The sequence below is a fragment of the Streptomyces sp. ISL-66 genome, assembly GCF_018614135.1.
Lineage (GTDB): Bacteria > Actinomycetota > Actinomycetes > Streptomycetales > Streptomycetaceae > Streptomyces.
In genome coordinates this window covers 1-51750 of sequence record NZ_JAGGOW010000004.1, presented here as the reverse complement: position 1 = coordinate 51750, position 51750 = coordinate 1, and the positions used below count along the sequence as shown (strand labels likewise).

Annotated in this window: 44 protein-coding genes, 1 tRNA gene and 4 pseudogenes; 33 read left to right on the top strand and 16 right to left on the bottom strand. The window is 71.2% G+C overall.

Annotation, left to right across the window (positions count from 1 at the left end):
• The 3 genes and pseudogenes from J7E97_RS01080 to J7E97_RS01070 form a co-directional block, all read left to right on the top strand.
• Positions 1 to 365: pseudogene (locus J7E97_RS01080) on the top strand (hypothetical protein); the annotation flags it as partial.
• Between the two features lie 156 nt (positions 366 to 521).
• Positions 522 to 1892, top strand: a complete 1371-nt coding sequence (locus J7E97_RS01075) for a NarK/NasA family nitrate transporter (protein ID WP_215021356.1) — start codon at positions 522 to 524, stop codon at positions 1890 to 1892.
• A 177-nt stretch (positions 1893 to 2069) separates the two neighbouring features.
• Complete coding sequence (locus J7E97_RS01070) at positions 2070 to 3269, top strand: uroporphyrinogen-III synthase (RefSeq protein WP_215021355.1); 1200 nt, start codon at positions 2070 to 2072, stop codon at positions 3267 to 3269.
• 40 nt (positions 3270 to 3309) lie between these two features.
• On the opposite strand, the gene J7E97_RS36930 is transcribed toward J7E97_RS01070, so the two are convergent.
• On the bottom strand, positions 3310 to 3477 hold the full coding sequence (locus J7E97_RS36930; protein ID WP_374224092.1) for a PIN domain-containing protein: 168 nt from the start codon (positions 3475 to 3477) through the stop codon (positions 3310 to 3312).
• 100 nt (positions 3478 to 3577) lie between these two features.
• Between J7E97_RS36930 and J7E97_RS01065 the strand changes: the two genes are divergently transcribed.
• The 5 genes from J7E97_RS01065 (at position 3578) to J7E97_RS01045 (ending at position 9931) form a co-directional block, all read left to right on the top strand.
• Complete coding sequence (locus J7E97_RS01065; protein ID WP_215021354.1) at positions 3578 to 4120, top strand: GNAT family N-acetyltransferase; 543 nt, start codon at positions 3578 to 3580, stop codon at positions 4118 to 4120.
• A 128-nt stretch (positions 4121 to 4248) separates the two neighbouring features.
• Complete coding sequence (locus J7E97_RS01060; RefSeq protein WP_215021353.1) at positions 4249 to 4827, top strand: ABATE domain-containing protein; 579 nt, start codon at positions 4249 to 4251, stop codon at positions 4825 to 4827.
• 185 nt (positions 4828 to 5012) lie between these two features.
• Positions 5013 to 7334, top strand: coding sequence for a UvrD-helicase domain-containing protein (locus tag J7E97_RS01055; protein ID WP_215021352.1), 2322 nt, complete (start codon positions 5013 to 5015; stop codon positions 7332 to 7334).
• Positions 7335 to 7916: 582 nt separating this feature from the next.
• Positions 7917 to 9341, top strand: a complete 1425-nt coding sequence (locus J7E97_RS01050) for an NAD-dependent malic enzyme (protein ID WP_215021351.1) — start codon at positions 7917 to 7919, stop codon at positions 9339 to 9341.
• A 308-nt stretch (positions 9342 to 9649) separates the two neighbouring features.
• Positions 9650 to 9931 carry an HU family DNA-binding protein gene (locus tag J7E97_RS01045; protein WP_007264399.1) on the top strand — a complete coding sequence of 94 codons (282 nt, stop codon included), beginning with the start codon at positions 9650 to 9652 and terminating at the stop codon, positions 9929 to 9931.
• A 239-nt stretch (positions 9932 to 10170) separates the two neighbouring features.
• On the opposite strand, the gene murA is transcribed toward J7E97_RS01045, so the two are convergent.
• Positions 10171 to 11514 (bottom strand): UDP-N-acetylglucosamine 1-carboxyvinyltransferase, encoded by a 1344-nt coding sequence (gene murA / locus J7E97_RS01040; RefSeq protein ID WP_215021350.1) that lies wholly within the window; start codon positions 11512 to 11514, stop codon positions 10171 to 10173.
• Positions 11515 to 11788: 274 nt separating this feature from the next.
• Here murA and J7E97_RS01035 point away from each other — a divergent pair, with 274 nt between their 5' ends.
• The 12 genes from J7E97_RS01035 to J7E97_RS00980 all read left to right on the top strand — a co-directional run bounded on the left by J7E97_RS01035 (position 11789) and on the right by J7E97_RS00980 (position 27153).
• Positions 11789 to 12349, top strand: coding sequence for a YqgE/AlgH family protein (locus tag J7E97_RS01035; RefSeq protein ID WP_215021349.1), 561 nt, complete (start codon positions 11789 to 11791; stop codon positions 12347 to 12349).
• 87 nt (positions 12350 to 12436) lie between these two features.
• Complete coding sequence (locus J7E97_RS01030) at positions 12437 to 12721, top strand: DUF3039 domain-containing protein (RefSeq protein WP_215021348.1); 285 nt, start codon at positions 12437 to 12439, stop codon at positions 12719 to 12721.
• Between the two features lie 159 nt (positions 12722 to 12880).
• On the top strand, positions 12881 to 14596 hold the full coding sequence (locus tag J7E97_RS01025; protein ID WP_308346144.1) for a beta-N-acetylhexosaminidase: 1716 nt from the start codon (positions 12881 to 12883) through the stop codon (positions 14594 to 14596).
• A 357-nt stretch (positions 14597 to 14953) separates the two neighbouring features.
• Positions 14954 to 15796, top strand: a complete 843-nt coding sequence (locus tag J7E97_RS01020) for an FAD binding domain-containing protein (protein WP_308346149.1) — start codon at positions 14954 to 14956, stop codon at positions 15794 to 15796.
• Entirely contained in the window at positions 15793 to 17850 is a 2058-nt protein-coding gene (locus J7E97_RS35460; protein ID WP_251053553.1) for a 2Fe-2S iron-sulfur cluster-binding protein, read from the top strand. The genes J7E97_RS01020 and J7E97_RS35460 overlap by 4 nt, the downstream gene beginning before the upstream one ends.
• The gene (locus J7E97_RS01010; RefSeq protein WP_215021346.1) at positions 17847 to 20207 is read left to right on the top strand and encodes a xanthine dehydrogenase family protein molybdopterin-binding subunit; all 2361 of its coding nucleotides are present in this window, start codon (positions 17847 to 17849) and stop codon (positions 20205 to 20207) included. The genes J7E97_RS35460 and J7E97_RS01010 overlap by 4 nt, the downstream gene beginning before the upstream one ends.
• A 142-nt stretch (positions 20208 to 20349) precedes the next feature.
• A complete protein-coding gene (locus J7E97_RS01005; RefSeq protein WP_215021345.1) occupies positions 20350 to 20850 on the top strand; it encodes a hypothetical protein in 501 nt (166 codons plus the stop codon).
• Positions 20850 to 22340 (top strand): WXG100 family type VII secretion target, encoded by a 1491-nt coding sequence (locus tag J7E97_RS01000; protein WP_215021344.1) that lies wholly within the window; start codon positions 20850 to 20852, stop codon positions 22338 to 22340. The genes J7E97_RS01005 and J7E97_RS01000 overlap by 1 nt, the downstream gene beginning before the upstream one ends.
• Before the next feature lie 21 nt (positions 22341 to 22361).
• On the top strand, positions 22362 to 23555 hold the full coding sequence (mycP, locus tag J7E97_RS00995; protein WP_215021343.1) for a type VII secretion-associated serine protease mycosin: 1194 nt from the start codon (positions 22362 to 22364) through the stop codon (positions 23553 to 23555).
• An 84-nt stretch (positions 23556 to 23639) separates the two neighbouring features.
• Positions 23640 to 24062, top strand: coding sequence for a hypothetical protein (locus J7E97_RS00990; protein ID WP_215021342.1), 423 nt, complete (start codon positions 23640 to 23642; stop codon positions 24060 to 24062).
• Between the two features lie 12 nt (positions 24063 to 24074).
• A complete protein-coding gene (locus J7E97_RS00985) occupies positions 24075 to 26366 on the top strand; it encodes a hypothetical protein (RefSeq protein WP_215021341.1) in 2292 nt (763 codons plus the stop codon).
• A gap of 118 nt (positions 26367 to 26484) precedes the next feature.
• The gene (locus J7E97_RS00980; RefSeq protein ID WP_215021340.1) at positions 26485 to 27153 is read left to right on the top strand and encodes a hypothetical protein; all 669 of its coding nucleotides are present in this window, start codon (positions 26485 to 26487) and stop codon (positions 27151 to 27153) included.
• 392 nt (positions 27154 to 27545) lie between these two features.
• On the opposite strand, the gene J7E97_RS00975 is transcribed toward J7E97_RS00980, so the two are convergent.
• A complete protein-coding gene (locus J7E97_RS00975) occupies positions 27546 to 27911 on the bottom strand; it encodes a hypothetical protein (RefSeq protein WP_215021339.1) in 366 nt (121 codons plus the stop codon).
• 263 nt (positions 27912 to 28174) lie between these two features.
• Here J7E97_RS00975 and J7E97_RS00970 point away from each other — a divergent pair, with 263 nt between their 5' ends.
• Positions 28175 to 28813 carry a hypothetical protein gene (locus J7E97_RS00970; protein ID WP_215021338.1) on the top strand — a complete coding sequence of 213 codons (639 nt, stop codon included), beginning with the start codon at positions 28175 to 28177 and terminating at the stop codon, positions 28811 to 28813.
• Between the two features lie 451 nt (positions 28814 to 29264).
• Here J7E97_RS00970 and J7E97_RS00965 read toward each other — a convergent pair whose 3' ends face one another.
• The gene (locus tag J7E97_RS00965) at positions 29265 to 29912 is read right to left on the bottom strand and encodes a hypothetical protein (protein WP_215021337.1); all 648 of its coding nucleotides are present in this window, start codon (positions 29910 to 29912) and stop codon (positions 29265 to 29267) included.
• Positions 29913 to 30282: 370 nt separating this feature from the next.
• Here J7E97_RS00965 and J7E97_RS00960 point away from each other — a divergent pair.
• From J7E97_RS00960 to J7E97_RS00950, 3 pseudogenes are all read left to right on the top strand, one after another.
• Positions 30283 to 30734, top strand: a pseudogene (locus J7E97_RS00960) (GntR family transcriptional regulator).
• 11 nt (positions 30735 to 30745) lie between these two features.
• Positions 30746 to 31225: pseudogene (locus J7E97_RS00955) on the top strand (HD domain-containing protein); the annotation flags it as partial.
• Positions 31171 to 31831 (top strand): annotated as a pseudogene (locus tag J7E97_RS00950) (tyrosine-type recombinase/integrase); the annotation flags it as partial. The pseudogenes J7E97_RS00955 and J7E97_RS00950, both read left to right, overlap by 55 nt.
• Positions 31832 to 31992: 161 nt before the next feature.
• Here the strand turns inward: J7E97_RS00950 and J7E97_RS00945 are convergent.
• A complete protein-coding gene (locus tag J7E97_RS00945; RefSeq protein ID WP_215021336.1) occupies positions 31993 to 32481 on the bottom strand; it encodes a hypothetical protein in 489 nt (162 codons plus the stop codon).
• A gap of 312 nt (positions 32482 to 32793) precedes the next feature.
• Positions 32794 to 32865: transfer RNA gene (locus tag J7E97_RS00940), tRNA-Cys, on the bottom strand.
• Positions 32866 to 33136: 271 nt separating this feature from the next.
• On the opposite strand from J7E97_RS00940, the gene J7E97_RS00935 reads away from it, so the two are divergent.
• The 6 genes from J7E97_RS00935 to J7E97_RS00910 all read left to right on the top strand — a co-directional run bounded on the left by J7E97_RS00935 (position 33137) and on the right by J7E97_RS00910 (position 39176).
• Positions 33137 to 34609, top strand: a complete 1473-nt coding sequence (locus tag J7E97_RS00935) for an MFS transporter (protein ID WP_215021335.1) — start codon at positions 33137 to 33139, stop codon at positions 34607 to 34609.
• A gap of 39 nt (positions 34610 to 34648) precedes the next feature.
• Positions 34649 to 34849 carry a ribbon-helix-helix protein, CopG family gene (locus J7E97_RS00930; protein WP_215021334.1) on the top strand — a complete coding sequence of 67 codons (201 nt, stop codon included), beginning with the start codon at positions 34649 to 34651 and terminating at the stop codon, positions 34847 to 34849.
• Positions 34846 to 35235, top strand: coding sequence for a type II toxin-antitoxin system death-on-curing family toxin (locus J7E97_RS00925; protein WP_215021333.1), 390 nt, complete (start codon positions 34846 to 34848; stop codon positions 35233 to 35235). The genes J7E97_RS00930 and J7E97_RS00925 overlap by 4 nt, the downstream gene beginning before the upstream one ends.
• 126 nt (positions 35236 to 35361) lie before the next feature.
• Positions 35362 to 37176, top strand: a complete 1815-nt coding sequence (locus J7E97_RS00920; RefSeq protein WP_215021332.1) for a DEAD/DEAH box helicase — start codon at positions 35362 to 35364, stop codon at positions 37174 to 37176.
• A 460-nt stretch (positions 37177 to 37636) separates the two neighbouring features.
• Positions 37637 to 38278 carry an IclR family transcriptional regulator gene (locus J7E97_RS00915; RefSeq protein ID WP_007264382.1) on the top strand — a complete coding sequence of 214 codons (642 nt, stop codon included), beginning with the start codon at positions 37637 to 37639 and terminating at the stop codon, positions 38276 to 38278.
• 100 nt (positions 38279 to 38378) lie between these two features.
• A complete protein-coding gene (locus J7E97_RS00910; RefSeq protein WP_215021331.1) occupies positions 38379 to 39176 on the top strand; it encodes a S16 family serine protease in 798 nt (265 codons plus the stop codon).
• Here J7E97_RS00910 and J7E97_RS00905 read toward each other — a convergent pair.
• The 8 genes from J7E97_RS00905 to J7E97_RS00870 all read right to left on the bottom strand — a co-directional run bounded on the left by J7E97_RS00905 (position 39106) and on the right by J7E97_RS00870 (position 45693).
• Entirely contained in the window at positions 39106 to 40398 is a 1293-nt protein-coding gene (locus J7E97_RS00905; protein ID WP_215021330.1) for an MFS transporter, read from the bottom strand. The genes J7E97_RS00910 and J7E97_RS00905 overlap by 71 nt on opposite strands.
• Complete coding sequence (locus tag J7E97_RS00900) at positions 40395 to 40619, bottom strand: hypothetical protein (RefSeq protein WP_215021329.1); 225 nt, start codon at positions 40617 to 40619, stop codon at positions 40395 to 40397. The genes J7E97_RS00905 and J7E97_RS00900 overlap by 4 nt, the downstream gene beginning before the upstream one ends.
• A 98-nt stretch (positions 40620 to 40717) precedes the next feature.
• Complete coding sequence (locus tag J7E97_RS00895; protein WP_215021328.1) at positions 40718 to 41314, bottom strand: transcriptional regulator; 597 nt, start codon at positions 41312 to 41314, stop codon at positions 40718 to 40720.
• Between the two features lie 89 nt (positions 41315 to 41403).
• Complete coding sequence (locus J7E97_RS00890) at positions 41404 to 42381, bottom strand: glycine betaine ABC transporter substrate-binding protein (RefSeq protein ID WP_215021327.1); 978 nt, start codon at positions 42379 to 42381, stop codon at positions 41404 to 41406.
• Positions 42382 to 43266, bottom strand: coding sequence for an ABC transporter permease (locus J7E97_RS00885; RefSeq protein WP_215021326.1), 885 nt, complete (start codon positions 43264 to 43266; stop codon positions 42382 to 42384).
• Positions 43263 to 44540 (bottom strand): betaine/proline/choline family ABC transporter ATP-binding protein, encoded by a 1278-nt coding sequence (locus tag J7E97_RS00880; protein WP_215021325.1) that lies wholly within the window; start codon positions 44538 to 44540, stop codon positions 43263 to 43265. Before J7E97_RS00880 ends, J7E97_RS00885 begins: the two co-directional genes overlap by 4 nt.
• A complete protein-coding gene (locus tag J7E97_RS00875; RefSeq protein ID WP_215021324.1) occupies positions 44533 to 45180 on the bottom strand; it encodes an ABC transporter permease in 648 nt (215 codons plus the stop codon). Before J7E97_RS00875 ends, J7E97_RS00880 begins: the two co-directional genes overlap by 8 nt.
• Positions 45181 to 45222: 42 nt before the next feature.
• Positions 45223 to 45693, bottom strand: coding sequence for an Lrp/AsnC family transcriptional regulator (locus J7E97_RS00870; RefSeq protein ID WP_215021323.1), 471 nt, complete (start codon positions 45691 to 45693; stop codon positions 45223 to 45225).
• A gap of 133 nt (positions 45694 to 45826) precedes the next feature.
• Here J7E97_RS00870 and hppD point away from each other — a divergent pair, with 133 nt between their 5' ends.
• Positions 45827 to 46978: a 4-hydroxyphenylpyruvate dioxygenase gene (hppD, locus tag J7E97_RS00865; RefSeq protein ID WP_215021322.1), complete on the top strand. Its 1152-nt coding sequence runs from the start codon at positions 45827 to 45829 to the stop codon at positions 46976 to 46978.
• Between the two features lie 60 nt (positions 46979 to 47038).
• Here the strand turns inward: hppD and J7E97_RS00860 are convergent, their stop codons facing one another.
• On the bottom strand, positions 47039 to 48520 hold the full coding sequence (locus J7E97_RS00860) for a hypothetical protein (RefSeq protein ID WP_308346133.1): 1482 nt from the start codon (positions 48518 to 48520) through the stop codon (positions 47039 to 47041).
• Positions 48521 to 48676: 156 nt separating this feature from the next.
• Here J7E97_RS00860 and J7E97_RS00855 point away from each other — a divergent pair, with 156 nt between their 5' ends.
• The gene (locus J7E97_RS00855) at positions 48677 to 50119 is read left to right on the top strand and encodes an FAD-binding oxidoreductase (RefSeq protein WP_215021321.1); all 1443 of its coding nucleotides are present in this window, start codon (positions 48677 to 48679) and stop codon (positions 50117 to 50119) included.
• A 50-nt stretch (positions 50120 to 50169) separates the two neighbouring features.
• On the opposite strand, the gene J7E97_RS00850 is transcribed toward J7E97_RS00855, so the two are convergent.
• Entirely contained in the window at positions 50170 to 50646 is a 477-nt protein-coding gene (locus tag J7E97_RS00850; protein ID WP_215021320.1) for an SsgA family sporulation/cell division regulator, read from the bottom strand.
• A gap of 277 nt (positions 50647 to 50923) precedes the next feature.
• Between J7E97_RS00850 and J7E97_RS35455 the strand changes: the two genes are divergently transcribed.
• On the top strand, positions 50924 to 51750 hold an 827-nt coding region (locus tag J7E97_RS35455), incomplete at its 3' end, for a DUF2510 domain-containing protein (protein WP_251053552.1).

Genomic DNA, 51750 nt, shown 5'->3' with positions numbered 1-51750 from the left:
CACCGGTGGCGGTCGGCAAGGACGAGTTCCGCCGGGTCATGGTGAAGACCGGGAACCCGGTCCTGGCCACGGTGGACTTCGCCGAGCTGGCCGGCTGTGTGAAGCGGCCGCTGACCGGCCCGGTGCCGCTGTCGCCGCTGGCGATGGTGTGGCGCAAGGGCCTGCGCCACCCCGGGCTGGACGCGCTGCGCGCCGCCGCGGCGGAGCTCGCGGCCGCCCACGGCTGGCTGGCGGTGCCCGCGGACAGCTGGCTGCCCGCCGGCACCGCCCCGCGACCGTCGGCGCCCGCCCGCCGCTCCGCCGTCCGGCCCGGCGACCCGGGCGTCCTTCCGCCCGCGCTCACACCGGCCCCGGGAGGCGGGTGAGTGCAAGGTTTCCCGGCGGTCATCCGGCGGGGACCCAGGCCGAAACGAGCCGTTCCTACCGTCGTGACCACGGACGAGACGTGACGAGACGTGACGTGACAAGACGTGACGACGTGGCGTGACGCGACGCGATCGCAGCAGCTGTGGAGGCGTGTGATGACCAGTACGACCGCACCGCGCAAAGGGGGCCGCTGGATCGAGCGGTGGGAACCCGAGGACGAGACCTTCTGGAAGGAGACGGGCGAGAAGACCGCCCGGCGCAACCTGGTCTACTCCGTGCTCTCCGAGCACATCGGTTTCTCGATCTGGTCCCTGTGGTCGGTGATGGTGCTCTTCATGGGCCCGAAGTACGGGATCGACCCCGCGGGGAAGTTCTTCCTCATCGCGACCGCCACCTGTGTCGGCGCCCTCGTCCGGATCCCCTACACCTTCGCCGTGGCCCGTTTCGGCGGCCGCAACTGGACCGTCGTCAGCGCCCTGCTGCTGCTCGCGCCGACCGTCGCCGCGTGGCTGGTCATGGAGCCCGGGACCTCGTACGGCACCTTCCTGCTGGTGGCCGCGCTGACCGGCGTCGGCGGCGGCAACTTCGCCTCCTCGATGACGAACATCAACGCGTTCTTCCCGCTGCGCAAGAAGGGCTGGGCGCTCGGCCTCAACGCGGGCGGCGGCAACATCGGCGTCCCCGTCGTCCAGCTCGTCGCGCTGCTGGTCATCAGCACGGCCGGGGCCGGCCACCCGAGGCTGCTGCTCGGCGCCTACGTCCCGCTCATCGTGATCGCGGCCACCCTCGCCGCGCTGCGGATGGACAACCTGGCGCCCGTGCGCAACGACACCGGAGCCGTGCGGGAGGCCGTCCGCGACGCCCACACCTGGATCATGGCGTTCCTGTACATCGGCACCTTCGGCTCCTTCATCGGCTACAGCTTCGCCTTCGGGCTGGTGCTGCAGACGCAGTTCGGCCGCACCCCGCTCCAGGCGGCCTCGCTCACCTTCATCGGGCCGCTGCTCGGCTCGCTGATCCGGCCGGTCGGCGGGGCCCTCGCGGACCGGTTCGGCGGGGCGCGGATCACGCTGGGCACGTTCGTGGCGATGGCGGCGGCCACCACGGTGGTGATCCTGGCCTCCGTACGGGAATCCCTGCCGGTGTTCCTCGTCGGCTTCGTCGCGCTCTTCGTCCTCAGCGGACTGGGCAACGGCTCCACGTACAAGATGATCCCCGGCATCTTCCAGGCCAAGGCCCTGGCACGCGGCATGAGCGGCGTGGACGCGGCCGCCTACGGGCGGCGGCTGTCCGGGGCCTCCATGGGACTCATCGGCGCGGTCGGCGCCCTCGGCGGACTCGGCATCAACCTGGTCTTCCGGGAGGCCTTCCTCAGCTCCGGTTCGGGCACGGCCGCCTTCGTGACCTTCCTCGCCTTCTACGGGGCCTGCTGCACGGTCACCTGGGCGGTATACCTTCGCCGGCCCTCCCGCGCGATGATCAGTACGACGGGCACGGAGGCGAAGCCACAGCTCACCTCGGTGTAACGGCGGACCGACATCGGTTAACGGCACCGAAATACGCGTGAACCGAGCCTGATACGCCCCCAGGGCAGGCTCGGTTCACGCGAACGCGATCCCGGCCCCGGTTCCGGGCGGGCTCCGGACCCGACTCCGAGACCGGACCCGATCCCGGACCCCGACCACTGCGCGAGGCAGGTCACCATGCACGACGACACCCCCACCGGGCCGGTCGAGGACACGACTCCCGCGCCCGACCCGGAGCCGGCACCCGTCGCCGGGCCGCTCGCGGGCTTCACCATCGGGGTCACCGCCGCCCGGCGGGCCGACGACCTGATCGCCCTGCTGCGCCGCCGCGGGGCCACCGTGCTGCACGCGCCCGCCCTGCGGATCGTCCCCCTCGCCGACGACGCCGAACTGCTCGCCGCGACCAAGGAACTGATCGGCTGCGCGCCCGACGTCGTGGTGGCCACGACCGCCATCGGCTTCCGCGGCTGGATCGAGGCAGCGGACGGCTGGGGGCTCGGGGAGGAACTGCTCGGGCGGCTGCGCGAGACCGAACTGCTGGCGCGCGGGCCGAAGGTCAAGGGCGCCATCCGGGCCGCCGGGCTGGTGGAGACCTGGTCCCCGGCGTCGGAATCGCTCGCGGAGGTACTGGACCGGCTGCTGAGCGCCGGGGTGGCCGGCCGGCGCATCGCCCTCCAGCTGCACGGGGAGCCGCTGCCCGGCTTCATCGAGGCGCTGCGGGCGGGCGGGGCCGAGGTGGTCGGCGTCCCGGTGTACCGGTGGATGGCCCCCGAGGACCCCGGCCCGCTGGACCGGCTGCTCGACGCGGTGATCGCCGGCGGGGTCGACGCGGTGAGCTTCACCTCCGCGCCGGCGGCGGTGTCCCTGCTGGCGCGGGCCACGGAGCGGGGCGTACGGGAACCCCTGCGCGCGGCGCTGACCGGCGGGTCGGTGCTGTCGGCATGCGTGGGCCCGGTGACGGCCCTGCCGTTGCAGGCCGAGGGGATCGCCACGGTCCAGCCCGAGCGGTTCCGGCTCGGGCCCCTCGTACAGCTGCTGTGCCAGGAACTCCCGGCACGGGCGCGGGTGCTCCCGGTGGCGGGACACCGGCTGGAGCTGCGCGGCCACGCGGTCCTCGTCGACGCCGGGCTCCGCCCGGTCCCGCCGGCCGGCATGGCCCTGCTGCGGGCCCTGGCCCGCCGCCCGGGCTGGGTGGTGGCCCGCTCCGAGCTCCTGCGCGCCCTCCCGGGCGCGGGCCGCGACGAGCACGCGGTGGAGACGGCGATGGCCCGCCTGCGCGTCGCACTGGGCGTACCGAACCTGATCCAGACGGTCGTCAAGCGCGGCTACCGGCTCTCCTTGGACATGGCCGCGGAGACGAAGTACGGGGACGCCTGAGGCGGCCCGCCCGGAGCGGCGCGGGCGGTCGGCGCGGGACTCAGTGCGGCACCCGGTGCACGTGGTGCTCCCGCACCTCCGGGCGGAGGCCGGCCGCGGCGGCGAAGTCCTTGTCGTCGTGGAGGACGACCAGGCCGTGGTGGGCCGCCGTCGCGCGGACGAGCCAGTCGACGACGGACAGGATCTGGTGGCGGCCGCGCTGGGCCAGGCGGTGCGCGGTCTCGATCCACTGCCAGGGTCTTCCGCGGACCCATGGGTGGTTCTCCCCCGCGTCCGGCCGGTTCCGGGGCGTCCGTTAGCGTGCCCGGATGATCCTTGAGGGTGTGGAGATGCGGGAGATCCGGGTGGCGGACGCCGCCGGGCTCGCCGAGGTGTTGGAGCGGAACCGGGCGTACATGGCCCCCTACGAGCCCCGGCGGGGCGCGGGCTTCTACACCGAGGCCGGACAGCGGGCGCGGATCGAGGAGCTGCTCGAGGAGCGGGACGGCGGGCGGGTGCGCCCGTACGTGCTCCTCGACGGCGGGGAGCCCGTCGGGGCGATCAACCTCGGCACCATCGTGTTCGGGGCGCTGTGCAGCGGGGCCATCGGCTACTGGGTGGCGCAGGGGCACGCGGGCAGGGGGCTGGCCACCGCCGCGTTGCGGGAGGTCTGCCGGATCGCCCGCGACGAGGTCGGACTGCACCGGGTCGAGGCCGGGACCCGGGTCGACAACCTGGCCTCGCAGCGGGTGCTGGCGAAGGCCGGGTTCGAGCAGTACGGGCTCGCGCCCCGCTACCTGCACGTCGGCGGGGCCTGGCGCGACCACCGCCTCTTCCACCGGCTGCTGCACGACGACCCGCCCGCCCTCTGAGGGCGGCCTGTCGTCACCTTCCCGTCTCCCCCCTCGGGCGACGACGGGAATTCGACGACAGGCCCTAGCCCCCCGGCCCGGGGGCGGGCACTCTGGGGGCACGCGCCGAGAGCGAGGCGGTGACGGGCATGTGGTTCGACTCCGGGCGGATCTGTCTGGACCTGGTGGCCACCTTCGAGCCCCACAGGCCCACCGACGGGTCGGAGGGGATCCGGGACGGCGACGCGCTGCGGCTGTGGCTCGCCGGAGCCGGGCTGGTGCCCGACCGGACGCCGCTCGCGCGGGTCGGCGCCGACTGGGTGCAGGCCTTCCGGGCGCTGCGCGCCGACGTCGAGGACCTCGTACGGGCCGAGCTCGCCGGGGCCGCGCCGCCCGGGGCCGCGCTGGCCCGGGTCAACGCGGCGGCCGCCGGTCCACCCCCGGGACTGTGTGCCGTACAGGACCAAGAAGGTCACCTGGTACGGGAGTTGTGCGGCGGGGTCGAATGCGCGGGGCTGCTCGCCGCCGTGGCCCGGGACGCGGTGGAGCTGCTCACCGATCCCGGCGACCGCGCGCTGCTGCGGGCCTGCGAGGGCGACGGCTGCGCCCGCGTCTACCTCGACACCTCGCGCGGCCACCGGCGCCGTTGGTGCTCCAGCGAGCTGTGCGGGAACCGCGAGCGGGTGGCCCGCCACCGGCGGCGCGTGCTCGAAGCGCGGCCCGGCTAGCACGGCCCGAGGGCGGCCGCGGGGCGGGCCGCGGGGCCGGTCCGGGCGCGATCCGCGGGGGACCGGGCGGAGGTCCGCGAGTGATCTTCGTCTTGTTCCGTGAGCCTTCCCGGAACGGGGCGTGCGGACAGGGGCCCCTTCGCGTACGGTTGACGGTCGCCCATGCACGTCAGAAAGGGGCCTTGGTGGCCGCGCAGAATGCCGCTGTCGACAGCACGGCGGATTCCGTCCGCGATCGGGAGATCGCGGTCGAGCAGACGCATCTCGATCACGTGTACCGACGCCTTGAGGAGAAGATCGACGAGGCGGAGTTCCTGATGAACGACGCCGCCAAGCGTGGCCAGGTCGGCACGCCCGGAGCCCTCGCCGAGCGGGACGCACAGGTCTTCCGCGCCGGAATCCATCTCAACCGTCTCAACAACGAGTTCGAAGACTTCCTCTTCGGCCGCGTCGACCTGGTCCTCGGCAAGGACGGGGAGCGCGGTCCCGACGGCGCGTTCACCTCCGTCGACCCCGCCGACGACGCGATCCGGCCCGACCTCACGGCCGACATCGCCGAAACGCTCCACATCGGCCGCATCGGAGTCCTCGACTCCGACTACGCGCCGCTCGTCATCGACTGGCGGGCCCCCGCCGCCGCGCCCTTCTACCGTTCCACCCCCAAGGAGCCCGGACGCGTCGTACGCCGCCGCGTGATCCGCTCCAAGGGCCGCAAGGTGCTCGGCGTCGAGGACGACCTGATGCGTCCCGAGGTCACCGCCTTCCTCGACGGGCAAGAGCTCCCCGTCATCGGCGACGGCGCGCTGATGGCCGCCCTCGGGCGGGCCCGCACCCACTCGATGCGGGACATCGTCTCCTCCATCCAGGCCGAGCAGGACCTCGTCATCCGGGCGCCCGCCGCCTCGGTCGCCGAGGTCGCGGGCGGACCGGGCACCGGCAAGACCGCCGTCGCCCTGCACCGCGCCGCCTACCTGCTCTACCAGGACCGGCGCCGCTACTCCGGCGGCATCCTCATCGTCTCCCCGACCCCGCTGCTCGTCGCGTACACCGAGGGCGTCCTGCCCTCCCTCGGCGAAGAGGGCCAGGTCGCCATCCGGGCGCTCGGCTCCCTCGTCGACGGGGCCGAGGCGACCACCTACGACGATCCCTCCACGGCCCGGATCAAGGGCTCGTCCCGGATGCTGAAGGTGCTGCGCAAGGCCGTACGGGGCGCCCTGGAGCTCGGCGGTCCCGGCGGCACCCCCGCCCCGGACCGGCTGCGCGTGGTGGCCTTCGGGCGCCGCCAGGAACTGGAGGCCGGCGACCTCGACCGGATCCGGCAGAACGTCCTGTCCGGCACCGCGCCGGTCAACCTGCTGCGCCCGCGCGCCCGCAAGCTCCTGCTGGACGCGCTGTACTCCAAGTCCGGGGGCGCGGGGCGGCACAGCGACCCGGAGCTCGCCGCCGAGCTGCGCTCCGCCTTCGACGAGGACATCTCGACGGAGGACGCCTTCATCGAGTTCCTCAATGCCTGGTGGCCCGAGCTCACCCCGCGCGGGGTGCTGGCCTCCATGGCCGACGAGCGGCGGCTGGGGCGCTGGTCGCGCCGGGACCTGAACCCGCGCGAGACCCGCCAGCTGGCGCGTTCGCTGCGCCGGGTGGGTCCGGACGGCAAGGGCCCGCTGTCGGTGCACGACGTGGCGCTCCTGGACGAGCTCCACCAGCTGCTCGGTGCGCTCGCCAAGCCCAAGCGCAAGCGCGAGATGAACCCGCTGGACCAGCTGAGCGGGCTGGAGGAGCTGATGCCGATCCGCGAGGAGACCCAGTGGGAGCGGGCCGAGCGGCTCGCGGCGGAGCGCACGGAGTACGCGCACGTCATCGTCGACGAGGCGCAGGACCTGACGCCGATGCAGTGGCGGATGGTGGGCCGCCGGGGCCGGATGGGCACCTGGACGGTGGTCGGCGACCCGGCGCAGTCCTCGTGGACGGACCCGGAGGAGGCGGCGGCCGCACGGGACGAGGCGCTGGGCTCGCGGCTGCGGCGCCGGTTCACCCTGACGGTGAACTACCGCAACCCGGCCGAGGTCGCCGAAGTCGCGTCCCGCGTGCTGAAGCTGGCAGCGCCGGGCACGGAGCCGCCGACGGCGGTGCGCTCCACGGGACTTCGGCCGCGCTTCACGGCGGTGGCCGAGGACCTGCGCGAGACCGTCCGGGAGGAGACCCGGCGGCTGCTGGAGCAGGTCGACGGCACGGTGGGCGTGGTCGTGGCCATGGACCGCCGTGCGGAGGCCGCGGGCTGGCTGGCGGACCTCGGGGAGCGGGCGGTCGCACTGGGCAGCCTGGAGGCGAAGGGCCTGGAGTACGACGCCACGGTGGTCGTCTCCCCGGCGGAGATCGCGCAGGAGTCCCCGGCGGGCCTGCGGGTGCTCTACGTGGCCCTGACGCGCGCGACGCAGCAGCTCACGGTGGTCTCGACCGACCTGGACACCCCGGATGCGGAGGGCGTCGCGGCGCTGCTGCGGCCGTAGCGCCCGGCCGCGGCGCGCGGGGTCCGGCCGGGTCCCGCGGCCCGGCGGGCTCCGGCCGGGTCCAGCGGGCTCCGAGGGCTCCGGCGGAGTGGACACCGGGTCCGGGGCTGTTCACCGGCGGTCCCCGGACCGGCTCAAGGCCCCGTACGGCCGGATGGGGGGCGGCCAAGGGCGTGGTCGGCGGAAGCTTCTTCCGGGAGGGGGATCACTTCCGGCGAACCTTTGTTAGCCTGGTTGAGGCACCGACTCGATCCAAGCCCCCGGGCCCAACCTTAGTCGCCTAGAGCGACCACTTGCCGCGAGGCGAGCATGGCGGGTCGGTGTCGTAGACGTACACGGCAGGTCTGCCCCCACCGCGGAAGCGGCGGGGGCAGGCCTGTTTTGCGTGGCCTGAAAGGGTTCCACGACATCATCAAATCTCGTATGGTGGAAGTGTCTTTCCGAAATTTGTAGCTGGTTACCTTGTACCGGCTGGTAGGTGGGACGATCGGACAACAGGTCCTGCCGCACTCGCCGTGTTCTCGGCCCGCGCGGCGCGGACCCTGTGGACAGAAGAACCAGGGACAGAAGAGGAACACGGCCATGGCAACGGCGCCCAGCGTCTCGTACTCGATGACGGTCCGCCTGGAAGTGCCCGCGAGCGGAACCGCGGTCTCCCAGCTCACCACCGCCGTGGAGTCGTCCGGTGGCTCGGTCACCGGCCTCGACGTGACCGCATCCGGCCACGAGAAGCTCCGTATCGACGTCACCATCGCCGCGACCTCCACGGCGCACGCGGACGAGATCGTCGAGAAGCTGCGCGGGATCGAGGGCGTCAGCCTCGGCAAGGTCTCCGACCGCACCTTCCTGATGCACCTCGGCGGCAAGATCGAGATGGCGTCCAAGCACCCCATCCGCAACCGCGACGACCTCTCGATGATCTACACCCCGGGCGTGGCCCGCGTGTGCATGGCCATCGCCGAGAACCCCGAGGACGCGCGCCGCCTGACCATCAAGCGCAACTCCGTCGCAGTCGTGACCGACGGCTCCGCCGTGCTGGGTCTGGGCAACATCGGCCCGATGGCCGCGCTGCCCGTCATGGAGGGCAAGGCGGCCCTCTTCAAGCGCTTCGCCGGCATCGACGCCTGGCCGATCTGCCTCGACACGCAGGACCCCGACGAGATCGTCGCGGTCGTCAAGGCCATCGCCCCGGGCTTCGCCGGCATCAACCTGGAGGACATCTCCGCGCCGCGCTGCTTCGAGATCGAGGCGCGCCTGCGCGAGGCCCTCGACATCCCCGTCTTCCACGACGACCAGCACGGCACCGCCATCGTGGTCCTGGCCGCCCTCACCAACGCGCTGCGCGTGGTGGGCAAGGCAGTTGGCGACGTCAAGGTGGTCATGTCGGGCGCCGGCGCGGCCGGTACGGCGATCCTCAAGCTGCTCCTCGCGGCGGGCGTCAAGAACGCGGTCAGCGCCGACATCCACGGTGTCGTGCACGCCGGCCGCCCCGACCTCGTCGACGCGGCGGCCGACTCGCCGCTGCGCTGGATCGCCGACAACACCAACCCCGAGGGCTACACGGGCACCCTGAAGGAGGCCGTGGTCGGAGCCGACGTCTTCATCGGCGTCTCGGCCCCGAACGTCCTGAACGGCGACGACGTGGCCGCCATGGCGGAGGGCGCGATCGTGTTCGCGCTCGCGAACCCGGACCCCGAGGTGGACCCGGCCGTCGCCCGCCAGACCGCGGCAGTCGTGGCCACCGGGCGCTCCGACTTCCCGAACCAGATCAACAACGTGCTGGTCTTCCCGGGCGTCTTCCGCGGCCTGCTGGACGCCCAGTCGCGCACGGTGAACACCGACATGATGCTGGCCGCCGCGACCGCCCTGGCCGACGTGGTCGGCGAGGACGAGCTCAACGCGAACTACATCATCCCGTCGGTCTTCAACGACAAGGTCGCGGGCGCGGTCGCCGGAGCCGTCCGCAAGGCTGCCTCGGCCGCCGTGACGGCCTCCACACCGGCCTGATCCCCGGCGCGTCGCGGGGTGCGGGCCCGCCGGGCCGCCTCTAGGGTTGCGGGGATGCGCGTGGCCCGCGGTCCGCATCGTCCGGAGACCCTTCCGGTGCGGACGGAGCGTCACCGCGGCGTGACTGTGGCGCTTTTCGTGTGACCCCGGCGGGTGCCGGATTGGCTTTCCCGCCGCTGGTGGGGGCAGGATGCGTAACCGGGCGAGAGGGTCTGACGTCAGACCCGGGTCCGGGGACTGTCCTAGGGCCCTGGCAGCATCGGCTTCGATCTCACGCCTCTAAGGCACGTTGAACACGGGAGTACAACATGAACCGCAGTGAGCTGGTGGCCGCTCTGTCCGAGCGCGCCGAGGTGACCCGCAAGGACGCCGACGCCGTTCTGGCCGCGCTCGCCGAGACCGTCGGCGAGATCGTCGCCAAGGGCGACGAGAAGGTCACCATCCCCGGCTTCCTGACCTTCGAGCGCACCCACCGTGCCGCTCGCACCGCGCGCAACCCGCAGACCGGCGACCCCATCCAGATCCCGGCCGGCTACAGCGTGAAGGTCTCCGCGGGCTCCAAGCTCAAGGAAGCCGCCAAGGGCAAGTAGCACGCCTTTGTGCCGGGGGCCGCAGGGCTCCCGGGACGGCAGTAGTAGTACGTAGTACGCGAGAGGCGGCCACCCGGCACCGGGTGGCCGCCTCTCCGCGTTCCCGGCGGCCAGGTGGCCCCGGGGGCCAGAACGCCCCCACAGGCCCCGTACGGGGCCTGTGGGGGCGTTCTGGGACGGTCTGTGTCGATCTTCAGGGCGAGCCCCGGGGGATCGTCCGGGAGGGCCCTGGGCGTCCCCTAGACGAGGTCGCCGCCCGGCAGTTCGACCTTGGCGCCCAGTTCCACGAGCTTGTCCATGAAGTTCTCGTAGCCGCGGTTGATCAGGTCGATGCCGTGGACCCGTGAGGTGCCCTCGGCGGCCAGCGCCGCGATCAGGTACGAGAAACCGCCGCGCAGGTCGGGGATGACCAGGTCGGCGCCCTGGAGCTTGGTGGGCCCGGAGACGACCGCCGAGTGCAGGAAGTTGCGCTGGCCGAAGCGGCAGGCGCTGCCACCCAGGCACTCCCGGTAGAGCTGGATGTGCGCGCCCATCTGGTTGAGCGCCGAGGTGAAGCCGAGGCGGGACTCGTAGACCGTCTCGTGGACGATCGAGAGGCCGGTGGCCTGGGTCAGCGCCACCACCAGCGGCTGCTGCCAGTCGGTCTGGAAGCCGGGGTGGACGTCCGTCTCCAGCGCGATGGCGTTGAGCGGGCCGCCCGGGTGCCAGAAGCGGATGCCGTCGTCGTCGATCTCGAAGGCGCCGCCGACCCGGCGGAAGGTGTTCAGGAAGGTCATCATCGAACGCTGCTGCGCGCCGCGCACGTAGATGTTGCCGCCGGTGGCCAGCGCCGCGGACGCCCAGGAGGCGGCCTCCAGCCGGTCCGGGAGCGCCTTGTGGTTGTAGCCGCCCAGGCGGTCCACACCGGTGATCCGGATGGTCCGGTCCGTGTCGACGGAGATGATGGCGCCCATCTTCTGCAGTACGCAGATGAGGTCCTCGATCTCCGGCTCGACGGCGGCGTTGCTGAGCTCGGTGACGCCTTCGGCCAGGACGGCCGTCAGCAGCACCTGCTCGGTCGAGCCGACCGACGGGTAGGGCAGGCGGATCTTGCAGCCGCGCAGCCGCTGGGGGGCTTCCAGGTACTGGCCGCCCTCGCGCTTCTCGATGGTCGCGCCGAACTGCCGCAGCACGTCGAAGTGGAAGTCGATCGGCCGGCCGCCGATGTCGCAGCCGCCCAGCCCCGGGATGAACGCGTGGCCGAGGCGGTGCAGCAGCGGGCCGCAGAACAGGATCGGGATGCGCGACGAACCCGCGTGCGCGTCGATGTCGGCGACGTTCGCGCTCTCCACGTGCGTGGGGTCGAGCACCAGCTCGCCCGGTTCGTCACCCGGGCGCACGGTCACCCCGTGCAGCTGGAGCAGCCCGCGCACGACCCGGACGTCACGGATGTCGGGAACGTTGCGCAGTCGGCTGGGCCCGCTGCCGAGCAGGGCCGCCACCATGGCCTTGGGTACGAGGTTCTTCGCGCCGCGGACACGGATCTCGCCCTCGAGCGGGGTTCCGCCGTGGACAAGCAGTACATCGTCACTGATGCCGGTCATGAATCTCGCGTTCCGGAGAGGGATGGGCAGGGGACCAGTCAAAAGGGTAAGGGGCAGTACCCCCCTGTTCGTATGGCTGACGGGGCCCGGGGACTGTCATGAATTGGCCACAACACCCTGGGTGTCCGCCAGGTGGCGGAGCGTCTCCTTCCGCCGCCGGTGCGATCCGCCGGGCCGTGCGCCCCGCCCGGCGCCGCCGTGCGCCCTGAGCTGCGTACGGTCCGAATGCGCCGTCCGCTCCCCCTCGCGGGCGAATGTGCGGGATCATGTCGGCATGACCGAGGTGTCCTCCCTCACAGGGCGGCTGCTCGTGGCCACCCCCGCCCTCGCGGACCCGAATTTCGACCGCGCGGTGGTGCTGCTGCTCGACCACGACGAGCAGGGCTCGCTCGGCGTCGTCCTCAACCGCCCCACCCCGGTGGGTGTCGGCGACGTCCTGCTGCCCTGGGCTCCGCTGGCCGGCGACCCGGGGGTGGTGTTCCAGGGCGGCCCCGTGGCGCTGGACTCCGCGCTGGGGCTGGCGGTGATTCCGGGCGAGGAGGGGCCGATCGGCTGGCGCCGGGTGCACGGGGCGATCGGCCTGGTGGACCTGGAGGCCCCGCCCGAGCTGCTGGCCGCGGCTCTGGGGGGCCTGCGCATCTTCGCCGGGTACTCGGGCTGGGGACCCGGGCAGCTCGAGGAGGAACTGGTCGAGGGCGCCTGGTACGTGGTCGATTCCGAGCCGGGGGACGTGTCCTTCCCGGATCCGGAGCGGCTGTGGCGCGCGGTGCTGCGGCGACAGCGCAGCGACCTGGCCATGGTGGCCACCTATCCGGACGACCCGTCGCTGAACTGACCCCGCCCGCCGGGCCGTCCCGAGCCCCGCCGGGCGGCCCGGGTGGTGGGCCGACCCCGGCGCGCGGGGATCGGTACCCTGGCAGTTATGAGCACTCTTGAGCCCGATCGCGGGACTGGTACGGGAACCCTCGTAGAGCCGACACCCCAGGTGTCCCACGGTGACGGCGACCACGAGCGCTTCGCCCACTACGTCCAGAAGGACAAGATCATGGAGAGCGCGCTCGGGGGCACCCCCGTCGTCGCGCTCTGCGGCAAGGTCTGGGTGCCGGGCCGGGACCCGAAGAAGTACCCGGTCTGCCCCATGTGCAAGGAGATCTACGAGTCCATGGGCCCCGGTGGGGACAAGGACAAGGGCAAGGACGGCAAGTAGTCCGGCCCTGAAGTCGCGGGACGGAGGTCCCCGGTGCGCCCAAGTGCGCCCGGGGGCCTTTTGCGTGCCCGGGCGGAGGGCTAGGGTCGGCTGCGTTCGCGCCATGTGAAACGCGCGTTGCGCACAGTGCAACGGACCGACGGCGAAGGGCTGATCCCCGTGACCCTCCTGCACCTCCTTCCGCACCCCCGGACGGTGACGCCCGACGCCGGCGGCGGCCACCTGGAACTGGCCCCCGGAGCGACGATCGCCGCCGGCCCCGGCACCGAGGGGGTCGCGCGCTGGCTGCGGCGGGAGTTGGGGGCGGCCACCGGCTACGCCTTCGCCGACGCGGGCCGGGGTGAGGGCCAGGGTGAGGGCCAGGGTGAGGGGCAAGGTCAGGGCTCGGACCCGGAGCGGGGGCCGGGCGCCGCGGCCGGGGTGCAGCCGGCCGCCGTGCGGCTGTCGGTGGACGGGGGGCTCGCGCGGGAGGCGTACCGGCTGCGCGTGGCGGCCGACGGGGTGGAACTGCGCGGCGGATCCGCCGCCGGGGTGTTCTGGGGCGCGCAGACGCTGCGTCAGCTGCTCGGGGCCGACGCCTACCGGCGGGCGCCGCTGCCGGGGGCGGTGTGGCGGCTCCCGTACGGGGAGGTCGCGGACGCGCCGCGGTTCGGCTGGCGCGGCCTGATGCTCGACGTCGCCCGGCACTTCATGCCCAAGGACGGCGTGCTGCGCTACATCGACCTGCTCGCCGCCCACAAGCTGAACGTGCTGCACCTGCACCTGACGGACGACCAGGGCTGGCGGGTGGAGATCAAGCGGTACCCCCGGCTCACCGGGGTCGGCGCGTGGCGCGGGCGCAGCCGGTGGGGCCACCGGGCCTCGCCGCTGTGGAACGAGACCCCGCACGGCGGCTTCTACGCCCGGGACGACATCCGCGAGATCGTCGCGTACGCCGCCGAGCGGCACGTACGGGTGGTCCCGGAGATCGACCTGCCGGGGCACTCGCAGGCCGCGATCGCCGCGTACCCGCAGCTGGGGAACACGGACGTCGTGGACACGGCCGCCCTGGGGGTGTGGGACGACTGGGGCATCAACGAGAACGTGCTCGCGCCCACCGAGGCCGTCCTGCGGTTCTACGAGGGCGTCTTCGAGGAGCTGCTGGAGCTGTTCCCCGCCGAGGTCTCGCCCTTCGTGCACATCGGCGGCGACGAGTGTCCCAAGGCGCAGTGGAAGGCCTCCGCGGTGGCGCAGGAGCGGATCCGCGAGCTGGGGGTGGACGGGGAGGACGGGCTGCAGTCCTGGTTCGTCCGGCACTTCGACCGCTGGCTCGCGGAGCGCGGGCGCCGGCTCATCGGGTGGGACGAGATCCTGGAGGGCGGGCTGGCCCCGGGCGCGGCCGTCTCCTCCTGGCGCGGGTACGCGGGCGGGATCGCCGCCGCCGAGGCCGGCCACGACGTGGTGATGTGCCCCGAGCAGCAGGTGTACCTGGACCACCGTCAGGCGGGCGGCGCGGACGAGCCGGTGCCGATCGGATATGTGCGCACGCTGGAGGATGTGTACCGGTTCGAGCCGGTTCCGCCGAAGTTGTCCGAGCGGGCGGCGTCCCACGTGCTGGGCGCGCAGGCCAACGTGTGGACCGAGGCGATGGAGAACCAGAGCCGCGTCGACTACCAGGTGTTCCCGCGCCTCGCCGCCTTCGCCGAGGTGGTGTGGTCGACGCTGCCGGAACCCGCGGAGCGCGACTACGGGGACTTCGAGGCGCGGATGGCGGAGCACTACCGGCGCCTGGACGTGCTCGGGGTCGACTACCGGGCACCCGGCGGCCCGTTGCCCTGGCAGCGCCGGCCCGGTGTGCTCGGACGTCCGATCGAAGGAGCGCCCCCGAACGTGTGACGGGCCCCCTGCGGATGACGCGGGCGCGGGCGTTGGCGGGGCCGCGGAGGAGCGTCGCCGCGACGCGGCGACGGCCCTCGGGAGGCCCCCGGGCGGGGAGCGGGCGGGCGGCCGACCCTCGCGTCCGGTGCCGCGGAAGATGTGCCAGAGTTGCCACGTCCCGGCGGTGAGCACGTACCGTACGGCGGACAGGCGTGAGCGCCGGGACCGGGACATCGGGAAGGGGCAGCTGGGTTGACCACGCACGCACCGCACACACCGCAGGCACGGGATTCTCAGGGTCCCCGGGACGAGCCGCAGGCGGGGAACGCGGCGCGGCCCGCGACGCGCGCCGCGGGGCAGTCCGCGACGCAGTCCGTGACGCTGCCGACCTCGCTCGACGAGGCCGTGGCGGCGCTCGCCGCCATGCCCGCCGCCGTCCCCGTCGCGGGCGGCACCGACCTCATGGCGGCCGTCAACGCCGGACTGCTGCGCCCCGCCGCCCTCGTGGGCCTCGGCCGGATCAACGAGATCCGCGGCTGGCAGTACCAGGACGGCCACGCGCTGCTCGGCGCCGGCCTCACGCACGCCCGGATGGGACGGCCCGACTTCGCGGCCCTGATCCCGGCCCTGGCGGCCGCCGCGCGCGCCGCCGGGCCCCCGCAGATCCGCAACGCCGGCACGCTGGGCGGCAACATCGCCACCGGCGCTCCGACGGGAGACGCGCTGCCCGTGCTCGCGGCGCTGGAAGCCGTCCTCGTCATCGTCGGACCGGACGGATCGCGCCGCGAGATCCCCGTCTCCCACCTGTTGGCCGGGCGGGAGATGCTGCGCCCGGGGGAGCTGATCGGCTTCGTGCGGGTGCCGTTGCTGCACGCGCCGCAGGTGTTCCTGAAGGCCACGGGGCGTACGGGTCCGGGGCGCTCGATGGCGTCCGTGGGGCTCGTACTGGACCCCGCGCGCCGGGGTGTGCGCTGCGCGATCGGCGCGGTCGCCCCGATGCCGCTGCGGCCGCTGGAAGCCGAGCAGTGGGTGGCTTCGTTGATCGACTGGGACGGGGACCGCAGTCTGGCCCCCGAGGCGCTGGAGGCCTTCGGCGAGTACGTCGCGGCCGCGTGCGTGCCCGACCAGGGGGAGCCGGTGGCTCCCGCGGTACTGCATTTGCGGCGGACGGTGGCCGTGCTGGCACGGAGGGCCCTGGGGAGGGCGCTGAGCTCATGAGTGAGAACGAGAACACGGGTCCCGCGGGTCCCGCTTGGGGCTGGGAGCCGGTGCCGCACGGCGGCGAGTACGACTCCGACGCGACGGCTTTCGTGAAACTGCCGCAGGACATGCTGGACGCGCTCGGCACCGGCGAGCCGCTCGCGGCTCCGGGGCACGGGTACGTGCCGCCGCCGATGATCGTGCCGCTGGGCACCGCGAGCGCGGATCCGGCGGCCACGGGGACGTGGTCGATTCCGGTGCGGTGGCCGGAGGCCGGTTCGGCGACTCCGGCGGGCACCGGTGCGTCCGCCGGCGGCGCCGCCGTCGGCGGGTCCCAGGCCGCGGCGCGGGCGCCGATCCCGGCCTCGGTGCCGATGCCGGCTTCGGTGGCGGCCGCGTTCGCGGAGCCGTTCGCCGAGCCGTACGCGCAGCCGGTCACGGAGTCGTACGGGGAGTCGTTCGCCGAGCGGTACGCGGAGCCGGTCACGGAGTCGTACGGGGAACCGCTCGACGAGTCGTACGCGCGGTCGTACGCCGAGCCCGGCGCGGACGGGGACGGCGCCGCGCGCGAGTCGGGGGAGACCGCCGAGTGGCGCTTCCCCGAGGCCGCCGCGTCCGACGTGTGGGCATCCGGCGGCACGGGTGACACGGGCAGCTACGGGCAGCTCGCGGCCTCGGCCGACTGGAGCCAGGCCCCCGCGACGCTGCCGGGCGGGGCCGCGGCCCCGTGGGCGAGCCATCCGGACTTCGAGGGCGGGCGCGGCTACGCGGAGCGGCAGCCGGGACCGGGGCCGGACGAGGGCTTGAGCTCCGGGGTGCTCCCGGCTGCTCCCGCAACCGGAGCCGCCGGTGCGTCCTTCGGCGGCCCCGCCGGCGCGGCCCCGGGGCGCGGCCCCCGGGTGCTGGGCGGCCCGGGCGTCGGTACCCCGCTCCCGGTGGAGTACGCCGAGCCCGAAGGGGAACCGGCCCACCCCGCCCCGCAGGACATCGAGGCCGACCACGGCCCCGCCCCGGCCCCGATGACGGGGGAACGGCCGCATCCGGGAGCGACGGAGCCCGCGCAGGAGCCCGAGGCGACGCAGGCGGCGCCGGCCGGTGACGCGCGGACCTCCGGCGAAGCCGAGGACGCGCCCGTGCCGAGCGAGGACAACGCCGACAGTGCCGTGGCGGCGGCCCCGGCGGAACCGGGCGAAGGGACCCCGGCCGGGGAGGCGGCGTACGCGGGAGTTGGCACCGACGAGCCCGACGGGCAGGATGCCGCCGGCGACGACGCGGCCGCCGACGCCGGTGCCGCGGCGCACCACGAGCACCCGCCGGCCTCCTACGTGCTGCGCGTCAACGGCGCCGACCGGCCCGTCACCGGCGCGTGGATCGGCGAGTCGCTCCTCTACGTGCTGCGCGAGCGCCTCGGTCTCGCCGGCGCCAAGGACGGCTGCTCGCAGGGCGAATGCGGCGCTTGCGCCGTGCAGGTCGACGGCCGGCTCGTCGCGTCCTGCCTCGTCCCGGCCGCGACGGCCGCGGGCAGCGAGGTCCGGACGGTGGAAGGCCTGGCGACCGACGGGGAACTGTCGGACGTGCAGGAGGCGTTGTGCAGGTCGGGCGCGGTGCAGTGCGGCTTCTGCGTGCCCGGCATGGCCATGACCATCCACGACCTGCTGGAGGGCAACCACGCCCCCAGCGAGCTGGAGACGAGGCAGGCGCTCTGCGGCAACCTCTGCCGCTGCTCGGGCTACGCGGGCGTCATCGACGCGGTGCGCGAGGTCGCCGCCGAACGCGAGGCGGCGTCCGGAGCGGCCGCCGCGGCCTCGGCCGAGGCGCGCATCCCGCACCAGGCCCCGCCGGGCGAGGGCGGCGTGCACGGAGGCATGCACGGTGGTCAGGGCATGCACGGGGCTCAGGGCATGCACGGTGGTCAGGGCCTGCAGGGTGGAAACGGCGCGCAGGGCGGAAGCGGCGCGTACGGCAGCCAGGGCGACGGCCTGGACGATCACGGCAACCACGGCGACCAGGGCACCCACGGCAACCAGGGCGACTACGGCGACCACGGCAACCACCAGGGAGACACGGCGTGAGCGCCCACGACGCGGCGACGGCACCGGCGGGCAGCGCGGCGGGCGCCGCCCCCTCCTCGGCATTCTCCGACGGGCCGACGCAGGCCGACGGGCCGGAGCGGGAAGTCCCGCGCGGCATCGGCGCGTCCGTCCCGGCCGCCGACACCCGCTCCAAGACCGAGGGCACCTTCCCCTACGCCGCCGACCTGTGGGCCGAGGGCCTCCTGTGGGCCGCCGTGCTGCGCTCCCCGCACGCCCACGCCCGCATCCTCTCCATCGACACGTCCGCCGCCGTGGACATGCCCGGCGTGCGCGCCGTCGTCACCCACGCCGACATCCCCGGCGCCACCACGCACGGCCGCCGCGTCGCCGACCGGCCGGTGTTCGCGCACGACGTGGTGCGCCACCACGGCGAGCCCATCGCCGCCGTCGCCGCCGACCACCCCGACACCGCGCGCCTCGCGGCCGCCGCGATCACCGTCGAGTACGAGCTCCTCGACCCGGTCACCGACCCCGAGCAGGCCTTCGGCGCCCCCGCCCTGCACCCCGACGGGAACCTGATCCGGCACATCCCGCTGCGCTACGGCGACCCGGAGGCCACCGGCGAGATCGTCGTGGAAGGCCTCTACCGCATCGGCCGCCAGGACCCCGCTCCCATCGGCGCCGAGGCCGGGCTGGCCGTGCCCCGACCCGACGGGGGCGTGGAGATCTACACCGCCTCCACCGACCCGCACACCGACCGCGACCTCGCCGCCGCCTGCTTCGGGCTCGACCCGGACCGGGTGCGCGTGGTCGTCACCGGCGTTCCGGGAGCCACCGCCGACCGCGAGGACGCGGCGTTCCAGCTCCCGCTCGGCCTCCTGGCGCTCCGCACCGGCTGCCCCGTCAAACTCGTGGCCACCCGCGAGGAGTCCTTCCTCGGCCACACCCACCGCCACCCGACCCTGCTGCGCTACCGCCACCACGCGGACGCGGAAGGCCGCCTGGTCAAGGTCGAGGCCCAGATCCTGATGGACGCCGGCGCCTACGCCGACGACTCCTCGGAATCCCTCGCCGCGGCCGTGGCCTTCGCCTGCGGCCCGTACGTGGTCCCGCACGCCTTCGTCGAAGGCTGGGCGGTCCGTACGAACAACCCGCCGTCGGGCCACGTACGCGGCGAAGGCGCCATGCAGGTCTGCGCGGCCTACGAGGGCCAGATGGACAAGCTCGCCGCCGCCCTCGGCATCGACGGGGCCGAACTGCGCCTGCGCAACGTCCTGGCCACCGGCGACCTCCTGCCCACCGGCCAGACGGTGACCTGCCCGGCCCCGGTCGCGGAACTCCTGCGTTCCGTACGGGACTACCCGCTGCCCGCCCTCCCGAAGGACACCCCGGAGGAGGACTGGCTGCTCCCGGGCGGCCCGGAGGGCGCGGGCGAACCGGGCGCGGTGCGGCGCGGGGTCGGGTACGGCGTCGGCATGGTGCACATGCTCGGCGCGGAAGGCACGGACGAGGTGTCCACGGCCACGGTGAAGATCGTCGGCGGTTCCGCGACGGTCATCTGCGCGGCGGTCGACACCGGCCAGGGCTTCTCGACGCTCGCCCGCCAGATCGTCCAGGAGACCCTGGGCGTGGACGAGGTCGTCGTGGCCCCGGTCGACACCGACCAGCCGCCGGCGGGCCCGGCGGCGCACGGGCGCCACACGTGGGTGTCGGGCGGCGCGGTGGAACGGGCCGCGAAGATGGTCCGGACGCAGCTGCTCCAGCCGATGGCCCACAAGCTCGGCATGTCCACGGAGCTCCTGCAGATCGCGGATGGCCGGATCACGTCGTACGACGGGGCCTTCTCGACGACGGTCGCGGAGGCGATGGAGGGCAAGGAGCTCTGGGCGACGGCCCAGTGCCGGCCCCACCCGACGGAGCCGCTGGACGCGGACGGCCAGGGCGACGCCTTCGTCGGCCTCGCCTTCTGCGCGATCCGCGCGGTGGTGGACGTGGACATCGAGCTGGGCTCGGTACGGGTGGTGGAGCTCGCGGTCGCCCAGGACGTCGGCCGCATCCTCAACCCCCGCCAACTGGAAGCCCGTATCGAAGCGGGCGTCATCCAGGGCGTCGGCGCCTCCCTGACGGAGAACCTCCGCACGGCCTCCGGCCTGATCCGCCACCCCGACCTGACGGGCTACGCCCTGCCCACGTCGCTGGACGCCCCGACGGTCCGCATCGTCAAACTCGTCGAGGAGCGCGACGTGGTGGCCCCCTTCGGAGCGAAACCGGCCAGCGCGGTCCCGGTGGTCACCTCCCCGGCGGCAGTGGCCTCGGCGGTCCGCGCGGCCACCGGCCGGCCGGTCAACAGGCTCCCGATCCGGCCATCGGCGGCGGTCGCGGTGCCCAACTCGTGACCTTGTGACCCTGATTGCACCTGCAACCCGAAACTTGGGTCTGTCGGACTCTCTCGATAAGGTGATCGGGGACACCGGTGACGTACGCGTGCGAACGCGTACGAACGGGGTCCGAACGGGGACGGGGAGCGGGGAGGTCGTTATGGCAATTGACTATGGGCCGGGCGTGTTCGGTGTGGACTACGGCGTGGGCGTCGCCCTGCCGGGGGCCGTGGGCGCACTGGCCGTCGAGTACGAGTCGATGACCGCGTACAAGAAGCGGGTCGACGGCCTGCTCGCGAAGCTGAACGAATCCCCGGCGAGCGACAAGAAACTGGCGGACGGCACCCTCCCGACGGACTCGGTGGGCGAGGGCTTCGCCGAGGCCAAGCGGCTCTACACGGCTTACACGAACGTCCACACGCAGCTCTTGGCCCTCTCGAAGGGGCTCGCCGACCAGATCGAGGCGCTGGGGATCGCGATCCAGACGGCCGGCAAGGGGTTCGGGGACGTCGACGAGGACACGAAGCGGCGGATGCTGGCGATCAGCGAGCAGGCCAAGGAGAACTACGTTCCTGAGCGGGACCCGTTGGCTCCGCCGCCTCCGCACAATTCGGCTTCGCAGGGCGGCGCGTCGGCCGGTACTCACGGGGAGGGCTTCTGATGGCGAGGACGGACTTCGAAGGGCACACGCACCAGCAACTGCTGGCCATGCTCGCCTCTGCCAACGCGGACACCCTCAAGACGCGGGGTGCTCAACTCACCGACGCCGCTGCGGTCATCAAGGAGATCGGCGAGAGCCTCAAGGAACACCGGGTGACCGGGTGGGAGGGCGAGTCGTCCCAGGCGTTCCAGGAGTGGGTCAGCCAGACGGGCAACGCAACGCTCCGGCTGAGCGAATACAGCGCCGCGGGCGGCAAGCAGATGACGCAGGCCAGCCAGGTCGTGATCGAGGTCAAGGCCAACATGCCCTCGTACGACGCCGGGGCGGCCGCCAACCTGAAGGCGGCTCGGGAGTTCCACAACGACCCGGACTCGCAGCAGGTCGGCCAGGAGGCAACTTCGAAGCTGAACGGCGACCACCAGCAAGCGGTCCAGCAGATGACGAAGCTGGCGCAGGGGTACGAGGCGTCGGCTACCGGGATGGAATCGGCGGAGATTCCGACGTTTCCGAAGCTGCCCCCGACGTTCGTTCCACCGAAGCTCGACGACGGTGGACAGGCGGTGACGCGTCCTGGGGGCGACTCCACAGGCACTGGTGGTACACGCGGGACGTACGCCCCGGTGGCGGGGGCTCCCAGCGGTTCGTCGTATGCGCCCGACTCCACATCCGGACCGCAGCCAGGGCCGGTCGGTATTTCGACCGGGACCACAAGTCCGACACCGGGCCCCATCTCGGTGCTCCCCGACCGCAATGTAGGCACCGACCTCAACACTGTCGGCACACTCCCGGACAGGACTCTCCCACCGACCACGGGTGTGCCCGGAGGCGTAAATCCGTCTGGTCCGGGCGGTGCCGTTACTGGTGTCACACCGGGCGGGTTCATTCCGCCCATGACGGTCCCGCCCGTTGGCGGTATGTCGAGGCCCGGGAGCGGTATCGGCCCTGGCAGCCTCGCCCACGGCGTCCCCGGTATGAGTGGTCCAGGCGGGAAGGCCGGAGGGCTCGGCGGCATCGCCGGCCTGCCTCCGCGTGACAGCGGGATCGTAGGCGGACGGCCAGTGACGTCCGGCGGGCCGAGTGCAGGCATTCCGCGGGGCACAGTCATCGGTGGCGAGGGTGGTGCTCAGACGACCGGCCGCGGCATGGGTGGCATGGGCGCTGGAGCCGGGGGCGCGCACGGCGGTGTCGGCGGTTCCATGGCCGGGCGTCGTCTCGCCATGGAACCGGGTGGTGCGGTCGGCGGGCGCCAGGCGGGTGCCGGCGGTCGTTCGGTCGCTGGCGGTCAGCCGTTCACTCAGGGCGGGTCGGGGCTGGTCCGAAATGGATCGGGTGCTGGTTCGACGGCTCGTCCGATGGGTCACGGTGGCGCGGGTGCTCATGCTCCGGGCCTGCGGGGTGCAGGCCAGAGCGGTGAACGCCCGGACTATCTGGCCGAAGACGAAGAGACATGGCAGGGCGGCCGTAGCGTCGTTCCGCCGGTGATCGACTGAGTGGAGCGGACGTTGCACGGGATGCGTATGCGTAAGGCGACCGCGGCTTTGGCGGGTTTCCTGCTGGCCGGGGTCGCCGCGACCCCGGCCCATGCGGAGACCATCCGGTCGCAGCAGTGGCATCTCACGTCGATGAAGGCCGACGACATCTGGAAGACCAGCAGCGGCAAGGGCATCACGGTTGCTGTCATCGACGGCGGTGTCAATCGCATCCCTGAACTGGACGGGCAGGTCGTCCCCGGAAAGGACTTCGCCACGACCTATGACGGGGACGAGCGAACGGACTCGAATGAGCACGGCACCACCATGGCTGCGTTGATCGCAGCTACGGGTGCGCATCCCAGTGGTGACGGGGCGTTCGGGCTCGCTCCTGGTGCCAAAATTCTTCCAATCCGTGTCCCCGAAGCTGTCGACGTTAAGAACGCGGCCTGGACCGCGGCGATCCGATTCGCGGCAGATTCGGAGGCGAAGATCATAAATATCTCCCTGGGGTCGCCTGCCGAAGACCCGGCACGCCTTGAAGCGGTGAAATACGCCCTCTCCAAAGGGAAGTTGATCTTTGCCGCTGTCGGTAATGACGGGGGCTCTACGAACGAAGTCATGTATCCGGCGGCGACGCCCGGTGTGGTGGGTGTCGGCGCCGTCGATTCTGCTGGCAAGGTGACTGTGGAGTCCCAGCACGGCTCTCAGGTCGACTTGTCCGCACCCGGCGTGGACATCGTTACGGCCTGCTCCGGCAAGACCGGGGTGTGCAAGAACCACGGCACAAGTGACGCAACCGCCCTCACCTCCGCCTCGGCCGCGTTGATCTGGTCCGCCCACCCCGAGTGGACCAACAATCAGGTGCTCCGCGTCCTGATGAACACAGCGGGCAAGCCCACTGACGGCGCCGAGCGCAGTGACTTCATCGGCTACGGCATCGTGCGTCCCCGCATCGCGGTGGTCACTCCCGGCGACCCCGGCCCGGCCGATGTCTACCCGCTCCCCGACCTCGCCGCAGCCGGCGGCGGGACGGGAGCGAAGAGCTCGCCCGCGCCCTCCTCGGACGGCAAGACGCCCCAGTCCGGCGGCGCCTCCACACCCGCACCCGCCCCCCAGGCCGAGGCGAAGAAGGACAGCGGCAGTGTCCTGCCCTGGATCGCCCTCGGGCTCGGTGCCTGCGTGATCATCGGCGGTGCCGTTACCGCGGTCGTCGTGCGGCGCAGGAACAGTTGACCCACCCAGCGCCACCACGCATGGCCCGTAGTGCAGTGCACGCCGGGCAGAGTCAGAGGCATCGGCAGAAGGAGTAGGGCACCCATGTCGTTCGACGAGGAATGGTCCGCCGCCCGGACCACCGCCGCAGCCAACGTCTCCATGCGGCTGAACCACGTCCCGACGGAGCCCGGTCCCGGCGGTGGCGGCGACCTCGAGCTCAACCAGGACCACATCGGCGAAGTGGGTTCCGAGGCCTACAAGCTCCACACGCGGCTCTCCACCGACGGCAAGCACGCCGCCACCGCCACCGCCGAGGCGGCCGGCGCGCTCACCCGCGAGAACTTCGCGAGCGGCGCGGCCCTGCTGAAGGTCAACACGCGCTGGGAGAGCCAGCTCAAAACCCTGATCGCCGCCTGCGCGAACATCTCCAACGGCTTGAACTACTCCCTCTCTTCCCACAACAAGGAAGAGCAGCAGCTGCACGCCGATTTCACGTCCTCCAAGATCGACCAGCTTCTCAAGTAAGGCGACGGACACGTGCTGACGTACGAGAACGTGATGAACGCGCCCCTGGGACAGCTCCAGACCGCGATCACCGACTGGGCCGCGATGGTCAAGAAGCTGGACGAGCTGGCGGAGTCGGCGCGCAACGGCATGAAGGCCAAGTCGGACAAGGCCCAGTGGAACGGCGTCACGGCGGGCGTCGCCCGCCCGTTCATCGACAAGACGGCCAAGGAATTCGACGACGCGGCCAAGGAAGCCAAGGGCATCCACCTGCTGCTCGCCGACGGCCACGCCACCATCAAGGCGGTGCAGGAGCAGATCAAGAAGCTGGTCGCGGACGCCCCGGCCGCCGGGTTCCGGATCGACGAGACCGGGCGGGTGTCCGCCATCCCGCTCGCCGATGCACAGGACCGGTACGCGGCCCAGCACGATCCGGACTACCAGACCTCTCTCCGCACCAATCAGGGCCTGTGGCAGGAGCGGGTCAACCGGGCCGTCGAGGACGCCCAGGACGCCGACGACTCCCTCGTCCGCGCGCTCCAGGCCAACGTCACGGACGACAACAACTTCACCGCCTCGAAGTACACCACCCTGGACGCCGAACAGGTCGACCGGGCGGCCGCGCTGATGAAGAAGGTCACCGGCGAAGGCGGCACGGCCCGCAACCCCGAGGCGCTGCGCGAGCTGGAGGACCTGCTCGACGACAACCGTGAGGACCCCGAGTTCGCGACGGGCTTCTACCGGACGGTGGGCCCGGAGGGGACCTTGGAGATGTACTCCACGATGTCCCTGGACGCTACGGGCCTGGGGCCGGCGGGCAAGGACCGTGCTCTGATGGTCGCGAACATCCAGAGCGACATGGGCGCGATGCTGGGGCTGGCCACGCACAAGGACGTCCCGAACCACCTCGACGCCGCCTGGACGACCCAGCTGATGAAGGCGGGCCGCAAGGAGATGCAGGTCACCGGCGGGGTGACGACGATCTACGGTTACCAGGCTCTCGGTGCGCTGATTCGCGAGGGCAAGTACGACACGGAGTTCCTGACCTCGGTCGGGCGCGACATGGTCGCCATGGACCGCAAGGACCCGAAGGCCTGGGAGTACCACACCCCGTACGGCCTGGACTCGGTCCTCAATCAGGGCGAGGGCGGCGGCCGGGGCTTCTACCCGCTGACCGGGCTCATGGAGGCGCTGGGCAACAACCCGGACGCGGCGACGGCCTTCTTCAACGAGCCGGTCCGCGAGGACAGCAACCACGACGGCATCGTCACCAAGGACGACAAGCCGGTCAAGGGACAGCACGGGCAGCCGCAGGGCACGGTCGACTACATGCTCGACAAGAAGCCGTACGTGGACAGCTTCGACATGACGAAGGCGGGCGACCCGCACGCGGCCCAGGAGGCGCTGGGCGGCGCCCTGGAGGCGGCGGTAACGGGCCGCGTGGCGGGCGACGAAGACGCCAAGCCCGTACCGCACACCGGCCCGATGACGGACGTGATGGAGCGGGTCGTCACGAAGATCGGCGATGACCCGTCCTTGGTGGCGCAGGACCCGGACGACGAGGACAAGAAGCCGACCCTGGGCTCCCTGGCCGGACACTTCGGCAACATGGCGGCGGAATACATTCCGGACCTCCAGGCGGCCGCAGAGAACGGCGGGAACCAGATCAAGGTCGCCGGGACAATGGCCGAGTTCGACGAGGCGACGGTAGCCCGCTTCCTCAGCGCCGTCGGCCAGGACCCCGGCGCCTACGGCGTGATCACGAATGCCAACCAGGCGTTCACGGCGGTTCTCGTCAACGATGTCGTCCAACACCGGGGCGACTACACCATGCTGGGCGAGGCGGTGGAGAACGCCGTACAGCCTGGGGGTCAGATCGCCGGAATGATGACGGAGGCCCGCGCCCAGGGCATGCATGCGGAGACGGCGCACAAGAACGAGGAGTACGTGAAGGGCGTCGAGGACGGGGCGAAGTGGATCAACCGCGGCATCTCCGCCGCCGGTGGCAAGTACCTGGAAATGGTGCCGCTTGCCGGTGATCTCGTGGAATGGGTCCAGGAGGATGTCACCGAGTATTTCGTCGAGGACGCCAAGGACACGGTCAAGGAGAAGACCTCCGACACAGAAAAGGCCGTGGGGCAGATGTACTCGCAGAGCGACGCGAGCACGAGCAGCGCTGCCGGGAACGCGGTCCGCAACGCGGCCGCTGACTCCGGCCTGTCCCAGAAGGACATCGATACGCTGGCTGGTACGGCCTCCAAAGAGTCCTCGGTGGCTCATTCGGTCGGCCGTAACCTGGTGGCCAGCTCGAAGAAAGCACCCTGATGCCCGCTGGCGAGGCCGGTGAGAGCCGGCGGCATGCCACACACCCGGGCCGAGAGGAAGTGCCGATGTGCATTCAGCTGATGAAGGACGACCAGGACTTCCTCCGCAGGGGGCTGATGTGCGCGTCCTGACGGTTTCCACCGCCCGCGTCGCGGCACTCGCGGTACTCGTGGCCCTGGTCGCGGGATGCACCACGTCAGATCCCGAGTCGAAGGCATCGCGTTCGGTCAAGAGTCCGGAAGTGGATCTGACGGAGGCATGCCCCGGGCTGATCACGGACGCCGCCGGTGAGGCGCTGATGCACGTGCTGCAGTCCTCGGATCTGGTCAATGACGACGCGCAGACCGTCGGTGTCACGGCGATGGGCAAGGCGCTGGAGGAGACGTACCGCGCTGGGGCGAAGGTCCGGGAGTTCACTGCTCCTGTGTGTACCGTCACCGGAATCGTGGGCAGCGGGAGGCGGGTGGGAGAGATCCGCGTCGCTGCCGAGAGTGGGAACGCCGGCACTCCGGGAACTGCGCGGACGGGGGTTCGGGTGACGCGCGCTGACAAAGAACGAGGCGTGGCTTTCGACTGCGTGAGTACTCGTGTCGGTTCCACACACGACATGCCGCTGCGGATCACGGCCTTGTACACGGACCAATACCAAAACAGCAAGGGTGACGCCGCGCTGGGTGAGGACTACCTCGTCCTCGCCCACTCCGCCGCGCGTGCGATCGCCAAAGAGTCCAGATGCGAGAACAACGGCGGACTGCCCGACGGGGCCGCTGCCCTCCCGAGGTCGTGACGTAGCGGGCCGAGCGCTGCCGGACGGCAGAGAAGGCCGCTCGGGGGAACCTTCCCCTGAGCGGCCTTCGTCGTGGAAGCCGTGACCGGAATCGAACCGGCGTAACTCGCTCTGCAGGTTTGTCCGTGATAGGTAGAACCTGATCCGGACGTGTTCATGGACGTACGGTCCCGTACGGGACCAGCGATCACCGGAGGTGCATGAACGAGCATGTACGGCCGCGCACAGCATGAACGAGACGGAAACTGCGACGGCGGGCAGAACCCAGGCAGTGCTGGCCAGGCGTTCGCAGGCCAGAAAGCCTGGCAGCTCCTTGGCCTGGCCGCGCCGCTGTGGGTTGGCTGCTTGACGAATTCTGTCTGAAGGCCGGGAGCGCGGCAGCTTTAGTCCCCCTAATGCGGTTCTCCTAGCCATGGGGGGTCACATTCCAGGATGCATTCGCCGTGCCAAAATGTGCAGCAGTCGGCGCTGCGCGCGGGGTCTCGGTCGACGTATTCCGTGATGAGGCGGCCGTCTTCGATGCGGGCCACGCCTACTTGCTTCCTGAAGTCGATCTTTAGGATGTCGAGTTCCAGGGTCATGCATTTGATGGCGTACTTGTCGGCGGCCTCGGGATACTGGGCGAACAGTTTGTCGAGTGCGGCGAAGAACTCGGGGTCACTCTGCGGCCCGCAGCTAGCTTTGGCGTTCATGGCAATGCTCCAAAGCGTTGAGTGCTCTGAATCCCTCCCCCAGGGGAGTGCGTTGAACTCCTCCACTGTCATCGTATCGCGGGCTTCAAGCCGACGCCACTCAGCCGCCTTGGGTCCAGCAGCGACCGGTGAGGACTGGCGCTAAACGTGGCTCTGACGGGTGCCAACAGCCACGCGCCTGCAGCCCCCATAAATGTCAACTATGTGACCCCCTACAGGGCGCCCTGTCCTCAAGTAATGCCGCCTACAGGTTGATTTCACGAGTTGCGTGGGTTCAGATCCGGGGATTGCATGGGAGTACGGCGAACACAGGTCCCACAATTCGGATCGTGACGCACCTCCCCCCCAGGAGCGTCGACGCCCGCGCACACCCGACTGCCGCCACTGCTCCGTATTCGGGCGCACCGGCGGGGTGCGCCATGTCTAGTGGAAGGGCGGTTTTCGAGGCTCAACTGATCTGGAAAGCGCGGGGAGAAAATATCATGGCCGAAAAAATCATTGATGTTACGCTGGCAAGCATCACCAACACGGGAACGCGTTCGGTATCCCCATATGGCGGTATATCTGCTCGCTCAGTTCGCGTGAAAGACCCAGGGCAAACATTTCAATCCGGGCTCCTCTATTACGTAGAAGCGGGAAAGCCGATCCATGAGAGTGGGGTACTGTCCATCAAGCCAGGAAAGAGCCTGACATATAATTCCACACAACGCCTCTCCATTTTCCACTTCGACGCATTGGAGAGTGGCGGTTTTAATCAGATGCTAATGATTGACAGCAGCCTTTGGCAACACATGGTGACCACTGGCGGATCCAATGAAACTTTCTATTTTGCAGGTCGAAAAAAGGTGTTCTTTGTCGACCTCGAAGGATTTTTCGATTTCCCGTGGTCGTATAGAGCCCAATATGAAGACGATGAGCGCAAGTTCGAGGCGAATTATACAGTGAACCTTATTTCTTCCTCCGGGTGACACCGTCGCGATGTCTCGGGCATGGTTCGTTCGCGGGGCATCGCCTGGCGGCGTTGGCAGCCGTCAGTCCGCCCACGTCTCAGGGCCCCCGCCCTCCCACCGGAAGAGCCGGCGTCCGTGATGTCCACGTCTTCCCAGTCGGGCAGTTGCACGCGTCGAAGGAACATGTGGAGATCGCGCTCCGGGCGAGCAAGGCGCAGGATCGTCCCGTCCACGTACACACGGCGGGCGCCCTCACCGTCCGAGTGGTGAATCCCCGCCAACTTCGCTGCCGGCTGGGCAAGCGAAACCGGGTTGCGGGCCAGCGCGCCGGGCTCGGCCCGAGCCCGTATATTTCCACCCTCCTGCAGTATCGAGGTGGCCGCCAAGGGGATTTTTCTCTTCCTTATGGATTTCCTAAGCTGTCTAGCGTGCCCCTGGCCTGTGCCGGAGCCCTTATTGCGGACGAGTGTTACTCCTCCGACCGAACCTCGGCCCGATCCGGCACAGGGGTTGGCGGTGCAGCGACCGTGATTGCCTCAGCGGGGCCTTCGTCTTGGGACGGCCTCTGCCTCATACAGTGCAGCATCGCTGAAACCATCGGCCAGTTCATGTCCGCCAAGTGGCTTTTGAAGTCGAATGACTTACTCATCTCATGAGCGAACGAATCAATCCATAGGTGGTAACGCCAGCGCCTTCCCCCGAAGATAAGTGAGCGGCGAACAGATACGGTCAAGCCCAGCTCAACTTCGTACTCGCGCACCAATGTCGGATATACGTTCACGTATTCCGTCATATACTCCGCAGGAATGCTTTCCGCCATCCCCTCGAAACGCACGGACATCCCCATGTCAAATGCTGGACCTGAAATTGCGAGAGATCCGTCAGGATTTCCTTTGATAGAGCTGTCTGCGGGAAGAGTCAACTCGAATCTATGAAAATAATGGTCGCCGTTAAAGGCCACGACGACCTCGCCGCGGTCCGATGTCCCATCGCTAGGCCTAAATCCGTCTCTATCCGACATGTCGCGCGAAAAGAGTTCCAGGAAGCGATTAGAAAGTAGGACATCGGGAATGTCGTTACGCTGATAGCCGCGCAGGTCGCCCGCCCGGACGCTCATCCCATTTAAAATAGTCGGACAGGTGGACGCAAAGCCGCTCGATGGCTACATACTCGAACGCCTCTCGGAGTAGTCGAGCACTCGCCACGGGGTGAGGGCCGTAGCGGCCATCGACTTCGCGCCACATGGACGAGAGAGGCTCACGGTCCCATTGGCGCCGTAGGGCGGGGTTTTCGGCAAATGCGGCTCCGAGATGGGACGCCAGATCTAAGGCGGCACGGTATCCCCGCATCCCCAGGATGTTATTGTCGGCATCAACCATAAATACCGACTTGACATTGACGCTGAGGTTGCGGTCGTTGACGCGCCTATGGCTCACGTAGGCCAGGCATACCAGCGTAATCAGCGCTGACGAATATGCTGCCCAAGCATTTCCCACAACCTCAGTGAGAGCGAAGAGGAGATTCCCACCGCGAACGCAAGGACTACTGCGAGCACGGCTATCTCAAGGAGCCCCATCTCGCCTGACGAAGAGGGTGATCTCGTCCGCGCGCACGGTGTCGCCCGCAACACGATCCGTCGAGCGCTAAAGGTGCTCGAAGCCGAGGGCGTGCTGAATCAGCCCCCGGGCTCGGCTGGCGCGTCGCCCGAGGCGGCGACCGGCGGTCTCTCGCGGAGCGAATGATCGATGTGTTCGCAGAGGAGTCCCTCGCGATCGGCGATACCTACCCGTCCGAGGCGAAGCTCTGCGAGGGCTTCGGCGTATCCCGCACAGCGGTACGCCGTGCCCTTGCCCAGATGGAAGGGACGGCGTTGCTCGATACCGTCCACGGCAAGGGGCGCACGGTACGCGCCCTCCCCACTCCCACCAGTCGGCCGTAGCCTTGGCCGTCATGGGACTGACTACGTGGGCGTACTCGCTCTCCGAATCGCTGCTGTCCGATCCGCTGCCGCGGCGCTGGGTGCACTCGCTCGGAGTCGCTGAGGGTGCCCGCTCCCTGGGCCCGATCCTTAGCGCCGACGCGGAGCTGCTGGAAGCAGCCGCGGTGCTCCACGACATCGGCTACTCGCCGAGCCTTGCCTCGACCGGATTCCATCCGTTGGACGGGGCCCGGTTCCTCCGTGAGCAGGAAGGTGCGGATGACCGGGTCGTCCGTCTCGTGGCTCATCACTCCTGCGCGCTTCTGGAGGCCGAGGAGTGAGGGCTCAGGCAGGAGTTGGAGAGCGAGTTCGAGCTGGAACGCCCCGAACTCGTGGATGCACTGCTGTTCTGCGACATGACGACGACGCCGGACGGGCTCCACACCACGCCTGGCGGCGGAACTCCGCGCGTTGGGCGGTCGCGCTCGCCCTCGGACTGCGTCAGGGGGAGGTGCTGGCCCTGAAATGGGAGGACGTGGACCTTGAGGGTGGGTTCCTAGTGGTCCGCCGCAGCCGCCGCCGGCCACAGTACGCGCACGGGTGCACCGACCCCTGCGGGCGCAAGGCCGGGTACTGCCCGGAGAAGCGACGCACCAATCCGGAGACTTCCAGCACCAAGTCGCGTGCCGGCCGCCGCGCGGTAGGGCTTCCGGACCAGCTCGTTGATCTGCTCCGGGACCACCGCAAGGCACAGGACGCGGAGCGGGACGCCGCGGGGAAGCACGGGGTGGAAGGCGGCTGGGTCTTCCCCGACGAGCGCGGGGGCAGCCCGTCGCATCCGTAGGGACTGGGCAGAGTGGAAGGCCCTGCTGGTGGAGGCGAAGGTTCGGGACGGGCGTCTGCACGACGCGCGCCATACGGCCGCCACGGTGCTGCTCATCCTCGGGGGGCCGGAGCGGGCCGTGATGGGCCTCATGGGGTGGTCGACCACGGCCATGGCGGCGCGGTACCAGCACATGGTCGACCCGGTGCGTACCGATGTGGCGCGGCAGGTCGACGGGCTGATCTGGAAGACCACGGCGGAGCGGCCGGACGATGACGGCGGCGAAATCCCCTGAGCGGCGCGAAGGGTAAGCAGACGGGCAGACAGGTCAAGCCCACACGCTCTGGTGAGGCGTACCAGCAGTCAGCGGCAGAGACCCTGCGGCCCGTGTATCCCAAACGGGCCGTTCTGCCGCGGCCGTGCGGTCAGGTCGGGTGTCCAGGGGCGGGCGCGGGATCAGATGCGGAAGGTTTCCATCATTACGATGCCGACGGCCCCGGAGAGGGCTTCCTGCCACAGGACGTAGCGCTCGCCGACGCTGGCGGACGTAATGACCTCGACGATCTCGTTGCCGTCGGGCTGGCGGGCCATTAGCCCGCAGGGCGCTTCGACGAGGTCCGTGAGCACGATCCTGCGTAGGTAGCGGCGCGTCGTCGGGTTGAGGTCCTTGAGGATCGCGCCCGGGAACAGCTCGTCCGCACAGCTGACGGGTTCCAGGCGCTGGGAGGCGCGCACCTGGGCCTGACTGGCGAGCCAGATGAACATCATGACGGCGGTGAGCAATCCGTCGTCGTTGAACTGGACCCGCTGCTCCATGTCCATGGTGCAGGCTGTGCAGCCCTCGTAGGCGGCGGCTATGGCCTGGTGTATCTCGGGGTGCGGGCCACGGAAGTTCGGCCCGTTTTCGGGGATCTTGTGCTGGCCGTTCTTGGTGCAGGTGATCATGTGATGCTCCGTGCTGGCTGCAAAAGGGGAAAAGGCGGCGAGGGGCCCGCCACGGTGGTGACGGGCCCCCGCGGAACCTACTTGGCGCGCGCCACGCAGCGGCGAGCCGTCTCATACACGCTGCGCTCGGCCTTGTTGGCGCAGCTGTGGGTTCTCGCGCGATGCGGACGGGACGGCGCTCGAACGCTGCTCGCGAGGGCGCGGCCGGCGTGCTCGTACCGGTCAACTGAGACGGGAACTGAGACGAACGCAGGAATGGGCGGCACCCCGTGTGGGGTGCCGCCCATTCGTTTTGGCTGGTCGGGCCATCAGAAGCCGTGACCGGAATCGAACCGGCGTAACTCGCTTTGCAGGCGAGTCCCTCAACCACTCGGGCACACGGCTGGGTGGTGGTGATGGGTATGACCGTACGGGGGGTGGTGCGGGCGGGGAAGGGTTCCGGGTGGGGTGCAATGTGACTGCCATGCCGCGTTCACAGTTCGGGGTACGGGAGCGGGTCCGGCGGGTCGGAAGGGGCTGCGGGACGGGTCGTCGGCGGGTCGTGCGGGGTGGTGTGCCGGACGGGGGCGCGACCTTTGGCCTAGGGCTTGGGGACGAGGGGGGATCGGGCGGAAGGACAGGGTCGAATCGCGGTCACGCACCTTACTCTGGGGCGATGAGCGTCCTCCCGGAGCAAGCCGCCAGCACCAGCCACATAGCCGTCCCGGCCTCTCCGCAGGGCGGGATCCTCGGGCCGGCGTACCGGACGCTCAGCATCGGGATCATCTCCGTCATCTTCCTGATCGCCTTCGAGGCCACCGCCGTCGGGACCGCCATGCCGGTGGCCGCGCGCGAGCTGGAGGGGATCGGGCTGTACGCCTTCGCCTTCTCCTCCTACTTCACGACGAGCCTGTTCGGGATGGTGCTCTCCGGGCAGTGGGCCGACCGGCAGGGGCCGCTGCGGCCGCTGACCGTCGGGATCGGGGCCTTCGCCGCCGGGCTGGTGCTCTCCGGGACGGCGGGGGCGATGTGGCTGTTCGTGGTCGGGCGGGCCGTGCAGGGGTTCGGCGGCGGGCTCGTCATCGTCGCGCTCTACGTCGTCGTCAGCCGGGCCTACGAGGAGCGGCTGCGGCCCGCGATCATGGCGGCCTTCGCCGCGAGCTGGGTCGTGCCGTCGATCGTCGGACCGCTGGCCTCGGGCACGGTGACCGAGCACCTCGGGTGGCGCTGGGTCTTCCTCGGGATACCGGCCCTGGTGGTCGTCCCCCTCATCGTGGCGCTTCCGGCGATACGCCGGACCGCGTCCGGGCCCGTGGATCCCGAGGGCCCGCCCGTCGCGTTCGACCGGCGCCGGATCCGGCTCGCCTTCGGGATCTCGGCCGGCGCGGGGCTGCTCCAGTACGCGGCCCAGGACCTGCGGTGGCTGTCGCTGCTGCCGGGCCTGGCGGGCGCGGCCCTGCTGGTGCCGGCCGTGTTGGGGCTGCTGCCGCGCGGGACCTACCGGGCGCGGCGCGGGCTGCCCGCGGTGGTGCTGCTGCGGGGCGTGGCCGCGGGGTCGTTCATCGCGGCGGAGAGCTTCGTACCGCTGATGCTCGTCACCCAGCGGGGGCTGAGCCCGACGCTGGCCGGGTTCTCGCTGGCGCTGGGCGGGGTGACGTGGGCGGCGGGCTCCTGGGTGCAGTCCAAGGGGCGCGTGGCGCCGTACCGGGAGCGGCTGATGGTGGGCGGGATGGTCCTGGTGGCGCTGGCCATCGCCGGGGCGCCCGCCGTGCTGATCGAGTCCGTGCCGGTGTGGACGCTGGCGTTGGTGTGGGCACTGGGGTGCCTGGGGATGGGGCTGGTGATCGGCTCCACGAGCGTGCTGCTGTTGAAGCTGTCGGCGCCGGAGGAGGCGGGGGCGAACTCCGCCTCGCTGCAGATCTCCGACGCGCTGGCCAATGTCGTGCTGCTGGCGGCGGGCGGGGCGGCGTTCGCCGCGCTCGGCGGGGGAGCGGTGGGCGCGGCGCACACCGTGGCCGCGGGGGGCGGGGCTTCGCACCCCGGCGCCTTCGTGGTGGTCTTCCTGCCGATGGCCTGCGTCGCGCTGGTGGGGGCGTGGGTGGCGAGCCGACTGGACGGGGTCCCGGAGCCCTCGCCCGTACGGGGGTAATCGGTACCACTTCGGTACCCCCGCTGGTACCGTTTTGGTATGGCTATGAATCTGCGGCTCCGAGACGACCAGCAAGAGGCCCTCAAGCTCCGCGCCGAGGAGGAGGGGACGAGCATGCACGCGATACTGCTCCGGGCGGTGGACGACTACCTGGCCAGAACCGCGCACCAGGCCATCGTCCGTCAGACGGCCAAGGAGCAGGCGGCCAAGTGGGGCGAGCTCATGGAGCGGCTCAAGTGAGCTGTGTCTACCTGACATCCGAGGATGTGCTGGAGATCGCCTCGGCCGCGTGCCCGGACATGCAGATCGTGGTGCGGGACGTCGGCCTGCTGGAGTCGGCGGTCCACCGGCCGTCGGCTGCCATGTTCGGCGAGGAGGCGTACCCCGACGTGATCGACAAGGCGGCCGCGCTCCTCCAGTCCCTGGCGATCAACCATCCGTTCTTCGACGGGAACAAGCGCACCGCCTGGCTGTCATGCGTCACGTTCCTCGCGATGAACGGCGTGGACCTGTGGCCGGACATCGACGCGGCCGAGCGTCTGGTGATCGCCGTGGCGACGGGAGAGGCCGATGACGTCAAAGTCATCGCGCAGGGGCTGCGGGATCTGCTGGCGCCCCCGATGTGACGCTCGCCGCACGCGCCGAGGTCGCGGGCCTGTTGCTCCGCGAGGGGCGGGTCCGGGCCGGTAGGGTGGCCCGGTTGTCCTACGTACGACCGCCCGTACCCTGCGCGTACCCGCTGCCCGTGACGGATGCGCCGCCGAGAGCCCGAACCGGAGACCGTGACTACTACCGCCTCCCACCACCTCTCACCCGCCTTCCCCGGCCGGGCGCCCTGGGGTACCGCCAGCGCCCTGCGAGCCTGGCAGCAGGGTGCACTGGACCGGTACCTGGAGACCCAGCCGCGCGACTTCCTCGCGGTCGCGACCCCCGGCGCCGGAAAGACGACCTTCGCGCTGACCCTGGCGTCCTGGCTGCTGCACCACCACGTGGTGCAGCAGGTGACCGTCGTCGCGCCGACCGAGCACCTGAAGAAGCAGTGGGCCGAAGCCGCCGCCCGGATAGGCATCCGGCTGGATCCGGAGTACTCCGCCGGGCCGCTGAGCAAGGACTACCACGGGGTCGCGGTCACGTACGCGGGCGTGGGCGTGCGGCCGATGCTGCACCGCAACCGCTGCGAGCAGCGCAAGACCCTGGTCATCCTCGACGAGATCCACCACGCCGGTGACTCGAAGTCCTGGGGCGAGGCCTGCCTGGAGGCCTTCGACCCGGCGACCCGGCGGCTCGCCCTGACCGGCACGCCCTTCCGGTCCGATACGAACCCGATCCCCTTCGTGACGTACGAGGAGGGGAACGACGGGATCCGGCGGTCCTCCGCCGACTACACCTACGGCTACGGGAACGCGCTCGGCGACGGCGTCGTCCGGCCGGTCATCTTCCTCTCCTACAGCGGCAACATGCGCTGGCGCACCAAGGCGGGCGACGAGATCGCCGCACGCCTCGGGGAGCCGATGACCAAGGACGCCATCTCGCAGGCCTGGCGCACGGCGCTGGACGCGCGCGGCGACTGGATGCCGAACGTGCTGCGCGCCGCCGACCAGCGGCTGACCGAGGTCAGGAAGGGCATCCCGGACGCGGGCGGGCTCGTGATCGCCGCCGACCAGGACTCGGCGCGCGCGTACGCCAAGCTGATCCGCGAGATCACCGGTACGAAGCCCACCGTCGTCCTGTCCGACGACACGGGCGCCTCGAAGCGGATCGACGACTTCGCCGCGAGCAACGACCGCTGGATGGTCGCCGTCCGCATGGTGTCCGAGGGCGTCGACGTGCCCAGGCTCGCGGTCGGCGTGTACGCCACCACCATCTCGACCCCGCTGTTCTTCGCGCAGGCCGTCGGGCGTTTCGTGCGCTCGCGCAGGCGGGGCGAGACGGCGTCGGTGTTCCTGCCGACCATTCCCTATCTACTGGGCTTCGCGAGCGAGATGGAAGTCGAGCGCGACCACGTCCTCGACAAGCCGAAGAAGCAGGGCGAGGAAGACCCGTACGCCGAGTCCGAGAAGGAAATGGACGAGGCGAACAAGCAGGAGGACGAGGACACCGGCGAGGACGAGCAGATGTCCTTCGAGGCACTGGAGTCCGACGCCGTCTTCGACCGGGTGCTGTACGACGGCGCCGAGTTCGGCATGCAGGCGCACCCGGGCAGCGAGGAGGAGCAGGACTACCTCGGCATCCCCGGGCTGCTGGAGCCGGACCAGGTGCAGATGCTGCTCCAGAAGCGGCAGTCGCGGCAGATCGCGCACAGCCGGCGCAAGCCGGACGCGGAGGCGGACCTGCTGGAGCTGCCGGCCGACCGGCGGCCGGTGGTCTCGCACAAGGAGCTGCTGGAACTGCGCAAGTCGCTGAACACGATGGTCGGCGCGTACGTCCACCAGAGCGGCAAGCCGCACGGCGTGCTCCACACGGAGCTGCGCCGGGTGTGCGGCGGGCCGCCGAGCGCGGAGGCGACGGCGGGTCAGCTGCGGGAGCGGATCAAGAAGGTGCAGGAGTGGGCGACCCGGATGCGGTGAGTCCGGATTTTCCTCCAGGAAGTGAAACGGGTCCGTGCGGATGTTCGCACGGACCCGTTCGCGTGGGGCCCCGCCCGCTACGGGCAGTCACGTGCGCGGGCGTTGCGGGGGGTTCGCGGGCATCCGCCGGGCGTCCGCGGCCCCGCTCCCGAGGCGGCCGCGGCCTTGGCCGGGCCGACCACGCCCGTAGCGCGGCGGCGAGTCGTGCAGGTCACGAATTGACGGCGAAAGGGGATTTCAACCGGCATAAACCGGCAGTAGGCGCCCGGATTCTGGACGAGCCCTTCCGCTCAGCGAACCCGCTCGCTACTGTCCCCGCATCGAACGCCCCGTGGCAACGCCGCCGCGGGAGCGCAGCCGGTGCCATGGCCGCTACCGGCGGCCTCTCCGTGCGTCGCCGAGGGACCGGCGGCGTTCCCCCAGAGAGTCACCGCCGCTCACCGAAAGAGGGAGAGGCGTCGTGACCGCGGAAACCTCCCAGACTCTCGACCGAGGACTCCGAGTTCTCAAACTGCTCGCCGACACCGACCACGGTCTGACCGTCACCGAGCTCTCCAACCGCCTCGGTGTGAACCGCACCGTGGTCTACCGCCTCCTGGCCACCCTCGAACAGCACGCCCTGGTCCGCCGCGACCTCGGCGGCCGCGCCCGCGTCGGACTCGGCGTGCTGCGCCTCGGCCGACAGGTCCACCCACTGGTGCGCGAGGCGGCCCTGCCCGCGCTGCGTTCGCTGGCCGAGGACATCGGCGCCACCGCGCACCTGACCCTCGTGGACGGCACGGAGGCGCTCGCCGTGGCCGTCGTCGAGCCGACCTGGACCGACTACCACGTGGCCTACCGGGCCGGTTTCCGCCACCCGCTCGACCGCGGGGCGGCCGGCCGGGCCATCCTGGCCGCCCGTCAGGGCTCGCTCATCGAGCCCGGGTACACGCTGACCCACGGAGAGCTCGAAGCGGGCGCCAGCGGGGCTGCCGCGCCGCTCGTGGGCATCACGGGCCTGGAAGGCAGCGTCGGCGTCGTCATGCTGGCCGACGCCGTGCCCGAGCGGGTCGGACCGCGCGTGGTGGACGCCGCCCGCGAAGTGGCCGACGCACTGCGCTGAGCAGGGCAGCAGGCCGTCAGGCACCGGAACGCCGGGCCGCGTCCCCTCCGCCGGGGGCGCGGCCCGATCCGTTGCCCGGCGGCCGCGCTAGATTGACCGGGTGCTCTCTCGCCTCACACGCCTGCCGCGTCCCGCCGCCCTCGCCGTCTGCGCCGTGCCCGTGCTCGCGCTGTTCGCCGTCGCGGCCGCCGCCCCGCTGCCCTTCGTGATCGCGCAGCCGGGCCTCACGGCCGACGTGCTCGGCTCCCGCGACGGCAAGCAGGTCATCACCGTCACCGGGGCGCCGACCCGGGAGACCACCGGCCAGCTGAGGATGACCACCATCCAGGCCACCGGCCCCTCCACCTCCGTCACCCTTCCCGAGCTGGTCGACGACTGGTTCGACACCACCCGCGCGGTCATGCCCCGCGAGGCCGTGTACCCGTCGGGTGGAAGCGACAAGGACATCGAGGAGCACAACTTGGAGGAGATGACCAAGTCGCAGTCGACGGCCTCCGAGGCCGCGCTCGGCTATCTCCACAAGGATCCGAAGGACGTGAACGTCACGCTGAACCTCGCCGACGTCGGCGGCCCGAGCGCCGGCCTGCTCTTCTCCCTCGGCATCGTCGACAAGCTCGACGGGAACGGCGGCGGCGGCGATCTCACCGGCGGCCGCACCATCGCCGGTACGGGCACCATCGACGCGGACGGGAAGGTCGGCGCCGTCGGCGGGGTGGCCCTGAAGACCCAGGCCGCGCAGCGCGACGGGGCGAGCGTGTTCCTCGTACCGGCGGCGGAGTGCTCGGACGCGCAGTCCGAACTCCCCGAGGGGCTGCGGCTGATCCCCGTCACCTCACTGACGGACGCGGTGAACGCGCTTCGGGCGCTGCAGAAAGACGAACCGGTTCCGTCCTGCTGATCCTCGGGGACCCGAGGTCCCGCCAGGCCGGGAACAGCAGCGGAGCGAGCGTGACGAGGAGGTACACCCCGCCGAAGGCGAGCAGCGCCCGCGTCACCCCGAACCCGTCGACGAGCAGTCCGGCGGCCAGTCCGCCCAGCGGCATCGTCAGCTCGCAGCCGGCCGTGGTCACGCCCGCGACCCGGCTGCGCAGCCCGTCGGGCACCCTCTCCAGCATCACCGTGGTCAGGATCGGATTCAGCATGCCCGCGCCCAGCCCGGACAGGGCCATCGTCACCGCGAGCGGCACGGGGGTGTCGGTGAAGGCGGCGACGACGTAGCGCGGTGATCCGCACAGCAGGAAGGCCACGGCGAAGACGGTCCTACGGGGGAACCGCTCGCCCCAGGCTCCGTAGAGCAGGGCCCCGAGCAGCGCGAACCCGCCGAAGAGGGCGATGAGCAGGCCCAGCGCGGCGGCCCCGCCGAGGGCCTCGCGGCCGTGCACCGGCAGCAGGACCGAGGACCAGCCCTGGTCGAGGCCGTTGGTCATCATCACCATCACCGTGATCCCGAGCAGCAGCCGCGAGCGGGTCAGGAACCTCCAGCCCTCGGCGAGTTCGGCCCGGTAGCCGGACAGCGACACCTTCTTGGCCGCGCGCTGCGGTTCGGCGGCCGGGACCCCGCGCAGGAACGCGGTGACCAGCAGGGCGGACGCCCCGAAGGTGACCGCGTCGAGCAGCAGGACCGACTCGGCGCCGACCAGGGCGATGAGTACGCCGGCCAGGGCGGCCCCGATCATGCGGGCTCCGCGCGAGACGGCGTCGTAGAGGCTGGCGGCGCGGGTGACGGTGGTGCCGGCGTGGTCGGCGAGGTCGGGGAGCAGGACGTAGCGCGCGGTGAGCCCGGGGGCGTGCACGAGGCCGCCGACGGCCATCAGCGCGCACAGCATCCAGAACTCCAGCAGCCCGGCGTAGTGCAGCAGCGGAATCGCCGCGACGGCCAGGCCGCAGATCAGGTCGGAGGCGGCGGAGACCCGGCGGCGGCCGATCCGGTCGATGACCGGGCCGCCGACGAGGGCCGCCACGACGACGGGCAGGGTGGCGCAGAAGGCGACGATCCCGGCCCGCCCGGCGCTGCCGGTGGTCTGGAGCACGAACCACGGGACACCGATGAGGGTGAGCGAACTCCCGGCTATCGAAATGGTGTTGGCGAGCAGTACGGCGGTGAAGGGGCGACGGCTCACGCGATGCCGCCGTACGGGCGGGTGATGCGGCGGTGCAGGTGGGCGGGCCGCATCAGGCGAATGCCGGCGGCTATCAGGGCCTCGCCGAGCCGGTCGCGCAGGGCGGGGCCGGGGCCGGTTCCGGCGGGAGCGGCCTCCCGCGCGAGGCGCCAGGCGGCGGCCTCGGCGGTGCGGATGGTGTGGAGCTCGGCGTGTATGAGGGCATGGCTGAAGGCGTGCACGGCAGGACTCCTTCTGCGGAAGGGGTGAGGGGAAGCGAAGTGGGCGGGGCGAAGAAGGCGGGGGGCGAGGGGGAGCGAAGAGGCCGAGGGAGGAGGGGCTACCGGGTGCGGAGCGGGAAGGCGTGCGTGTGGAAACGGACCGTCTCCGTGCCTTCCGAGGGCGGCAGATCGCGGTAGCTGTTGATCAGGTCGTGCACCTTGTGGATCAGTTCGAGGCTCTGCTCGGCGGTCAGCCGCAGGGTGTAGTCGCTGAGTTCCGAACTGCGCCGCCACTGCTGCGACCAGGTGGGGGCATCGCCCAGCCAGGCGGACATCTCCTGCGCGTGGATCTTGACGATCTCGGCCAGGAAGATGTCCGCGGCGGTGCGCGTGGCGGGGTCGGGATCGTAGAGCAGCGCCTCGTCGAAGGTGGTGCCGTCGTGGGAGGGGCGCCACCAGCGCTCGCGGCCCTTGCCGTGCTCGGGGGCGTCCTCGACGAACCCGTACGCGGCGAGCTGGCGCAGGTGGTAGCTGGTGGCCCCGCTGGATTCCCCGAGCCGCTCCGCCAGTTGCGAGGCGGTGGCCGGCCCGTGGAGGCGCAGGGCTCCCAGGAGGCGGATGCGCAGCGGGTGGGCCAGGCCGCGCAGGGACTGGGCGTCGAGCTTGCGGACCTGGGGCTCGGCCGGCTTCGGGTCTTCGGCGTTCTTGTCGGGCATACCTCGACAGTAGAGTTGCAAAGGAGTCTATGCAAGTATTTCTTTGCAACTGTTCCTTTGGAACTTTCCCGCGCCCGGCCGGGCGCGGCTCACCCCTCCTTGATGAACCCCTCCGCCACCAGCCAGTCCTTCGCCACGTCGTGCGGGTCCTGCCCTTCGACGTCCACCTTCGCGTTCAGCTCCTGCGCGATCGCCGTCGTCAGCCGCTTCGACAGCGGGTCCAGCAGGTCCGCGATCACCGGGTACTTGGCCAGCGTCTTCGCGTGCAGCTCGGGCGCCGCGTTGTAGTTGGGGAAGAAGTGGCGGTCGTCGGCCAGGGTGTCCAGGTCCATGGCCTTGATCCGGCCATCCGTGGTGAACGCCTCGCCCAACAGGCAGGAGTCGGACGTGGAGACCTGCGTGTAGATGATCCCGGCGTCCATCTTCCTGACGTTGCCCGCCGGGATCCTCATCCCGTACGCCTTCTCCATCCCCGGCAGCCCGTCCTCGCGCGAGGCGAACTCGTTCTCCACGCACACCGTCACCGCCGACGGGGACTTCCGCGCCAGCTCCGCCACGTCGGACAACGTCTTCAGGCCGTACTTGGCGTTGTTCTTCTTGCTGATGGCGAGCGTGTAGGTGTTGTTGAGCGTGGACGGAGCCAGCCACGCCACGCCGTTCTTCACGTCGGCGTCCCGCACCGCCTCCGCCTGCTTGTACGGGTCCTCGATCGGCTTGTCGTTGCCCAGGTAGGTGATCCAGGCGGTGCCCGTGTACTCGTACATGGCGTCCGCGTCGCCCTGCGCGATCGCCTCGCGCGAGCTGATCGAGCCGGGCAGGTTGGTGCGGTCCAGGACTTCCGCGCCGGCCGCCTTGAAGATCAGGCCGATCATCTGGCCGAGCACGATGTTCTCGCTGAAGTTCTTCGACGTGACCGTGAGCGAGGCGCCCTTGAGGGGCTGCCCCTGCCCGACCGAGCCGGGTACGACGTCGTCGACCATCGGGGACCCGCTCTTGAGGCCGCAGCCCGAGAGCGCCAGCAGGGCCGCGCTGGCCGTGGCGGCCGTCCGTAGGGCGAGGTTTCCCATCTAGGCCTCCAGTCCGCGCGGGGTCAGGACCGTCTCGGCGAGCGAGGCGAGCCAGTCCACGAACAGCGCGAGCGACACCGTCAGCACCGAGCCCAGCACCAGCACCGGCATGCGCTGCGTCTGGATCCCGGACGTGATCAGGTCGCCCAGGCCGCCGCCGCCGCCGAAGGTGGCCAGGGTCGCGGTGCCGACGTTGAGGACCAGCGCCGTCCGTACGCCCGCCAGGATCAGCGGGACGGCCAGCGGCAGTTCCACCTTGGTCAGCGTCCCCATGGAGGACATCCCGATCCCGCGCGAGGCCTCCACCAGCTGCGGGTCGATCGCGCGCAGCCCCGCGACGGTGTTGGACAGGACGGGCAGGACGGCGTAGGCGACCATGCCGATGATCGCGGTCGACGGTCCGATGCCGAGCCAGATGACCAGCAGGGCCAGCAGCCCGATGGCCGGGGTGGCCTGGCCGATGTTGGCGACGGCGGTGACCAGCGGGGCCGCCCTGCTCAGGCCGCGCCGGGTGAGGGCGATGCCCAGCGGGATGGCGATCACCAGCACCCAGAAAGTGGAGATGGCGGTGAGCTGGACGTGCTGCCACAGCCGGAGCTGGACGTTGCCGTTGGCGAGGGAGTTCTCGGCGATCGTGTCGAGGGTGGCGTTGGTGATCCACAGGTAGGTGGCCAGCAGCACCAGTGCCAGGACGATGGGCAGGGTCACCAGCTGGGACCAGGTGAGCCGGCGCGCCCGGCGGGGCGGCGCGGCGGCGGCCCGCAGGGCCTCGGCGCGATCCGCCGGATGGGCCGGATCGTCCGGTTCCGTGTCGCGGAAGACGTGGCCCTTGACCTCGTGCTCACCGGGCGGCCGCTCGGAGGAGGCGGGATTCCTGGGGCTCATGACCCGCCCGTACCCTCCTGCAGCCCCTCCAGGTCCCGCTCGGTGCGGTGGTGGCGCAGCTCCTCCAGGTCGTGCGCGTGCTCGGCGGCCGTCAGCCGGTCGGCCTCCAGCATCTCGTGCACGGAGTTCATCAGGGTCTCCATGTCCACGACGCCGATGTACTCGCCGCGCCGCCCCGTGACGGCGACCCGGCCGCCGCTGTCGGTGAGGACGGCCTCCAGGGCGTCGTGCAGGGTCGCGTCCCGGGTCACCGTGTCGTGCACGAGCTGCCCGGCCCGGGCGAGGGAGCCCTTGGCGCGCATCAGGTCGCCCCGGCGCAGCCATTTGTACGGTCGGCCGCGCCGGTCCAGCATCAGGAGCTCGTTGCCCTGGCCGGCGCGCAGGGTGTTGAAGATCTGCTGGAGCGGGTCGTCCACGGACACGGTGGGGAAGTCGGCGATCTCCACGTCCCGTACGCGGGTCAGGTTGAGCCGTTTGAGGGCCGCGCCGGCGCCGACGAATCCGGAGACGAAGTCGTCGGCGGGGTTGGTGAGGATGGCCTCGGGGGTGTCGAACTGCGCGATGTGCGAGCGTTCGCGCAGGACGGCGATCCGGTCGCCGAGCTTGATGGCCTCGTCGAAGTCGTGCGTGACGAAGACGATCGTCTTGTGCAGCTCGTGCTGGAGCCGGATCAGCTCGTCCTGGAGGTGGTCGCGGGTGATGGGGTCGACGGCGCCGAAGGGTTCGTCCATCAGCAGGACGGGCGGGTCGGCGGCGAGCGCCCGGGCCACGCCCACGCGCTGCTGCTGGCCGCCGGAGAGCTGGCGCGGGTAGCGGCCGTGGAACTCGCGCGGGTCCAGGCCGACCAGGTCGAGCATCTCCTCCACCCGGTCCTTCACGCGCGACTTCGACCAGCCGGTCATTTTGGGGACCAGGGCGATGTTCTCGGCCACCGTCATGTGCGGGAAGAGCCCGGAGGACTGGATCGCGTACCCGATCTTGCGACGCAGCTTGACCGGGTCCATGTCGGTGACGTCCTCGTCGCCGATGCGGATCCGGCCGGAGCTGGGCTCGATCAGCCGGTTGATCATCTTGAGGGTGGTGGACTTCCCGCAGCCGGAGGGGCCGACGAAGACCACGGTCTCGCCCGCCTTGATCTCCATCGAGACGTCGTCGACGGAGGGGTTGGGGTTGCCCGGGTAGCGCTTGGTGAGGTTCTCCAGCTCGATGGTGGCGCCGGACGTGGCGGCGGCGGCCGGGGCTGGGCCCTCGCGGTTCTCGGTCGGCTCAGACACGGATTCCCCTAGGGATGGTGAGACGGCCGAGCAGGATGTACGCGGCGTCGAAGAGCAGGGCGAGGATGACGACGCCGAGCGTCCCCGCCAGGACCTGGTTGATGGCGTTCGCGCTGCCCAGCGAGGCGATCCCGCGGAAGATCTCGTTGCCGAGGCCGGGCCCGGAGGCGTAGGCGGCGACCGCCGCGATGCCCATCAGCATCTGCGTGGAGACCCGGATGCCGGTCAGGATCGGCGGCCAGGCCAGCGGCAGCTCCACCTTCAGGAGCTGGGCGGCGCGGGACATCCCGATACCCTTGGCGGCGTCCACCAGGGCCGGGTCGACCCCGCGCAGTCCGACGATGCAGTTGCGGACGATGGGCAGCAGCCCGTACAGCGTCAGGGCGATCACGGTCGGCGCGACGCCGAGGCCGACGAGCGGGATCAGCAGGCCGATCATGGCCAGGGAGGGGATGGTCAGCACGGTGGAGGTGGAGGTGACCGCGATGTTCCCGGCCCAGGCGCTGCGGTAGGTGAGGACGCCGATGGCGATGCCGAGGGCGGTCGCGATCAGCATGCACTGGAAGACGGCGCTGACGTGCTGGAAGGCGTCGGTGAGCAGCTGCTGGTGGCGGTTGGACAGGTAGGACCAGAAGCTCACGCCGCGTCACCTCGTCGGGTCGGGGGCCGGGAACCGGCCGGGTCAGTCGTCCTCGGCCGCCTGTTCGACCAGGGGAATGATCCGCAAAGGCACGGGATTCTCCATGACGATCGCCGTCGAAGCACGAACAATGCCATCAAACCCGACAACCCGGTCGATCACCCGCTGAAGGTCCGCGTTGGACCGGGCCACGAGCCGGCACAGCATGTCCCCCTGCCCGGTCGTGGTGTGCAGCTCCAGGACCTCCGGTACCCCGTTCAAGTGGGCCCGCACATCGGCGCCTTGGCCCTGTTTGATCTCCAGTGTGGCGAAGGCGGTCACCGGGTATCCCAGGGCCGCCGGATCCACCTGCGGCCCGAAGCCGCGGATGACTCCGTTCGACTGAAGCCGGTCCAGCCGGGCCTGGGCGGTGCCGCGGGCCACGCCGAGCCGCCGCGACACCTCCAGGACGCCGATGCGGGGCTCGCGGGCGAGCAGCACGATGAGCCGGCCGTCGAGCTCGTCGATTCCCATGATCACCTCCGGGGTGGTCGGTCGGTAGTCATAGTGCGCAGATATCCCAGCCATCCTCGGCCGAGAGTGTGCATCTTGTACAGCAGAAATGGAAACTATTGCGCAGCTTGTGGAACGGCGGGACTCTGCGGTCATGACTGAGACCCAGCCGCTCGAGACCACTCCGCGCACCGCCCGTGAGGCCGACCCCTTCCCGGTGAAGGGCATGGACGCGGTCGTCTTCGCCGTGGGCAACGCCAAGCAGGCCGCGCACTACTACTCCACGGCCTTCGGCATGAAGCTCGTCGCCTACTCCGGACCGGAGAACGGCACGCGCGAGACGGCCAGCTACGTCCTGACCAACGGCGCCGCGCGCTTCGTCCTGACCTCGGTCATCAAGGCGTCCACCGACCGGGGCCGCTTCCTCGCCGAGCACGTCGCCGACCACGGCGACGGCGTGGTCGACCTCGCGATCGAGGTCCCCGACGCGCGGGCGGCCTACGCCTACGCCGTCGAGCACGGCGCGCGCGGCCTCGACGAGCCGTACGAGGTCAAGGACGAGCACGGCACGGTGGTCCTGGCCGCCATCGCCACCTACGGCCAGACCCGCCACACGCTCGTCGAGCGCGGCGACTACACCGGCCCGTACCTGCCGGGCTACGTCGCCGTGGAGCCGATGGTCGAGCCCCCGGCCAAGCGCACCTTCCAGGCCATCGACCACTGCGTGGGCAACGTCGAGCTCGGCCGGATGAACGAGTGGGTGGCCTTCTACAACAAGGTCATGGGCTTCACGAACATGAAGGAGTTCGTGGGCGACGACATCGCCACCGAGTACTCGGCGCTGATGTCGAAGGTCGTCGCGGACGGCACCCTGAAGGTGAAGTTCCCGATCAACGAGCCTGCGATCGCGAAGAAGAAGTCGCAGATCGACGAGTACCTGGAGTTCTACGGCGGCGCCGGCGTCCAGCACATCGCGCTCGCGACCAACGACATCGTCGCCACCGTGCGCGCGATGCGGGCGGCCGGCGTGCAGTTCCTGGACACCCCCGACTCGTACTACGACACCCTCGGCGAGTGGGCCGGCGAGACCCGGGTGCCGGTCGAGACCCTGCGCGAGCTGAAGATCCTCGTCGACCGCGACGAGGACGGCTACCTGCTGCAGATCTTCACCAAGCCGGTGCAGGACCGGCCGACCGTCTTCTTCGAGATGATCGAGCGCCACGGCTCGATGGGCTTCGGCAAGGGCAACTTCAAGGCCCTGTTCGAGGCGATCGAGCGAGAGCAGGAGAAGCGCGGCAACCTCTAGCCAGTGCGGCGGGCCGCAAGGCTCCGGGCCGGACGGCGCCGCGCGCCGTCCGGCCCGCGCTCAGCGGCCCGCCGAGCTCGCCTTCGGCACCGGCTCAGGCACCCGCTTCGCCGCCTGCTTCGCCACCGGCTTCGCCTTCGGGAGCTCCGGGGCCACCCACGGTGTGGCCGGCTGCATGTTCTCCGGGCCGCCCGCCGGCGGCTGACCGATCGACGCGAGGGCGTCCTTGGCCAGCGGTCCGTGCACCGGCGAGAACCGCGGGTTCGTGCGCAGCGTCTCCTGGAGGTGGCGCCGTGCCGCGGCCTCGTCGCCCAGCGCCCGCTCGATCATCGCCCGGTGGTAGGAGAACTCCGCGAGCCGCAGCCCCTGCTCGGTGGCCTTCTTCGCGTACTCCAGCGCCGACGTGTCGTCGCCGGCCTTGTGCAGCGCCCAGCCCAGCGCGTCCGCCACCGGCAGGCTCTTGTGCCGGGCCCACTCCGCCGTGAGGCGCCGTACCGCCGCCGCCGGTTCGCCGTGGTCCGCCTCGAACCGGCCGAGGACCAGCTCCTCGTTGACACCGCTCTGCGCGGTGCCCCGGGCGACCTGCGCGGTGAGGCCCCCGTACACCGCCCGCGCTTCCTCCCCGCGGCCCAGCGACTCCAGCAGCTCGCCCAGCTCCAGCGACAGCCCCGGTGAGGCGGCCCGTCCCAGCGCCAGCCGGTAGTCCCGTACCGCTTCCCCGCCCCGCCCCAGCGCGGCCAGCACCCGCGCCCGGCCGCCCAGGGCGTCGGCCTGCGCCGGATCGGTGCGCAGCGCGCCCTCGTACTGGCGCAGCGCCTCCTGCTCGTCGCCGCGCTCCCAGGCCAGCTCACCGAGCCGGAACAGCACGTACGCCTTCTCCGCCGGGGCCTTCGCCGCGCCTGCGGCGTGCTCCATGGACATGGTCGCGTCCTCGCGCCAGCCGCGGTCCCGGTAGACCTGCGAGGCCCGGACGAAGGCCACCAGCCCCGGCCGCAGGTCCACCAGCCGTTCCATCGCCTTCTCGGCCGCCTTGTAGTCGCCGAGCCCCGCGTACGCGTCCACGAGCACCGGGTACGCCGTCCACCGCTTGGGCGCTTGCGCCCGTACGAGCTCGCCCCACCGCTTCGCGGTCCCGTAGTCGCGCCGGGCATTGGCCAGCGCGCCCATGCCCGTCATCGCGTCGAAATTGCCCTTCTCGGCCGGGCGCACCTCCAGCGAGCGCTTCAGCGCGTTCTCCGCCTTCGGGTACCAGGCGGGCTCGGCCGTCCGGCGCGCCTGCTCCAGGTACGCCGACCCGAGCACCGCCCACGAAGCGTCGTCGTCCGCGTGCCCCGCCAGCCACTTCTCCCGGTCCGCGACCAGCGCCGAAAGGTCGACCGCCGCCGCGGGCGCGCCCATCCCGACCGCCGCGCGGGCCCGCTCGTCGGGCCCCGGCGGGCGGGCGTCGTCGCCCACGCGGGCCGGCCGGATCAGCAGGGCTCCGGCGATCAGGACCACCGCGACCGCCGCCGCCACGAGCGTCTTGCGGCCGGTGAAGGTCACGGGCGGGGCAGCCTGCCGCTGCCTTTCATGAGAGACGGGGGCCTCACGCATAGGGTCCATGGAGTCACTGTGCGTCAATATGAAGAGTTCGCGGAGGTGTCCGAAGAACGTCGTGGGCGTGTTCACACCGATGGCCCCGACTGTCACGCTGGCCCCATGGACGACCAACATCCCACCCCGCTCCGCTCCCAGCCCGAGGCCCGGTCCGCGTCCCCCTCCGACTCCCGCGCCGACTCCCGGCTCCACGCGCTGCTCCTCGAAGGGCTGCCGCCCGAGGCCCTGCTCACCGACCCCCAGGTGACCGCCTCCTACGCCACCGACATGGCGAGCTTCTGCGCCGCCGGCACCCCCGCCGCGGTCGTCCTGCCCCGCACCACCGAGCAGGTCCAGCACGTCCTGCGCACCGCCCACGCGCTACGCGTCCCCGTGGTCCCGCAGGGCGCCCGCACCGGCCTGTCGGGCGCGGCCAACGCCTCCGACGGCTGCATCGTGCTGTCCCTCGTCAAGATGGACCGGATCCTGGAGATCGACACCGTCGACCGGATCGCCGTCGTCGAACCGGGAGTCGTCAACGCCGTCCTCTCCCGCGCCGTCGCCGAGCGCGGCCTGCACTACCCGCCGGACCCCTCCAGCTGGGAGCAGTGCACCATCGGCGGGAACATCGGCACCGCCGCCGGCGGCCTGTGCTGCGTCAAGTACGGGGTCACCGCCGAATACGTCCTCGGCCTCGACGTGGTCCTCGCCGACGGCAGGCTCCTGAGCACCGGCCGGCGCACCGCCAAGGGCGTCGCGGGCTACGACCTCACCCGCCTGTTCGTCGGCTCCGAGGGCAGCCTCGGCGTGGTCGTGAAGGCCGTACTCGCACTGCGCCCCGCGCAGCCCCGCCAGCTCGTGCTCGCCGCCGAGTTCCCCTCGGCCGCGGCCGCCTGCGAGGCCGTCTGCGCCGTCATGGAGGCCGGTCTGACGCCCTCGCTGCTGGAACTGATGGACCGTACGACCGTCCGCGCCGTCAACGCGCTGGGCAAGATGGGCCTGCCCGACACCACCGAGGCCCTGCTGCTCGCCGCCTTCGACACCCCGCACGCGACGGCCGACCTGGCCGCCGTGGGGGAGCTGTGCGCCGCCGCCGGGGCGACCGCCGTCGTACCGGCCGAGGACGAGGCGGAGTCGGAACTGCTGCTCCAGGCCCGGCGGATGGCCCTGCCCGCGCTGGAGGCCCTGCGGCCGGCGACGATGATCGACGACGTGTGCGTACCGCGGACGCGGCTCGCCGAGATGCTGGAGGGCACCGCCGCCATCGCCCGGGAGCACGAACTGCTCATCGGGGTCTGCGTGCACGCCGGGGACGGCAACACCCACCCCATCGTCTGCTTCGACCCGGCCGACGAGGACGAGACCCGGCGGGCCCGCGCGTCCTTCGACGGGATCATGGCGCTCGGACTCGCGCTCGGCGGGACCATCACGGGGGAGCACGGGGTCGGCGTCCTGAAGAAGGAATGGCTCGCCCGCGAACTCGGCCCGGTGGGCCTGGAGATGCAGCGCGCCGTCAAGCACGCCTTCGACCCGGAGGGACTGCTCAATCCGGGCAAGCTGTTCTGACCGGATCGCTCCCCGTCTCCTCACTCCCCGTCCGCTCGCTCTCCGTCCGCTCACTCCCCGTCCACCGATTCGTCCGACGGCCACGGGTCCCGCATCCACAGGTCGTCGGCCGGCGTCGGGGCGAGCAGCTCCGCCAGCGCCGCGTCCAGGCCGAGCCGGTCGACCTCGGTGCCGGGCGGCACGATCCGCAGCGTGCGCTCCAGCCAGGCGGACACGGACGGGGCGGGAGCCTCCAGCAGGGCGTCGCCGTCGGGGGAGCTGAGCGCCATGCACAGGACGGCCTCGTCGCCGACCCTCGTGGGCCAGATCCGGACGTCTCCGTGGCCGCACGGGCGGAACACGCCCTCGACCAGCAGCTCGCGGGCGAACGTCCAGTTGACCGGGGTGCTGGAGCCGGTGTGGAAGGTGATGTGGACGGCGTACGGGTCGTCCGTGAGGTACAGGAGCCGGGCGGGGACGGGGACGCTGCGCTCGGGGGAGAGGACCAGCTTCAGTTCCAGCTCGCGTTCGATGACGGGGTGGTGCATGACGGCCTCACTTGGGTGCGGTGTACGTGTTCTGTCGGGTGCGCGGACCGGGAACCGGCCCCCACACCCTGAGGGAGCGCCGAAGCGGCCGGGTATGACGCGACTTCGCGGGGCAAAACGCGGATTGGCCGAATTCTGTCGGGTGACCGAAATCGTGCGTACGAGACCGCGTTCGCTCAAAGGCTTGGATTCTCCCGTTACCGGACCTGCCGGGGGGCGGTTCTTGGCTATGGTCCACCCCTGCACAAGCCTCAAGCCACGATCGGAGTTGGGGACATTGACGGCCTCCCCTGGTGACGGCGAGCACGCGGCCCGCGAGGGCTACTACCCCGATCCGTCCATCCCCGGGTACGTCAGGTTCTGGAACGGCCTGAACTGGGTCCCCGGTACGAGCCGCCCCGCGGTCGCTGCCGACGAGACGGGTCCGGTGTTCCTCGACGAGACCGGTGTGACGGAGGCGCTGCGCGAGCCCGAACGGTGGCCCGAGCCCGAGCCCCAGCCCGAGCGCGCGCCCGCGCCCGCGCCCGAAACCGCGCCGGATCCCGCACCCGGGCCCGTCGTGTGGCAGGCCGACCCCTTCCACCAGTCCGGCTTCGGAGGCCCCCGAGACGACCGCGTGTCATGGGGCCACGAGCCGCCGGCCGCCGCCCGCTCCGCGGGGATCTCACTGGCCCGCACGCCGGTGCCGGCTCCCGCTCCGGCGCACGCCGCCGCCCCCGCTCCTGCCCACGCCCCCCTTCCGGCACCCGTGCACGCTCCTCTGCCCGCGCAAGTGTCCGGCTCCGGCTCCCGTGCCGCGGAGGGCGTCGGCATCCTGTCGGCCCGCTCCCCGGTCAGGGAGGCCCCCGCGCCCGCTCCGCTCTGGCCGGCCCCGGCCGTGCCGGCGGAGCCCGTGCGGCGCGCGGCACCCGCGGAGCAGGCGCGGGCCTGGGACAACGTGGACATCGGCATGGGCATGGACATGGGCGTGGACATGGGCAGGGACGTGGACAGGGAGGTGGACGTCGACCTCGACGCCGACCGTGCGGCGCACGCGGCGCCCGCGCCGTCGGCGAAGCTCGCGGACCGCGCGCGGCGCCCCGTACCCGCCGCCCCGGCCGCGCC

What these genes read in the sequence shown, in the direction of transcription:
- J7E97_RS01075 (WP_215021356.1), top strand. Translation starts at nt 522, where the DNA reads ATGACCAGTACGACCGCACCGCGCAAAGGGGGCCGCTGGATCGAGCGG.
- J7E97_RS01070 (WP_215021355.1), top strand. Translation starts at nt 2,070, where the DNA reads ATGCACGACGACACCCCCACCGGGCCGGTCGAGGACACGACTCCCGCG.
- J7E97_RS01065 (WP_215021354.1), top strand. Translation starts at nt 3,578, where the DNA reads ATGATCCTTGAGGGTGTGGAGATGCGGGAGATCCGGGTGGCGGACGCC.
- J7E97_RS01060 (WP_215021353.1), top strand. Translation starts at nt 4,249, where the DNA reads ATGTGGTTCGACTCCGGGCGGATCTGTCTGGACCTGGTGGCCACCTTC.
- J7E97_RS01050 (WP_215021351.1), top strand. Translation starts at nt 7,917, where the DNA reads ATGGCAACGGCGCCCAGCGTCTCGTACTCGATGACGGTCCGCCTGGAA.
- J7E97_RS01045 (WP_007264399.1), top strand. Translation starts at nt 9,650, where the DNA reads ATGAACCGCAGTGAGCTGGTGGCCGCTCTGTCCGAGCGCGCCGAGGTG.
- murA (WP_215021350.1), bottom strand. Translation starts at nt 11,514, where the DNA reads ATGACCGGCATCAGTGACGATGTACTGCTTGTCCACGGCGGAACCCCG.
- J7E97_RS01035 (WP_215021349.1), top strand. Translation starts at nt 11,789, where the DNA reads ATGACCGAGGTGTCCTCCCTCACAGGGCGGCTGCTCGTGGCCACCCCC.
- J7E97_RS01030 (WP_215021348.1), top strand. Translation starts at nt 12,437, where the DNA reads ATGAGCACTCTTGAGCCCGATCGCGGGACTGGTACGGGAACCCTCGTA.
- J7E97_RS35460 (WP_251053553.1), top strand. Translation starts at nt 15,793, where the DNA reads ATGAGTGAGAACGAGAACACGGGTCCCGCGGGTCCCGCTTGGGGCTGG.
- J7E97_RS01005 (WP_215021345.1), top strand. Translation starts at nt 20,350, where the DNA reads ATGGCAATTGACTATGGGCCGGGCGTGTTCGGTGTGGACTACGGCGTG.
- J7E97_RS01000 (WP_215021344.1), top strand. Translation starts at nt 20,850, where the DNA reads ATGGCGAGGACGGACTTCGAAGGGCACACGCACCAGCAACTGCTGGCC.
- mycP (WP_215021343.1), top strand. Translation starts at nt 22,362, where the DNA reads ATGCGTATGCGTAAGGCGACCGCGGCTTTGGCGGGTTTCCTGCTGGCC.
- J7E97_RS00990 (WP_215021342.1), top strand. Translation starts at nt 23,640, where the DNA reads ATGTCGTTCGACGAGGAATGGTCCGCCGCCCGGACCACCGCCGCAGCC.
- J7E97_RS00965 (WP_215021337.1), bottom strand. Translation starts at nt 29,912, where the DNA reads ATGAGCGTCCGGGCGGGCGACCTGCGCGGCTATCAGCGTAACGACATT.
- J7E97_RS00945 (WP_215021336.1), bottom strand. Translation starts at nt 32,481, where the DNA reads ATGATCACCTGCACCAAGAACGGCCAGCACAAGATCCCCGAAAACGGG.
- J7E97_RS00935 (WP_215021335.1), top strand. Translation starts at nt 33,137, where the DNA reads ATGAGCGTCCTCCCGGAGCAAGCCGCCAGCACCAGCCACATAGCCGTC.
- J7E97_RS00930 (WP_215021334.1), top strand. Translation starts at nt 34,649, where the DNA reads ATGGCTATGAATCTGCGGCTCCGAGACGACCAGCAAGAGGCCCTCAAG.
- J7E97_RS00920 (WP_215021332.1), top strand. Translation starts at nt 35,362, where the DNA reads ATGCGCCGCCGAGAGCCCGAACCGGAGACCGTGACTACTACCGCCTCC.
- J7E97_RS00895 (WP_215021328.1), bottom strand. Translation starts at nt 41,314, where the DNA reads ATGCCCGACAAGAACGCCGAAGACCCGAAGCCGGCCGAGCCCCAGGTC.
- J7E97_RS00890 (WP_215021327.1), bottom strand. Translation starts at nt 42,381, where the DNA reads ATGGGAAACCTCGCCCTACGGACGGCCGCCACGGCCAGCGCGGCCCTG.
- J7E97_RS00885 (WP_215021326.1), bottom strand. Translation starts at nt 43,266, where the DNA reads ATGAGCCCCAGGAATCCCGCCTCCTCCGAGCGGCCGCCCGGTGAGCAC.
- J7E97_RS00870 (WP_215021323.1), bottom strand. Translation starts at nt 45,693, where the DNA reads ATGGGAATCGACGAGCTCGACGGCCGGCTCATCGTGCTGCTCGCCCGC.
- hppD (WP_215021322.1), top strand. Translation starts at nt 45,827, where the DNA reads ATGACTGAGACCCAGCCGCTCGAGACCACTCCGCGCACCGCCCGTGAG.
- J7E97_RS00855 (WP_215021321.1), top strand. Translation starts at nt 48,677, where the DNA reads ATGGACGACCAACATCCCACCCCGCTCCGCTCCCAGCCCGAGGCCCGG.
- J7E97_RS00850 (WP_215021320.1), bottom strand. Translation starts at nt 50,646, where the DNA reads ATGCACCACCCCGTCATCGAACGCGAGCTGGAACTGAAGCTGGTCCTC.